Raw genomic sequence first — 57671 nt, 5'->3', positions numbered from 1 at the left:
TTTTTGTCTGGCTCCGAATTGAGGATACACCTCTCGTTGTCCTGATTTTCTACTCTAAACTGTCGTCGTATAATCATCGTACCGTATTCTTTATCTACGGTGCATCCTGATGTATAACTGGCAGTCATGTGATTTAATTCTCTAATATCACCCTCTTGTGCTTTCTTTAGCATGCCAAGAAGATCTTTAATCTCCCATCCAGTCATAGCCCTATTGAGTAAAAAGTATTTAATAAACTCTGTAAAATATAACAAACTTAGCTTATTATAGTTCCTAAAAACATTAAATAACTAGCCGACTTACTTAATTCTACATAAGTTTCCCTAAGTTATTGAAAATATTGGATGAAAAGTAATTAAGATTCTCTTTTTCGAAGTCGATTATGAAATTTTAAGGGATTTATCTGCTCCTGTAATAGGTAAATAGTCTAAAAAGAGGTTGTTAGTTGTGTAGATAGAGAACCGTCATATGCAGTCAAATTTTGAGCGGCTGCATAATATTAACCACAGTGTAACATATGATACAAATCAATGGATATAGTTTCTCTAGTTTTGTATCATTAAATGATCAACCACTAAAATATATATGACCATGAGTAATATGTTTTGTTTTCAATGCCAAGAGACATCCAAAGGAACAGGATGTGAAATAATGGGTGTTTGTGGAAAAACTCCCGAAGTGTCGGACATTCAAGACCTCCTGCTGGCTGTAGCACGTGGTGTTGCTGTATATAACGATGCTTTGAGAAGCGAGAATAATGCTTCGCTCGAAGCCGATAAGTTTGTTGTGGATGCTATGTTTATAAGCATTACCAATGCTAACTTCGATTTCGAAGCGATTAAGAATAAAGTGAAAGAGGGCTTGGCTTTGAAAAAAAGACTGGCTGCTGCGTTGGTAAATACTCCGGCCAATCTTCCTGACGAGTGTCTTTGGGATGGCGATGAGTCTGAGTTTATGACCAAAGCCAAAGAAGTAGGTGTATTGCGTACCAAAGACGAGGATATTCGTTCGTTGAAAGAATTGGTACACTACGGGTTGAAGGGTATGGCTGCTTATGCTGAGCATGCTTACAATCTTGATAAAGTAGATGCAGAATTGTCGAGCTTTATGCAACGTGCTTTAGTGCAGTTGACTCGCGAAGATATTTCGGTAAACGAATTAATTGCTCTAACTCTCGAAACCGGTAAATACGGTGTGCAGGCTATGGCATTATTAGATGCTGCCAATACAGGTAAATATGGTAATCCCGAAATTACTGAAGTAAATATCGGAGTAAGCACCAATCCGGGTATATTGATCAGCGGACACGATCTTCGTGATATTGAGGATCTTTTGATTCAGACCGAAGGAACGGGCATAGATGTATATACTCACAGCGAAATGTTACCAGCTCACTACTATCCAGAGTTGAAAAAATACAAACACCTGGTAGGAAACTACGGTGGTGCATGGTGGCAACAAAAAGAAGATTTCGATTCGTTTAATGGTCCTATTCTCTTTACTACAAATTGTATAGTACCTCCTTCAAAATCGGCATCATATCGTGGTCGTATCTTTACAACCGGAGCAGCAGGTCTCGATGGGGCAAAACATATTGCAGAACGTAAAGACGGACAATCAAAAGATTTTTCTGAGATTATAGCAATGGCTAAAATTTCTCAGGCACCACGTGAAATTGAAACAGGATCTATCGTTGGAGGTTTTGCTCACAACCAAGTAATCGCTCTGGCAGATAAAGTAGTAGAGGCAGTTAAAAGCGGAGCAATACGCAAATTCTTTGTAATGGCAGGATGTGACGGTCGTATGAAAAGCCGTAACTATTATACCGAATTTGCAGAGGCATTACCTAAAGATACAGTTATACTTACCGCAGGATGTGCAAAATACAGATACAATAAACTTCCATTGGGCGATATAGGTGGTATACCTCGTGTATTGGATGCAGGACAATGCAACGACAGTTATTCGCTGGCAGTTATAGCATTGAAACTAAAAGAAGTATTCGGACTTGAAGATATTAACGATCTGCCTATTGTTTACAATATTGCTTGGTACGAGCAAAAAGCAGTGATTGTTTTGCTTGCTCTGTTACATTTGGGTGTGAAAAATATTCACTTAGGACCAACTTTACCCGGATTTTTATCTCCAAATGTAGCCAAAGTATTGATTGAGAATTTTGGAATAGGTGGAATTACTACAGTAGAAGATGATATGCAAGCATTTCTTGCAAGCTAAGTGTTTTTTTATTGATTAGGAGAGTCAATTGTAATTATCACAATAAAAAAGGTCGGAAAGAAATTCCGACCTTTTTTCCTTATACAGATTTTAGTGTTGTTTAGCTACCTTAAGTTGTTGTTCAATTTCTGTTGTTGTTTGTAGATAGCCTCGGTGCTTATCACTAAGCAATCATCATAAATAATGTCAGTTAGTATACTTGTTGTATATAAGATGCATTGTTGTTTGATTTGTTGCACTATATAATCGTATCTTCTGAGTTTTTTTATCTGTCGTTTTGATTAAATAATTGTTTGTTAGGATGTTGCTATTGTGTATAATTGAAAATTTAAACAATATTAATAGTATCGATATTATTTACTAATAAATAGAAAAAATATACTACAAATAGATGTTTTCCGTTATATATAGAGTAATGGAAAATATTTATTATAGCATTTTATGACTATAACAATCTCGGCTTGTTATGCCTGCCAAAGCAATGAAACGGTCTTGAAATCGAGAGAGGAACATAAAAATGTTATATTTGTACCAGTAGTTTAAAAAAGGATATGAGTGTAATATTAAAAAGAATATTCTGTTTTCTTCTGCCTGTATTGGTATTTACCTCTTGTAATGAAGATACTCAAGGAATGGAAGTATTGAACCCTGTATATGGTGTTTGGAATAATTATTATCAGGAAACAGACAGTCTGGTTATGACTCGTGTGTTTACTTCTGACTTTTATTCGTATTTTACATATGCGGAAGGAAAAGTTCAGAACGAGATGAATAAGCAACATTATGTGATTGACGAGACACAAATAATGCTGGACCAATATACACAAACTTATAGAATGAAATCAGATACTCTTTGGATTACCAATAGAAAAGGAGATCAGACCACTAAATACATACGGGCAGATTGATAGTCGCTCACTCATTGTTTCATAATCCGAACCCAATTATTCCAGTATTCTTGATAACTCAAGTAAGTATTCTTTATTTTTTTCGAAATTATTGTGCCCTTGTCCTTTAAATACAATCAGTTGATCGGTTGGTTTTAAACTCTCTTTCAACCGATACGATACATCGACCGGTATTCTTTTATCTGCTTGACCATGTATCAGTACAATGGGAGATTCAACTTTTTTCAGATATTCATTAGTTGGGAATTTATACCTCTGCAATAGCGAAACAGGCAAATAAGGAAAAGCTTTCTCCGAAAGTTCGTTCATACTATAATATGGAGCTTGTAAAACAAGCATTTTAGGATTATTTGCTGCAGCTAAAGCAGCTGCCGGCCCTGTTCCCAATGAATATCCGAAAACGACTATACTATCCTCGTGATACTCCTTCTTAAAATAGTCATACGCAGTTTGCATGTCCTCGTCGAATTGTTTCTCACTTTCAATCTTACCCTCACTTTTTCCAAACCCACGGTAATTCAGCACAAAGAAGTCATAATTCAAATCTGTATAAATAGGAGCATTTACTCCTATACTGTCGAGCATGCCTCTGCCTCCGGGTAAGTAAAATATAAGCCCTTTGGATTCTTGGGCTTTAAAAAGAACTCCGTGAAGTTTTTTGCCGTCAGGCATAGGTATATATTTCTCTTCGAAATTACTTGGAAATTTAAAAACATGGTCTTTAGTCACTTTGACGGAAGTGTCGAAAAGAACTTTTTCTTGTGAGAAATAAAATAGTATGCAGATACCTAAGTAAAAAAATATTGTTGTAGCAAGTACCCATTTAAAAAATTTCTTCATCCTACTATTCATGTCTGTTCAGTTAAGGTTGTTTTTTCATAGACTTATAGAAGCAATGTTGGTAAGAATGAAACAGGAATTACCAACATCTCTTCCAACGCAAATATAATAAAAAACTTAAGCAGAAGATATAAATGAATAAAAAATACAATAGTTTGATTACTAGGGTTTAGTAATGTTCGTTCAGTGAATCTAAGTTTGAAAGTATTGCTGTGTTTTTATCTCAATGATCAATTGGTACAGACAGCGCCTGCCCTTATCTTGTAGGTTGGATATCAGAATGACACTAATTGCACCAACTTGTTTTTGTTCAGTATTTTGATGTGCTTTTTGTTGATTTCGATTAAACCATCTTCTTGCATATTAGCCAACTCGCGAGCAAGAGAGGGGCGGGATACCCCAAAATATTCAGATAAAGCCAATTGAGTCCGATCGAGTTCGGCTTCTGTTTTGTCGGGCTTTGTCAGATCGAGAAAATACATAGCCAGCTTCTGACGAATGGTTCGGAACGACATCAAATGCAGTTTCTTTGATAGCATAGAAGCATACATTGCCGATATGTTGAGGAAGTTGAGTAGTACCTGTTCGTTTTGCTGCAACATTTTCAATACCGACGTTTTTGGTATAACCAGAGCCGATACTTTTTCTTTTGCTGTTACCTGTACCGGAAAACGGTTGTTCTTACCAAATAAGAACAATACAGCCAAAGGGTTGGGTGCATATATATCCTCTACTTTTACCACCTTTGCCGAAGCATCAGCCATCTCGGCTTTTACATATCCGTCTATCAGAATGATGAGTCTGTTGCAGGGCTCGTCTTGCATTGCCAGAATTTCTCCCTTCTCGAAAGACTGTATATCATAATTGATATCTGTTAATAAAGCCTTTATATCATCTGCTGTGAGACCTATAAATATCGGGGAAAGAGTCATTTTCTCGAATACCATGTTGCACCGTTTATTTTATTGTTCCGTTTATCAGTAAGGTTTTCGACCCTACATACTACAGTTTGCAAATTACACAAAATCTTGCGAAAGCCTGCTATATACTGTCTTAAAAGTATATATGTTGTTTGTTTTAGATCAAAATGAAATTCAAAATGAAATTTAACTAATAAAATGTTATAAATAATTTCTATTTAAAAACTATTTGTTTATTTTTGTATTATAAATGTGTCTATATGAGTTTGGATTTGATTTTTTTTATGTAGTTGTGGTTGTTTTAGGTTACAGTTATTATTTAGCTGTTTTTAGGTAAAATGATTGTTGAAAGTAATCTGTTCGTTTGATTTAGTCTATTAATGTGGGTAATAAAATAGAAGAATTGAAGATTTACTAAATCGGAACTGAAATGGTTTTACAATTTGACAGATAAGTGCGAGAAGGAGTTGTCGGGATGACAATTCCTTTTCTTTTTGTTCAACCTCCTATTTTTCTTATATTTACACGAAAATAATATTTGGAAATTACTCCAAAGTATATGAACAGACTCATTGTAAGTTTTATTTTTTTTAGTTTAAGTTGGATAATGTTTTCTCAGGTAACATTTGTTACTGATTCTTTTTCAGATCATTATTATGGTAAAGTATATGTTGCCGATACGACAGAAATACTTTCGCCGGGCTGGATTGCTATTTATAAAAAAGGAACTGATAAGGAACTAATCCGAGTAGAAGCGGAAGATTTGGCGGTTAGCTATACAAATAATTCAGTCGAAGTGAATGTGAAAGAATTGCCTTATGGAGAACAAAGTGTGATTATGTATGAAGATTTCAATTTCGATGGCATAAAAGATTTTGCCATACAAGATGGGCAGAATAGTTGTTATCACGGGCCTTCTTACCAAATATATCTGGCAGAGAAAGGACAATTTGTTTTCAGTGATGAATTTACGAGTCTGGCACAAAACTATTGTGGGATGTTTGGTGTATCTTCCGAAGATAAGCAGTTGTATACCATGACTAAGAGTGGCTGTTGCTGGCATCAGTTTGCTCGTTTTGATGTAGTACAAAACAAACCTAGAGAAGTATATCGACTGGAGGAGGGAATAGATTTTTCAATTCCACAGTTTTTCAATACTACTATATTTGAATGGAATGGCAAAAAACTTGTCGAAACCTCCAGTGTTCGTAACTTGTCAGTAGATATAAAAGACTGTTTGTTTTCTTTTGACATCCCTGCCAAAAAGAAAAAAGTGGTGTTGTTTAATTCCGATGAGTATATAACTTATGCTTTTTTGAATGAGTTTAATGAAGTAGAATACTTTTATCCGAATGATAAAGATACCGCTAGTTTCGAACTGACTACAAGAAATGAGAGTGATACGTTGAGGTTTTCGACTAAAGATGCTCAATATATAATTTACAATACCGATACAAAAGTGGGTATTAAAGTAATAACTAAAGGTAAAATTTATGATATGCCCGGCGATGTATATTCTCGTGAAAGCGGGCGGATGTTTTATTTATTTGATTATGGTCTGGTTAACCTTAGAGGTGAAGACCTACGGAAATGGTTGCCTGCACTTTCCGATTAATGAATTGTGTAAAAATAAAAATCTTTAATAATATCTGATTTATGAAGTCTTTTTTTCTAAGTTTATCTATTGCAGGACTCGTTTTTATGGGCTGTAACCCATCGAAAGAGGCAGTTAATCAACCCGATCTGACGCAGTATGTGAAACCCAATATCGGTACGGCACATAGCCGTTGGTTTTTTTATACACCGGCATCGTTGCCGTTTGGTATGGCAAAATTAGCTCCGTCGACCGATGGACATTATGGTAATAAATGGGGATGGGAAGCCGTGGGTTATGACGAGCGCCATACGTCGATAGAAGGATTTGCCAATTTCCATGAATTTCAGATCGGTGGAGTTGTATTTGCCCCCACCGTAGGACAGTTGCAGACTCAGCCCGGCATTCTAGAGAACCCCGATGGAGGTTACCGTTCTCGTTTCGATCGTAAAGATGAATTTGCAACCTCAGGATATTACTCGGTGTTACTGAAAGACTACAATGTAAAGGCAGAACTTACGGCAACGCCAAGAGTTGGTTTCCATAAATATACATTCCCTGAATCGAAGGAGTCTAATGTTATTTTTGACATTGGCCACCGTCAGGGAGAGAGTGGGGCGGTAGTAGATGCTCAGGTAAAGTTAACAGACGACGGACGTATTGAAGGTTATGTGACTACAAAACCCGAATATGTGAAGAAATATCAGGAAGATGCCATTGTTACCATGTATTTCTCTGCCATTCCCGATAAAGCTCCCGCTGGTTACGGAACCTTTATCGACAGTACTTACACCGCCGGTCAGAAAGAAGTTAAAGGAATTGGTGCAGGAATGTATCTTACCTACGAAACCGCAGCAAACGAAGCCATTACCATAAAAGTAGGTTTATCTTATACTTCTATTGATAATGCCCGTTTGAATCTTGAAACTGAGGCTAAAGACCTGACTTTCGATCAGGCAAAAGAAAAAGCGCTCGGTACATGGAACGATTATTTAGGGCGTATCGTAGTGGAAACTACTAATGAAGAGGATAAAATTAAATTCTATACAGGTTTATACCATGCCCTTCTGGGGCGTGGATTGGCGAATGATGTGAATGGTGCTTATCCTAAAAATGACGGATCGGTCGGTCAGATAGAATTAAATGCCGATGGCAAGCCTAAACACAATCATTACAATACCGATGCTATTTGGGGTGGATATTGGAATTTGACTCAATTGTGGGCATTGGCTTATCCTGAGTATTATGCCGACTGGGTTCAAAGCCAATTATTGGTATATAAAGATGCAGGATGGTTGGGCGATGGTATTGCCACAAGCAAATATGTGTCGGGTGTAGGTACTAACTTTACAGGTCTGGCAATTGCTGCTGCCTATAATATAGGCATACGCGATTTTGATGCAGAACTAGCTTATCAGGCTGTACGAAAAAATGAACTTGAATATGAAGGTCGTATTGCAGGAGCAGGTAAAATGGATGTCGGTGCATTCGTAAAGCGTGGTTATGCTCCTTATATGGTGAGTAAACCCGGACAAGAGGAGCTTACAACCGAAGGTTCGCCATTCGGAACATCCCATACTCTCGAATATTCGTTCAGTGCATATGCAGTGGCTCAGTTTGCGAAAGCGATGGGTAAAACTGACGACTACGAGCAGTTGATGAAACTGTCGAAAGGTTGGAAAGAGGTATACGATCCATCCGTAAAATTCATGAGACCTAAGGACGAAAACGGTAAGTTTATCAAAGACTTCGATCCTACTGCCCCTTGGGTGGGTTTTCAGGAAGGTAACGCATGGCAGTATACATTTTATGTACCTCACGATGCTGAGGAGTTAGTGGAAATTCTGGGTAAGGACGAATTTAACAATCGATTGGACAGTATATTTACAATCTCTCAAAAAGACATATTCGGGGGTGGTACTAATATCGATGCTTTTGCAGGCTTGAAAGGCTTGTATAATCATGGTAATCAACCCAATTTACATATATCGTGGTTGTTCAACTTCGCCGGACGTCCCGACCTTACTCAAAAATGGGTTCGTGCCATCTGTGACGAATTCTATGGTGTAGAAGGTATTCACGGATACGGATACGGACAGGATGAAGACCAAGGACAATTGGGTGCATGGTACGTAATGTCGTCTATCGGTTTATTTGATGTAAAAGGTCTTACTTCGCCTGATCCCGCATTCCAGATCGGAAGCCCGTTATTTGATAAGGTAACTATCCGCTTGCCTCAGAATATTCGCAAAGGAGAGTTTGTAATCGAAACTGTAAACAATTCGAAGCAAAATATTTATATTCAAAATGCAGTGCTTAACGGTAAAGAAGATAATAGTTTGAGACTGCCTTATGCTACATTGATAAAGGGTGGGGCGTTAAAACTGCAAATGGGAGCAGAGCCTCGTAAACAATAAGTTGTAAATTGTTCTATGTTATATATACTACAGCCCGAAGATTTTCCTTCGGGCTGTTTTTATTTGCGTATTGACTGAATTGGTTTATCTTTGTTTTGTACACTTTTAAGGTCTCAGACCTTTTTATTGCTTTGGCAAGCATAACAACCAGAGATAGTTATACTGATAAAATATCGCATCAAATATTTAATGTTGCTTAACTAATACTAAAAATTGAAATTATGTTGTTCTTTTATGGAGTAGGCACATATAGGAGTAAAAAATCCCCGGTGAAAATTTATAGGAGCTGTTCCGATTGTCAGGCATATAATTCACTGTCGGTCATACCTGTTTTTAAGTATGCCCATCTTTTTTGGATACCTCTTTTTTATTGTGGAAAAGATTATATTTTGCACTGCGATTCATGTGGTTTATATTATCAGGGAGATATAACCGTTGATAAAGGCATTGCCAAAAATATAAAACCTCCGCTTTGGATGTTTTCAGGATTAATTGTGATTGTACTATTTCTTTCTTATCTTTTTTGGGATAGTAAAACCAGACCGGAGAGAAACAAGCAGCAAGCATTAGAATTGGTTGCTAACCCTCAAAAGGGAGATATTTATGAAGTGAAATTCGATGAAAAAGAATTTGGCCTTTACAAAGTTGATAGAGTCGAAAATGATTCGGTTTATTTTCTCGTTCATGATTATGCCGTAGCCAATGCTTATGAGGTATCCCAACTGGAAAAGGGTGAATATTCAGATAGTTACACAATGAAAGTAGGATATCGAAAGGATGACCTTAAAGAGATAGTCAACGAAGGGTATATACTTAAAGTCAGTAGATGAACTCTTTTTTTAAGTGTATACTATCATTGAAGCGGTTGCAGCATAGGATTAGACTACGGTTACCCAACTGGGGCTTATATTCAGTCAATTTACAGCTGTCTTTGAGACCGGAGTGACACTATAAAAAATATTCCTCTCGAACTCCCCGTATTTTGGAGAGAATCGAAAGGAATATATATAGCGTAAAAGCCTAAAAGGCGGGTTTTTGTTTGCATAAAGTAATGAAACAGTCCCCAAGTATCGGATTTAACACCCGATGCTTTTTATTTTTCGTATAGAAAGTATATTTAATATGGTATTTTGATTACTTCCTCATCAAGTTTACCTAATGTTATATTCAAAGGGAATTGAGGATCATCCGTATTGCCAATGTTGCCCGAAATCAAATAGTTTTTACCATTTTCAGGCTGAAACGTCTTGATTACCTGACTATCAATAATAACAGTTCCTTGTGATTTTCTATAATTTATTTTCAAAGTTATGTATTTATCCTCATTGATACTTGTAGGCAAACTAAAGCTTACGGTATTTTCTTTTCTAACATCTTCGAGCATTCTAAGAAGGGATATATTTACTGTAGGGGTTGTCTTTTTCGATAATTTTGACTCTATGTAGAAGCCATCATAATAAGTATCCAGAACAAGTGATAAATCTTCTGTTTCTGCTGGTACCTTGAAAGTTTTTGCGTTTTCAATCACCAATTCAATCATAGACCACATAGGTTTTAACTCGACATTTTGAGTTGATGTATTTTCTGCAACTGTTAAATCAAATGTTTCGTAATAAACAAATTGATTATTACTAAGACCGATGTTGCTTATGGTTTTAAGATAATAATCTGTATGGTAGTTTTCAGGCTTTATGATGTATAATTCTGGGTTGAGAACAGTACTATAAATTGTCGACATAATAGCTACATGATATTTACCCTCCGGCAATTCGATAGAAAGAGGAACATGAGTATCAGTTACAATTTTAGCTACGTCTTCCGCATAAAGCACCTTATTTAAAAAGACCCCTCCCGTTTCGTTGTAAAAAATGTACTGAAGCAAGTACTGACTGGGTATAGCACTTGATTTTAGAGAGCTACTTGTTAGCTTAAAGGAGCTACTTTCAACTTCAAAGTTTACTTTCTGAGTTTTTGCTTTAGCTTGAGAATCGGGATACTCATCATTAGAACATGATGCTAAAACAAATAGCGCCATCAAAAATAAAGATAATTTTTTCATAGGTTTTTAATTTAAAAGAATGTATCGATTGTGTATTTGTTAATTAGTTCAGTGTTTAAAGATATAAAATTATTTAATATAAAATAAAATAAACATAAAAATTGTTTACTCTATTACGAAACATGTTGTTAATGACTTTTATTTGAAGTGTTTTTGGGGATGTGAACTAGTATAGCTTAATAAATATCTCTTGTATTAGGTATGTCTGCTTTGGCTATTGATCAGGAACATATTTATGGTAATGTTGGTATTTTGTAAAGTAACAGTCACTCTCAGAATAACACGAAGAAGGATACTGCTTAGATTTAAAGAGGCTCTAAGAATTGACATATTCTGCCTGCAATAGAATATATCAATATACTATTTGGTACTCCCAATAGACTTTCGTTCTGTAACTTGCGAAGACAGCCATATTAAAACTGCTTTCAGTAAAACAATTGTACGCTTTTTATCGTTATTTTTGTGTAAAATAGACATATAATGAGATTAGATAAAAATAATATTCGCGATCGAATCAAAGATACGATGATGGAAACTCTGAAAATGGAGTTTATTGAAACGGACGAACCTACATTGGAAATGACCATGCCTGTCGGTAAATTTAATAGCCAAACGATGGGGGTATTGCATGGAGGAGCCACTATCGCTTTGGCCGAAACAGCAGCCGGAGTGGCTTCGAATGTTATATGTAGCGAAGATGAATCGTGTTACGGAATCCAGATCAGTGCCAATCATGTATCTTCTGCCAAGCAGGGCGAAACGGTAAAAGCAATAGCAAAAGCTATGCATATAGGCAAATCCACACACGTTTGGGTGGTGGAGATAACATCGTTGACAAATAATCGTTTGATTTCTACAGTAACGGTTACAAATTTCGTTGCCAAAAGCAGGAAGCAATAAAAAGGTCTGCGACCTCTTACATAAAGAATAATAAAATCAACTGGGTAGAGATAATCCGAAGAAACATAGTAACGGGATATACTGTTGCATAGGCTACGGCAGGCTCATCGCCTTCAACAGTTGTATTCGCATAATTCAGAGCCATTGGGTTTGCCATGCTTCCGCAAAGCATCCCGATGGTTTTTGCATAATCGAATTTCAACGCTTTTATGGCTACAGCTCCTACAATAAGTACGGGAATTACAGTTAAACCGAATCCGATCGCTATCCAGATTAATCCTTCGCCATTCATTAAAGTCTCGAAGAATTCTCCTCCCGAATCTAAGCCTAAACAAGCCAAATAGACAACTATACCCAACTGACGGAGCATCAGGTTGGCACTTTGGGTTGTATAGGTTGTAATGCGGAAGCGTGGACCGAAAGCTCCCATTAATATCCCTACAATAATAGGACCGCCTGCAATACCCAATTTTATGGGGATACTGATTCCCGGTATGGGGAAAGGTATCGCTCCAAGCAATAAACCGAGTGTAATCCCTATGAAAATAGCTATAAGGTTAGGATTCTTGAGCCTCTCCAGCTCATTACCCAATAGTTTGGCTACATTATCAACAGCTGCTTTCTCTCCTACAATAGTCAGCTTATCACCTATTTGCAGGGCAAGGTCTGGTGATGCCAGCAGGTCGATGCCTGCACGATCGATCCGTGTAATATTTATTCCGTATAAGTTTCGTAACCTGAGTGCGCCCAATTTTACGCCATTTACCTTACTACGGGTTACAATAATCCGGCGAGATACCAGATGGCTGTTGTCTATATGATTCCAGTCTATATCCTCTTTGTTCCAGTCTACCTGCTCTTGTTCTCCGAACAAAACTTCGACTAATTCGACATCCGATTTGATAGAAATAATCAACACATGATCGTTGAGTTCGAGTGTTGAGTCTGAAGCAGGAATGGTTACTTTTCCGTCTCTCCATATACGTGATATGATAAACTTACGAGGCGATAACTTCATAATATCCTTTATGGTACGTCCTAAAATAGCCGGATTGGTTACCATAAATTCGCCTACATACGTACTTTTGTCTTTCTTCTCTTTATTATCAGAGGTAGCATCTTGCGGTACAAAACATTTACGCATAAATGCGATGGCAAGGATAACACCTACGACTCCTAACGGGTAGGCAACGGCACATGCCAGAGCCATATCTGCTAATTCTTTGGTAGAGTTGGGCGAAATCTGTCTTAATGTTTGCTGTGCTGCTCCCAAAGCAGGTGTATTGGTAACTGCTCCGGATAGAATACCCATCATATTGGGCATCGATATATCGGTCGTAAAATAAATAAGGAAAGTGAGTGCTATACCTAATAACACAACTGCCATAGATAGCATATTGAGGCGGAGTCCTCCTTTTTTCAAGGATGGGAAGAATCCCGGACCAACTTGTATTCCTAAAGAGTAAACAAATATAATAAGCCCGAAGTTCTGAGCAAAATAGAGCATATCGCGATTGACTTCGAGTCCGAAATGACCTACTATTATCCCTGTAAAGAAGACGAAGGTAATACCCAATGAGATATTGAATATTTTGAGTTTCCCGAGCTGTAATCCGATAGCCGAAATTACTGAAATCAAGATTACCGTCTGTATCATCGACGGCTTAAAAATGGCATCTAATAACCAATCCATGTCTATTCTGAATACTATAAATAGTTATTGTTATATTCTTTATCTATAAGCGCCTATTGATTATAGAATTCATATAACAAACAAAGAGGCCTAAGACCTCTAATGTTCGGAGGACAAAGGTATTACTATTATCTGAATTTTGGCAATATGTAAATGAATCTTTTCTCTGCGGACGGTTTTTTATTGAAATGTTATTTCTTTTCGTCTTATTGCCGTTTTATAGTGTTAAATTGAAAATGTGATATTCTATTTCTCCTTATGTCATCGTGTCTGTGTAAATTTACAGAGGTTGGCTATTTGTTTTCTGTACTCGCTTTGGAATGTTTTTCTAAACTAATTTTGCCTATTTTTGGATCGGAATAATCCTTAATAAATCTTTTAATCTATGAAGAAAGCACTCGCTGTTCTAGGGATATTTATATCCTCTGTATCTGTTTGTTTAGCACAAGAACCCGACTTTAAGCTTGGCAGTTATATCAATCCCGATTTTAAAAGAAAAGAATTAGATTTTAATCTCAATTCGGCAGGTAGTTTTTATAGAATGTCGGATTCTAAAAATAATTATCTAAGTGGAGATTTAGGGTTGAGGTATGACTTAGTTAGTAACTCAGAGAAGGAGCAGGCGCACACTTTTGGTTCTTTTTCGGGTGGAGCAGGTTCAACAAGTGGAGAATCGAGCAATCGTCGTACTGCTTCTACCGGATTTTCTCTTACGAGAGAGGCTTTTCAATTTTTCAAGAAGAAGACATTCCTCGAAATATCTCCAAAAGTGGCTGTTAGCTATCTGTATAGCAAAGAAGAAGAGGATCATTATTATTATAATGGATCCGGTTTGGTAGCACCTTATTATAGGAAGGATAATAATTTTTCGTCAAATATATTATTAAAATTAGGAATAGGTAAAGGGCGTATAGAGGATGTGGGAGACGCTCGCCAAGCCATGTTTATATTGCAGGAATTGCAGAAAAAAAATCTATTAAAAAGAGTTTTAAGTAATGATGAGGTAAATGCTTTAACAGAGCAGATTACCTTGGTGAAGAACAAACGTTATTATGATTATCGGATACAATTGATAGATGAAATTTCTACGGTTGATTCGTTCCTTGTAGCTAATGATTTCGTAGATAAGGCAAACTCAGCATTGTATTTTACTACTATATACGATAAGTGGGTGTATGGTGATCGTGATAGACGCGAATCCGGCTCTTATATCAAAGGGGGTATTGTGCCCGAATATTCATTCAATGAAGACAGACAAGTACATAGTTTCGCGAATGGAATTTATACCGGGAGGTACAGGAATAAGAACATTAATTCTTATTATGGCGCAGCGCTGTATGTTGATTATAGATACGAGAAGCCTTTGACTTTGGCATTGCAAAGTTCTTTTAATGCGGGGTTATCGTCGGGAATATATAAGAGAAGAGATTACGAGAATAATTCGTCGTATAGAACTAACTTAAATGTAAACTATACATTGGGCTATTATCCTAATACACGTACATATGTATCAGGAGGTATTTCTCAGCTTTTATTTTGGGAAAGGGTATCATCTGATTATAATGGTTTTGCAGAAAATAAAAGCGATTGGATTACAGGTATTACTACGCTTACGGCAACAGGTTATTATTTCTTATCACCTCAATTGCGTCTGTTTGGGCGATGCGATGTTAGTTATCGTGAATATAACTGGTATCAGGGTGGTAATACTCATGACAGCTATCCTGCAACAAGCTTTCAGCTCGGGTTGTCGTATGCCATATTCTGATCATATAAAATTGCTGTAAATGTAAAAAGGCTTCCATCTGATTGGGAGCCTTTTTATGTATATCGAAATGAAATTAATTTATCTTCTGCCGCCACTTGACGATCTGCCGGAGGAAGCTGCTGCACTTGATCCTGAGCTTGATCGGGAACTGCTGCCCGAACTTGAGCTACTACTGGTGCTACTCGAAGATTCTACTCTCGGTGTAGATGTAGTAGTTGTTGAGCGAGATGAATCGCTGGTGCGACCGGAGCTTGACGATGTGCGATCGCTGCTCGAAGAACTACTGCTACTTGAAGTTGACGAGCTTGGTCTTGAATAGCTTGTTGTTGACGAACTGCTACTGCTACTACCACTTGATGCTTTACGGCTATCGCTACTATTATATGACGATTCTACTTTGGCGGGTGTAGAAGTCGATGATGTAGAAGTCGATGTACTTGGTCTTGAATAGCTGCTACTGCTACTACTTGATGAACCGGAGCTATCACTGTTATATGTTTTGCGACTAGCGGCCGAAGACGATTCTGCTCTTTTAACAGGATCTGACGGGCGTACCGAGACGGCACTGTTTCTGTCCGAAGTGTTATTCGTAGAACTTCTGTCAGGTCGGGTACCACTGTCTGCTCTTTTCTCTGTAGACCTTTTGTTAGAGGCTGCAGATGACGATGAGGCTGACGACGAACTTTCGGGACGGGTAGCGGTGCTGGGACGAGTGCTCGTTGGGCGATCGCCTGTCGGACGTTCACTTGTCGGGCGCTTTCCGTTTTGTGCCGCAGCGGATGAGCCGGGACGACTGCTTCCGGATGTACCGGGGCGGCTTTCGTCGGGTCTGCTCGGTCTCTCATTGTTATCGGGTTTAGTCGGTCTTTTATTATCGTCAGGCCTGCTTGGTTTACCGGCGTTGCCGGGTCTACCGGGTTTATCTCTGTTGCCGGGTCTGCCGTTATGAGGAGGTCTGCCCGGACGATGCCCCGGTCTGCCGCCACCGCCTACAACTATAATAGGACCGCCCATCGGAGGTAGTATTGCCGGAGGTCCCATAGCAGGGATGAATGGAATATCGTCATACAGGAATTCGTATCCGGTAAGATAGTCGTTCCAAAATTCGAGGGCAAAAACTTCGTTCTGAAAATTACGGTATTGAAGTACCTCCTGTACACCGTCTTGCGTATAATTTACAGCAAGTACTCTTTCCGGATAACCCAAAAGGTAAGCAACATCTTCTTTGCCCATTCCTACGGTTAGGTCATTCATCCTGTCCACATATTGAGTCGATCCGCAAGCTGTGAGTAAAACAGCTAAAGAAAGTATAAATAGTATCTTTTTCATATGTGTTGTGCGTTAGTTAGAAATTCTTTTCATTGTATACCTTATTAGAGTATAAGTTAGACAAAAGGTTTAATGGAATTACCAATTTGTCGCAAAGATATTATTATTCTTATTGATTTTTAGCAATTTCATTAGAATAAGGGGAGATAAAATATATAAAAAAGCACAACACAATTCCCTGTGACTCCCTTAAGGGAAGAAATAACTATCTCATATAAACAAGTTTGTAACCTGTAACTAATTATTACCATTCGCTGTATGCCATCCCGCTTTTCTGTGCGAAATTGTATTTTTCTTTGTCGAATGTAAAGAGGCAGGCCGATTTGCATCCCCATTTTTTAGAAACTTCGTCTAATTTAATGATCACACCTGTAGATAACATTTTTCGCTGAAAATTTCTCCTGTCTAATTTTCGATCCAATATTGTTTCATATATAATCCGTAAATCGGACATGGTGAATTTCTCCGGCAAAAGTTCGTATCCGATCGGAATACTGTTTATCTGCGAACGTATCGATCTGATTGCTTTCTCGATAATCCTGTTGTGATCACCATAGAGTTTTGGAATTTCATTGATATGAAACCATTCTACTTTTTCGCTTTCAGTGGAATAAATTCTTAGTTGAGAGTGATTGACCAATGCATAATACCCGATGCTGACAAACCTGTCGAGCAGCCAATGAGGCTGGTTTATTCCGGTGGCATCCAGAATTTGTTTATTTTCGTCGGGTTGTACTCTTTCCGTATCGCCAAACAGATAGAACTGCTTCAGATAAACTTCATTTAGTCCGGTTCTTTCTGATAAAATCCGATGAGCAGCATTGTTTATATTTTCATTCAAAAATACAAATCCTCCCGGAAGCATCCATTTTCGGTTGGTTTTAAACTTGTTAAGGAGAACTTTTAAGATTCCGTCATGAAATCCAAATATGGTGCAGTCGATAGAAACGCTCGGCAAAAATACATTTGCACGCTCCTTAAGCGGGGATTTATAATCCTGTGAACTTTTTGTTGTCATTGTAGTATTAGATGGTTTAAGTATTCAAATTTAAAGAGTACTTTTCAATTAACTCTATGTTTATAAATTTTTAACGAGAAATATAGAAATTATTAACTGTTTGATAGATGTGTTATATGTGTATGTTGTTTATTATGAGAATTTTGATGTTGTTTTGATGTATAGGCAAATGCGTTTTTAAGACATAAACCCGGCATAAGGAGTTATGTTAAATTATCCTTATACCGATGTGTTTACTGTCAATTTTCCACCTTTTTTATTTAGAGCCTGACATTATGCCCGAATCGTTATCCGAGTTATTAAGCCTCTTGTCTCCACCTTTAAATTGTCGTCCGAAATTCACATTGAAAGATGCTTTTATATAAACCAATTGCGTCAGATTATCGGAAAATACTTTCGATTGGGTAGGTATAAGTGCTGACCAATTCTGATCGTTTCTTTTATATGTACCTCCGAACGGGTTGAATGCTCCCAGAATAAGAGAGTAATTCTGCTTATTGTAACCGAAGCTTATAGAATGTATACGTTCTCCCGATTCGAGCGATTCGCCATAGAAATAATCCCAAGGAGTATATATCTGGAAATTGGCGACCCAGTTTTTGTAGTTTCCATCTATAGACAGACGCATATACTTATTGGTATAGGTGTGCGTATAGTTGCTGCCTTCGCTGATATAGCGGTTTATGCCGGGAGTGAAGGCTATTGTAAGGCGGTCTTTGATCGGGCGGAAACGTAGTGTAAGTTCTGCGCCCAGCTGGTGATGTGCCTTTTGATTTTCGTATGTCCTTATAAACCTTCCCTTCTCAAAAAGAATGGTTTCGGCAACAGGATTCCGTTGGTAATTGTGTTGCAGAAATAGATCGAATCCAAACATACCTTTGTCATATCCCGCAGTGATATTATTGCTATATCCCTGCGACATCTTAAGGTTGGGATTTCCTCTGCGGATTTGCAGCGAGTCTATTTCCTGCTCCACACCATTCAGGTTGGCGAGTGACGGGGTATTTCCCCAGATGTTTACCTTGTAGCGGATAAATGTTTTGTCGTTGATATTATAAGTTACACGTGCCGAGGGGCGGAACGAATATCTTTCTTCCTGTTCATCGCCTTGGCTGTAATAAGATCGTATCCCTCCGACGCTTGCCACATAATTGAATTTGCCTTTCTGAATCTGATATTCGGCATATACATAGGTTTCTGCCAGATTCATGGCAATTTCGGCTATCGTATTGCCTGTATATGCGTTTTGAGTAAATACTTGAGCGTGCTTCAAACCTGTTGTGAATTTGCCTTTGTCGTTTTTCTTTTCATAAATACCCTCAGTTATCAGCGAATATTTATCGCCTGATATGTGTGACCGAATGTCTGTGACGGGTTTTTCGTCTCTCCATTCTTCATAGAAACGATTGTTGTTAGAATTGATATACGTTCCTACCACATTCACAATTATAAGCTGGTCTTTCTTTAGATTACGTTGATAGTAAACATCTAGCGATGGTATATTTGTTTTTTCGGACGAAAGATCAGAAATAGACAGCGGTGTGCTGTTGTCGGATGTGGTTATAGTACTTCTTCTATCGGAATATAAGTTTGGTGAGTTATTGTATGCATTTCTGAAAGTTACATTCAGAAAATATTTATCAGCCTCCATCAAACTATAATTTAAAGCAAGATTCAACCTGTTGTATTTGAATAGGGTAGGTTCACCTATTTCGTTACGATGCAATGTTCTGTCGGGAAAATTAAATGTTTCGTTGTTTTCACGAGTCCATTCCAGTTTTCGGTATCCCCAGTATGCGTTTAATCCGAACTCCGATTTCCGATGGTTTACCTTAACCGATACGTTATCTTCCGAAAAACCGGTTGTTCCTATGATATTCATAAAATCGCCATGTATGTTTCCTCCCGATTCCCTGCGGCGGACAATATAATCCAATACAGCAGATGCACTGCCATAACGTGCCCCCGGATCGTCGTGATACTCGATACGGATAATATCCTCAGGGGTGATGGCTCTTATCTCTTCATTGGTGGTTAATGCTCCGTTGATCCGTAATTGAACTTCTCCTCTGCCCGAAGTTGTGATCGTATTATCTACAGGATTGATATTTATTCGGGGCAATTGCAATTGTTGCAGCAGGTCGAGTCCGTTAGTGGATGTTTTTATCTGGCTTTCGGAGGGGAATATCAATTTTCGGTCGGCTTTGTCTATTACCGACTGAGCGGTTACAGTCACTGCATTCAGGGCTACGGATGAGGGTTCGAGTGTAATATTTCCCAGATTGCTGTCTGCCGTAGGGTTGTGTACGGGAATATACGATGTCTGATATCCCATATAAGATATCGACACCAGATAATCGCCCGTAGGGTTTACAATATCGAATAATCCGTTTGCATCGGAATTGACTCCTTTGACAAAAGTAGAATCCGATTGTAACAGGGTAACATTTGCATACTCAATCGGGGCAGCATTGGTTTTATCCAGCACCTTCCCCGATATTTTTATTTGTTGTGCCGACAATGTGCTTGCCAGTGCCAGTGGAATTATAATTAAGGATAATATTCGTTTCATGCTTTATAGTTTTATTATGCCTATATGACGGATCAACTGCCTTTTTGGTTACATGGTTTGTCTGATATTTTTTTGCATGAATGTTCGGTTATGACGCTTTTTGTTGGTAAATGGTTTATTATTAAGGTTACAGACCTTTTTATTGCTTTGGCAAGCATAACAACCGGAGATAGCTATACTGATAAAACATCGCATTAAATATTAAACGTTACTTAATATGAATCAGTAGTTGAATTATCAGTATTAAACGCTCATTTTTTACTGACGCACCTCTATCGAGGTTTGTCTTTCATTTTGCCTTGATGCAAAACGAAACAAAAGATCAAGACTGTGCCTTTTGCTTTGGCCTCGATACGTGCTCCGAAAGCGAAAACAAAAAAATACTTTCTTGATTGATTTCTTTTTGTTTTTTACGCTTTCCTCTCACATCGGGTACCCCATGCAACCGCCAAGGTCGGAGAGCCTGACGGGCGTAAGCAAAGCCGACGTTTACTTCGGGGGTGAGGCATCCGTTCAACGAAGCAGTCGATAAGAATAAAATGTAAAAAGTCCGACAGGACGGCTTATTTTATTCCGACAGCAAGTTGTTAACGGATCACCACCGTAAGTGGTCGGCAAAGACTTTTTGGTTCCTTTTGCGGCTTTGGGCAAAAGGAACACAAGCAATCTTTGATTGCGCGTAGGATAAATAACTTAAAAGAGCGTTTATTACAGATAATTCTATTACTGATTAGCATTATTATCTATTTATTATGATTAAATATCACGGCTATCTATTTTTTATAGGTTTTCATTCCAGGGTTGGTAATGTGCTGTTATTGTAAATCGAATATCTAAAATTGATAATGAGCCGTGTGTCGTTTAAACTTATTGAAGCGATTATTGTTCTTTCTATATACTTCAATATATTGTATATGATTAATTTATTGTCTTATATATTTATACCGCTTATCGTTTTGCCAATCGATATAAATAAGGTTGCCGACTCATCTAAGTTCTGGTTTATTCAAAATCTTTATGATGCTTTGCTCTCTCTTGGAATAAATGTTGGGGTTGCCAACGCTATTGTTTTTACTATTGTACTTTTAGCATTGGCAGCTATTGTGTGGTTATTAAATATTGCAATAGGGCGTTTTTCGTTTTTATTTGTGAAGGATCAAAAACTGAATGTCGAATCCGGAGTTTACCGTATTTTGATGAAGCATGGTTTCTTCAAGCGTTTTTTCGTATTTATAGCCATTGGTATTGTTGTACTTAGTTGCCGTATTTTGTTTTCGGGCTTCTCAATCGGTTTAATAACCTTTGTGATGGTACTTTCGCGTTCGGTAATGATTATCTGGATTTTGCTGTTACTTTATTCGCTTCTCGATTCATGGAACACATTTTTCGAGCTGCACCCCAAAACTCAGCAAAAATCGCTTAAAGGATATATACAGCTAATGAAAATTATAGCTGCCGTAGTAGCGGTTGTATTTATTCTGGCAATTATTGTAGATAAAGAGCCATCGAATCTTATTCTCGGGTTTGGGGCTACAGCAGCCTTTATTACACTGATTTTTAAAGATACTATTCTGGGTTTTGTGGCTTCTATACAACTTTCTTTTCAGGATATGATACGCCCTGACGATTGGATCGAGATGCCTTCGAAGAATGCCGATGGAATTATTGTCGATATAAATCTAAGTTCGGTAAAGGTACAAAACTGGGACAATTCGGTCACCATGATACCTATATATGCCTTGGTTACCGATTCGTTTACCAACTGGCGGCGCATGGAGCAAGGGCCGGGACGCCTTTTTGTACGGTCGTTTAATGTGGATGCCAAGTCGGTCAAATTTGCCGGTGAATCTCTTTTGGAGTCTCTTTCCAAACATTCGGTTACGGGTGGCAACTATGCCGAATTCCTTACTTTGGCTCATGTGAGTTCGCCGGATGCGATACTTACAAATCTGGCTTTGTTCAGGGCTCATCTTGAGTTGTTTTTGCGTAGGCATCCCCAAATTAATGATCAACTGATGCTCTTTGTCCGATATCTGAATGCAATTTCGGGTCAGGGTATCGGTATCGAAATTTATGCCTTTTCGAAACAGAAAGAGGCTGCCGGTTATGATACCGTTCACCGGACTGTAATGGAATATGTGATAGCGAGTGCTTCTCTTTTTGAGATCATTCTTTTTCAATCTCCTTCAGGCGAAGATTTGCATCGCCTGGGGAAATTTAGAGACGAAAAGTTTAGTTAGGTATCTGACATTTTCTCTGCATTCTGAATATTAAGTAACGTTTAATATTTAATGTGATGTTTTATCAGTATAGCTATCTCTGGTTGTTATGCCTGCCAAAGCAATAAAAAGGTCTGTGACCTTAAATATCACTGTTATCTATTTTTTTATCTGCCGATTTGTATTGCCTTCCAAAATTGACATTGTAAGAGAGTTTTAGGTAAGGCATTTTACTTATAGAAGTACTGGTAACTTGTGATGACATGGGCACTAGTGCCGAAAATACTCTTGATCCCGATTTCCATTCTTTGGTAAACGGGTTTATTACGCCTGCCGAAATAGAGAACCGATCTGTTTTATATCCCAAGCTGACATTTTGCCAAGATTCGTTCAGATAAAGCGTCTCGCCTTCGAAATAATGAAAGCTGTTGGCAAGGAAAGCATTAAATATCCATTTTTTATAATTGGCTGTCATATCCGAATTATAATACCATCGGGTATAGGTATGTAGGTAATTATTGCCTTTATTGATAAATCTGGCTATGCCCGGTGTAAAACTGAATGTGAGGTGATCTTTGATGGGTTGTACCTGTATTCTTAATTCACCTATCAGATTGTGGAATGCTCTCTGATTATTATTTTGGTTGATAAATTTTCCGTCCTCAAAAAATATGTCATTTGCAATATTCGCATTTATATAGCGGTATCTCATCCACAGATTGAAGTCGAATATTCCTTTCTTGTATCCTCCCCAAAGTGTATTCTGATAAGTCATAAAAGGTCTGAGGTTGGGATTGCCCCGACGTATTTGCAGTGAATCTATTTCCTGTTCCACATTATTAAGATCGCCTTCGGAGGGAACCCTGTTATAAACAATTCCATTGTATTTGATATATGCGGCATCGTTTATGGTGTAAGTCATACGTAGGGTTGGGCGGAAAAGGTATTTCTCGGTCTTGCTGCCTTGCACACTATAATACATGCGTGTTGCCCCGACTCCCAGCGAAGTATTGAACTTTCCTTTTTTTAATTGGTATTCGGCATAGAGATATGTTTCGGACTGATTTACGTTTACCTGTGCTTCGCTGCTGCCCGAATAAGTGCTTTCGGTATATGTTTGTGTCTGCTTTAATCCGGTGGATAGTTTGCTGCCCGTTCCGAATGTTTTTTCATATATACCTTCTGCTACAAGTGCATATCTGTCGCTTTTGGTAAGGTTGTTTATGTCTGTATAAAGTACATCATTGCGGCTTTCCTGAAATTTGTATTCGGTTTTGCTGTACGTATATTTACCGATAACGTTTACTATTATCAGTTGCTGATTTTTCAGATCTCTCTGGAAATACAGATCGAGCATAGGGGCATTGGTTCTGTAAGCCGAATGTATGTAGACATTTACAGGTTCGGAGTCTCCCGTATAATAAGTGCTTTTTTCGTCATCAAAACCATTGGGCGTATTTCTGTAAAACTGGCGTAGGGCCGCATTAAAGAAATATTTTCCCGATTCTTGCAGGCTGTAATTGAGGTTGTTATTTATCCCTCTTGTTTTGAAAGGTATGGCTTCGCCTACACGGTTGCGGTGAATCTCTTTGTCAGGAAATATGAAAGATTGCCGGCTGTTTCGGGTAAAATCGAGATCACGATCCCATTCGTTACTATTGAAGGAGAACTCCGATTTTCGATGGTTCACCTTAGCATTGAAGGAATTATTGCCGAATCCCACAAAAGGATTATTCATTAACTCTGCATTGATACTTCCTCCTGAGCTTTTTCGTCGGGTGATAAAGTCAAGAACGGCTGCAACGTCACCATATCGTAGTCCCGGATTGTCGTGAAATTCTACTCTGATAATATCTTGGGGTATAAGTGCGAGAATTTCCGAATAGGATACTATTACACCATTGATGCGTAATTGTATCTCGCTGCCGTCCGATGTTTTGATAACATTATTGACCTGATCGATAATAACACGTGGTAACATCAGATTTTGCAGTAGGCTGATGCCGCTGATTGACGATTTTAGCTGTGCCGCGGTAGGCAGTATAACATCTTTGTCTATTTTGTGGATAATGGAATTGGCTGTAACCGTGATATCATTGAGGGCGATAGAGGCGGGATGCAGTGCTATATCGCTTACGGTTATGTCTTTTTCGGATTTCGAGAGTTCAATAACCTGTGTTTCGTATCCCAGGAAGGAAACCGACAGTAGATGGGTGTCTTTCGCAACTTGGGGGATAGCAAAAAGACCGTCGTCATTAGAAGTTACTCCTTTGATAAAGGTCGAGTCTTGTTTTAGAAGAGAAACTGTTGCGAATCCGATGGGAGTCGACTCAACGGCATCGATAATTTTTCCTGATATTTTTATCTGTTGGGCTGACAATGTGCTTGTTATTGTCGCAAGGATAGTCAAAATCGGTAATGTGTAACGCATAATTTAGGCTTATTGTTTAATAGAATGACTCTGATGAGCGTCTATTTGTTACACGGGATAGGACGGAAATTTGAAAAGTATTTCTAAATAATAGAAATTATACTATTAGAAAATGAGACTGTCCCGGAAGTGAAATATGCACACTAAATACACTGAATATGCAGATTTTGAACCTCACCCCAATCCTCTCGTGATGAGAGGGATAATGAGGGATAGTAACAAAAATTATGGCTTTGTCTTTAATCTAAAATTCTGTGTTTTCTGTGTTCTAATACTGCTTTTTACACAGCCTCCTTTTTATTTACCTACATAATAATCAAAACCGCTTTTTTGCCCCAACTTATTTAAAGCGACATAGCGTTGAGCATCAATGGAATGATTAAACCGATCGATCGGTATATTGCTTGGATTCCCGAATTCATCGGTAGTCCATCGATAATTTCGATACTCATTGATGAGGTTCGAACTGGTTTGAGTCAGATGTTTCGGGTATCGGTTCAATATTGCAAGCCCTGTTAAAATACTATCTCTGCCTTTGTTGGCAGGTTCTACATTCCATCCGCAATTGCGTATCTCCCTGATCGATTTTGGTTCGGCACTGTCGGCTATAATAGCTGTTTGCCGGGGAATGTTGCATTCCTCCAGATATTTGGCGATCATTAAATTGTCGTATCCTCTAGCGTAGAGTAATTCATTTATCCAAAGTTCGCCTTCCGATAGACGGATGTCGATTATTGCAGTGGGGTCATTGGTAAACCCAAAGTCAATACCCAGCCATCTGTGTTTGTAAGATAAGGGTAAAGAGGGGGTAATATCCCAGTTTTGCATAATAAGCCCTACCTTTGAGCCTGTTTGCCCCAAGCCATATACCTGCCACCATTCTACATCGTTTTTGCTCGATTCTATTTCTTTAATTTGCGCTTCGGACAGATATTCATTATTCAGGTAGGTCGAGTGAATCATTGTTGCTTCGGGGCGGGGAAGTACTTTTTCATCTACCCAAAATTCATAACAAGGATTGTAATCGAGAAATATGGTTTCTGTAGTACGGATTGCCAATTGACGATATGTTTCGTAAGAAATATTGATACATTCGTTTATATAAAGGATATCCCGGGCGGGGCCATGTACTTTTCCGGGCTGATCGGCTGAGAAAAATTCTATGTATGAATTTTTTACCTTATATATTTTATCTGTGGCATTCCACGATTTGAGATCCCATTTCCCTTCTTGGCGGAGCATGTTCTCAAAGTCCCGCATACACCCTTTCTTGAGGTGGGGCATTGATTCGGATACTATGGATATGAGGCGTGGGGCATCCGACCATTCGGCAATCATGTATAGTAATTGCAGTATGCTCCATGTTTTGGACGAACGAGTCGATCCTTTATTGACTATTACTCTCCGCCCTTCGTTATAGGCTTCGAGGTTGCGGCTAAATACGGAAGTTCCTTTCACAGTGGTTTTTGTATATAGATAAAAAAAGCGCGGACTATAGTGTCCGTGCTTTTGCTTTAGTTCTCTACGAATAAAAAAACTTGTTTATCTTTTCAGCATTACTTTTTCGGATGTTCTGTTTTGTCCGTCAGATTTCTCGATGATATAAATTCCATCGGTTAATACGGTTGATTTTATGTCGAAGCTGCCATTTACCGCATTATCTGAATATACTAATACGCCTGACAGGTTGTATATTTTTACGGATTTGATTTCGGACATCACTTCTATGATCTGATCATCAAGAGCTGCTGATCTTACGCCATAACCTCCCGGAATTACTGATCCTGACCAAGAAATATATTTCCAATAAGACCATCCACATTTATTCTTTGCTCTAATCTTAAACATTATATTGTTATATGTGTTTGGTGTTGATTTAAATGTCGCTACCCGACCTAAACTACCTATACGATCGGCTGTCGGATTAGATGTTACTCCGTTCCCTGTTGTGAAAATAGGGCTTCCTGAATTGTTTTGCCACTCAATATTTGATATATTTCCAGATAAGTCAACCCCATATCCATCTATCACTAAAGTCGTAAACTCACTGAATGTAAGAAGTCTACTTACATCTACATAGGTGGAGTTTAGTGACGATTCATCCATTGCGTATGTTATTGATATTTTTGGGGTTCCAATCCATACATCCGAAGATTGCAAGTCATAAACTTTTCCTTTGTCATTCACTTTTGCTTTTACTGTTCCAGAGCCATTTCCAGATGCTTTAAATGTTGCATATTCGCCTGAAGCTGAAATTAATGACATATTATCTCCAGATTGCCATGTGATGTCAGACAGATTACCTATAAAATTTTCAATACGGTATCCTACGGTTTCTCCAGCATATACAACTTTCTCAGAGGTACTACGCACAATCATTGGAGCACCATCTATGGGGAAATTCCATGTGTGAGTGTATTTGTGATAATAAAAGAATTGTTCGTAGAAATATGTAACCATAGTAACGGATGCCCGGGTTGATCCGATAATTGGTTTAGGAATCAAAGTGATGGTGCCTTTATCCCTTCTTACTTCGGTAAATTGACTTTGATCATATTTCCATTCCTTTATTTCATAAACTAAAGGCATATTTACATAACCTAAGGTTATTTCTTCTCCTGAGATAATTTTTGAGGGAAGAGGCCGTAGATCTCTTGTAGTACCATCTCCTTCTGTACTGATTCCTGTATGTGTAACTTCTAAGGATAATTTCAAAATATCTCCGGAAAATCTAATAATTTTGCTTTCATCAGGATTATTTATGGATAGACACATTAAGCCTCCTGCTGAATTTTTAATTAATGATTTTAGAGCGTCACTTGTAAGATTCAGGCTTGTCCCTGAATTTGGAAAATTTGCAGAAATAATTGGACTACCTGTTAAACCTTTTAAACTGTACCAAGTTGATTCGTCTGCATTAGTTAATATATTCGATGATTTTATTATAATACTCCCGTTAAAATTGGAATCGCTCCCTGTAGTGGTTAATTTTAGAATTGCTGATGTTATATCAGCCTTTTTGGGTATAGATCCCAGATCAAACTCTAAATACACCCTTCCACTTATATTTTTAGAATTATCCAGACCAACAAAAAAGGAGGAATAATTATCTTTAAGGGACTGTTTTGTATATGTATTGGAATTTTTTGTTATTCCCACAAAAGAAGCATGAGGGGATATTATAATTTTACTTTGAGCTAAAGTTGTCAAAGAGGATAAACAACTCAAGAATATAGCCATTAAAAATAAGATTTTCTTCATAGTTCAATTTCTTTAGATTTATAAAATTTCTGTTTTGTAAACATAAAGAAATTGTTTATATAAGGACTTAATTTTTTTATCCAAAAAATATAATATTTGCACTCTGAAAAATATAATGCTTACACTCTGAAAATATCGATTTTTAATCAGATGAATTTGTATAATCTTGTTTGTCATAGCTCCCATACTTGTTTTATTTTGAAAAAAAAGATTGTTTTCTCTTTGTGATTAAGATATTAGAGACTGATTTATTCTCAGATAATTTATTATAAATCAATATTTATCCAGTTTTTACTATATGTTAAGACCATAACTATGCTACGAAGCAATATTTTCAGTATTTTTACCGTTTAATATATCGAACAATACATATTACTCTGAAGCCAACTAACAATTCTTCTAAAAAAGATGAAGCGAAAGAAAAAAAAGATTTATATCATAATAAATCCTGTTTCGGGAACGAAATCTAAAAAAGGATTACCTGAGAAGACGATGATGCTCGATCCTCATGACTTTGATGTGCATATGTTTATGACGGGTTACGAAGGGCATGCTTCGCAAATTGCCAGAGATGCTGTGGATAATAACATCGATTATGTAATAGCTGTCGGTGGTGATGGAACTATCAATGAGGTAGCCAGAGTGTTGGTAGATACAGACGTTATATTCGGTATTATACCCAGTGGATCGGGAAACGGACTGGCTCGCGATTTGCATATTCCGATGGATCATAAAAAGGCGATCGAGATTATCAAACAAAACAATGTAAAGCAGATAGACTACGGAATTGCAAATGATAATATTTTCTTTTGCACATGCGGTGTAGGTTTCGATGCGGAGGTGAGTGAAAAAGTACTGAATCAATCGAGCCGGGGTAAACTGATGTATGCCAAGAGTATGATTGATGTTTTTTATAATTTCAAACCTCAAAAATATAAAGTTACTACTTCCGATACTACTTTTAACGAGGAAGCGTTTCTTGTAACATGTGCTAATGCTTCTCAATACGGCAATGACAGTTTTATAGCTCCTCATGCCGATATTCAGGACGGAAAGATGAATATTGCAATACTAAAACCCTTGTCGGTATTGAATGTTCCTCAGACGGCTATTCAGTTGATGTCAAAAAATATAGAAAATAATTCGAAACTTGTTGAGATAATTACCTCTGAGGTGTTAATTGAACGCGAAAAAGAAGGAGTTATGCACCTTGACGGAAGTGCCATACAAACCGGTAAAGAAATATCTGTCAGGATTGTAAATAAAGGGCTCAATGTTTTGGTGCCTTTGGAAGTACCTAAAACAGGATTTAATGCTCAGTCTTTTTTTACTAATATCACACGTTGGATATAAAAGTGGGCCTATTTGAGGGTATATCAAAATAAATTCAGCATACATAATACTCTGACAGTTCAGATTTTGTGTTTTTGTAAATTGCTGTTAAATAGTGGGATGTGAAATTTAACTCTGTATTCTCTGTTGTTTCAGTGTAATTTGTGACCTATTCAGCCCCTATACCAAAGCAATAAAATGGACTAAGATCTTAATTGATTCGTTAAAAAGTAAATTCCCATATATTTTTACTATTTTTGTATCTTGTAATACTTCTATAGCTGATTTTTTTAACGGTTGGTTTTGATTAAGGTTTCAGACCTTTTTTACTCCTTTAGTAAGCATAGCAGCCATATTCGATTACAATTGGAAAGTTTATCATTAGAAATACTTTCCATTTATTTAATTATTCTTTATTTTGAATATCCGGTATAAATAAATAAGAAATAAAATGATTTCAGATAAAAAAGTAGTAGTTGTACTCCCTGCGTATAATGCTGCAAAGACTTTGCCTCAAACTTATAACGAGATCCCCTTTAGTATTGTTGACGAAGTTATCTTAGTAGATGACAATAGCCCGGATGATACCGTTTCCGTTGCTAAAAGTATAGGGATCAAACATATCGTGAAGCATGATAAGAATAAAGGATATGGTGGTAATCAGAAAACCTGTTATAACAAGGCACTTGATTTGGGTGCTGATATAGTGGTTATGCTTCATCCCGATTATCAATATACCCCGAAGCTAATCGAGTCGATGTGCTATCTGATAGCTAACGATGTATATCCCGTAGTAATAGGTTCGCGCATATTAGGTAAGGGTGCACTAAGAGGAGGTATGCCTTTGTACAAATATGTGGCAAATAGATTCCTTACCTTCTTCCAGAATTTACTGATGAGCCAAAAGCTATCGGAATACCATACAGGATATAGAGCATACAGTGGAGAGGTGTTGAGAAGTATTAATTATAATATTAATTCGGACGATTTTATCTTTGATAATCAGTTTATTGCCCAAATTTTCAATAAGGGATATGAAATTGCGGAAATAACATGTCCTACCAAATATTTCGAAGAAGCATCTTCTATCAACTTTGTCAGAAGTTCTAAATATGGGCTGGGTGTATTGAAAGTATCTTTATTGTATTTTCTGCATCGTAATACTTTCTTTAAATATCGAATTTTAGATAAATCGTAAGTCGAATACACCGAATAAATTATGACTGTGCAAACATCTTCAATAATGAGTAAGCAGAGACTATTTCTGATTATCAGTTTTTTGGTTCTGTTCCTTGGGTTTTATAGTAATTTGTGGAATGCTGCCCGAACTGAGGCTTTTGGTTGGTTTGACGAATTTTCGGAATGTTTGGCTATCGGTAAAATAGCCCGATCCGAAAAGGAAGGAATTCTTTCGCACGGAGGTTTGCCCGGTGTTAATTATGATGCAACGAAGGTTCCTGCAAACTCGGATATCTGGTTTGAGGTTTATCTGGAGCAAAGACCCGATTATTTGAGTGGAAATATTCCTGATAGCTACGATGTATACAAAAGCCAGACTGGTGGACAACTGATCTTTTTCAGTATCGTACAGAAAGTACTGCCTTTTGACAATAGTATACGGCTTCAAATATTCCATTTTATAAATGCCATATTGTCGGCATTGTGTTTCACCTTATTTGTGGGGTGGGTATTTCGTAATTTTGGTTCTATTTCTGCTGTTTTGGTTTTGTTTCTGGTTACAATGTCGAGCTGGATAACTCTTTTCGGACACAGTTTATGGTGGAGTTTGTGGGGTTCTTATATCCCATTTATAACCATGTTACTTGTACTCGAATATAGTAACAAGGTGAAAAAGTTAACTTCCAATAGAATATTATTATACCTATTCTTATCGGTATTTGCGAAGTGCGTTTTCAATGGCTATGAATTTATTTCTACCGCCCTTGTAGCAGCTATGTGTCCGGTAATTTTTTACGCATTTCTGGAAAGGCAAAAACTAAAATCATTTATATCTTTTTTCATCAAAGCAAGTGTAACATGTATTGTTGCTGTTGTGTTGCAGATAATGATGCTTATAGTACAAATAAAGTCGGTAACAGGCAGTTTTGCTGTAGCGATCGATTATATAATAACATCCTACACCCGAAGATCTTTTAGTGCCGATGATAAATTTGCTCATTATGCCTATTCCTTTATTTTTAAAAGATACCTGAAGGGTAATGCATTTAATTCTGATTTCTTGTCTCAGTATTCCATCGTTATTTACTTTGCCTATGTTATTATGGCTGTTGTTATAATGGCAGCAGTTGTATACTATTTGAGTAGAGGATTGGATGAGGTTCGTAAGCGTCTCAATATAACTTTATTAGTAACGGTAGCCGTGTCGTCCGTGGCTCCGCTGTCTTGGTTTGTTATATTTAAACAACATTCGGCCAATCACTTCCATCTCGATTATATTGTTTGGTATATGCCGTTTCTTTTGCTGGGCTTTATTGTTATCGGAGAAGGAATCTCTCTGATTCTTAATAAGCTTGGTTTATATAAGTAATGTAAAATATTTAATGTGATATTTCAAAGTTATAACTGCCTATAGTTGATTTACTTGCCAAAGCAATAAAAAGGTCTGCGACCTTAAAAGAGGGCTTGTGGCTGCAAATATCACTCACGATAAATAATCAGATTAGAGGATATGAAGTATATTCTGGTTCTTATGCTTGGAGTTTTCTGTTCTTTTCTGAAAGCTCAGGAAGTTACCGATTCGTCGATGCTTATCAAAATAAATGATATGCTCAATTTCTATGATTTTGAGGAAATGAGGAGTTTTATTTTGAAGAATGGCGATCGAAAAACATACTGTCCCAATTATACAGATAATCCTCATTATGAAATGAACAGTGATAATCTGGAAATATACATGAATCCTTCGAGTGGTACAGAATCGAAACCTAAGGACTTGGATTACACTATCATGTATATTGTCTCGAATGCAGGTGATACCCCGTTTAACTACTATTTGTACCTGACAAATAAGCGAGATGTGTATTTATACGACTACAATAAATACCTGTCGGAAGAATCGGTTCGCAAAAGTATCCTTGCGCAGCTCAATTCTATTCTGATAAGTATGAAAAAGGAAATGAAACTTCTCGATTGATTCCCAATCCCATTCTAACTATTTTTTGATGTTGCATAACATATGTTAACTCAGAGCTGATGCACACTATGAGGTTTGCCTGACTTTGGTATGTTTTTTATTCTCATGATGTTAGATGGTGTTTATCTGACATAAATAGAATCTAATATCAATGGTGCTTGTTCTTATCTTCTACTTTAACAGGCGATTAATAAGTCTGGTTTTGTTTATTGCTTGCTTATCTTTGAATAATATACTATTTTTGTTACTATCTGTATGGTATAGATTTAATAGTATATGCCGTATGAATTGGCAATGATCAATTGTTAACTATGAAGAAAATTTTACAAATACTGCCTATACAATTTATTCTGCCCCTCTTTATTATCGGAGGTGTTTTGGCCGGATTGGGGGCATATACCATCTATATGTCACGGGCTCATTCATATCTTTCCGATAAGCCTGAAGCTTGCATCAATTGCCATATTATGACTCCTTATTATGCCACTTGGCAACATAGTGTGCATGCTCAATGGGCAACTTGCAACGATTGCCATGTTCCACATGATAATGTATTGAATAAATATGCCTTTAAAGCTAAAGACGGATTGTATCACGCTGCTGTATTTACTTTGAGAAAAGAACCGATTGCTATTCGCCCCCGTGAAGAAAGCTATAAGGTGATTATGGATAATTGCATAAGATGCCACACGGATTTAAATACCGCCATGGTTAAAACCGGCTTGAAGTGTTACAAGGATGTACAGGAAGGTAATGCGAAAGCTTGCTGGGATTGCCATCGAGATGTTGTACACGGCACTATGAGCAGTATTGTTTCGGCTCCGAATGCTTTGGTACCTCTGCCAAAATCGCCCGTTCCGGAGTGGTTAAAAAAACAAATGAAGAAAAATAACTAAAAAACTGTATAAAGCCATGCTACGAAAATTATCAGAAGCCATAAGAAAGAAACCTGTAATCGGATGGGGATTGTTCCTCGCCGTGATGGTTGGAGTTTTCTTGTTAGGACTATTGGCAGCATCTATAACGGAACGTCGTGCCGAGATTGCAACTTTATTCAATAATAAGAAAGTGGATATACAAGGAATAGAAGCCCGCAATGAAATATGGGGTGAGAATTATCCCCGTGAATATGAGACGTGGAAAAAGACTCAAAACATGGATTTCAAGAGTAAGCACCTAGGCAATATGCCCGAAGATGTTTTGGAAAGCCGTCCCGAGATGGTTGTCCTTTGGGCAGGATATGCTTTTTCGCAAGATTACTCTGCTCCAAGAGGTCATATGCATGCCATTGAGGATATTACAAATACATTGCGTACGGGTTGTCCTGAGAATCCGGGTGATGGACCTCAGCCTGCTACCTGCTGGACTTGTAAGAGTCCCGATGTGCCTCGTATGATGAATGAAATGGGAATCGAGAATTTCTATAAAGCGAAATGGGGTGATTTAGGAGCTGAGATTGTAAATCCTATCGGTTGTGCCGATTGTCACGATCCTGTAACTATGAATCTTACGATTACACGTCCGTCTTTGATTCAGGCTTTCGAGCGTCAGGGCAAAGATGTGAAAAATGCCACTATGCAGGAGATGCGTTCATTGGTATGTGCACAGTGCCATGTCGAATATTATTTCAAAGGAGACGGTAAAGAGCTTACTTTTCCTTGGGATGAGGGTATGACAGTAGAAAAGATGGAAGAGTATTACGATAAAGCCGAATTTTCGGATTGGACTCATGCGTTGAGCAGAGCCCCGATGTTGAAAGCTCAGCATCCCGACTATGAAACTTTCCTGATGGGACCGCACGCTCAACGCGGATTGTCGTGTGCCGATTGCCATATGCCATACAAGGCTGAGGGTGGTATCAAATATTCGGATCATCAGATTATGAGTCCGTTAAAGAATGTTGCAGGTACTTGTCAGACTTGCCACAAAGACAGCGAAGAGCAACTTCGTAACTATGTTTACGAATATCAGGATAAAGCATTGGAGATACGTGATCGTATCGAAACCGAACTGGCGAAAACGCACATAATGGCAAAAGCAGCTTGGGATAAGGGTGCAAGCGAATCTCAAATGAAAAAATCATTGGATTTGATTCGTCAGGCACAATGGCGTTGGGATTTTTCGGTAGCATCTCACGGAGCATCTTTTCATGCACCTGTTGAAACGCAACGAATTTTGGCACATAGCTTGGACAGAACGATGCAAGCTCAGTTGGAGCTTCAAAAAGTGTTGTTTGCACAAGGTGTTGTTGATGTACAGATGCCCGATATTTCGAGTAAAGACAAAGCGCAGGCTTATATCGGTCTTGACATGAAAACATTGAAAGACAATAAAAAGAAGTGGATCGAAACTGTTGTGCCAAAGTGGATCGAAAAAGCAAAAGCCAATAAACGTCTGATAGCAAAGAGCTGATCAAGATAAAGATTTTTCAAAAAGTACCTGTTTTAGTAGATCAGGTACTTTTTTATTGTAAATGCAAATCGGTAGTCGGGTTGTTTTATCTATATGTAAATTAGTTACTTGCAGGGGGGATTGTATACACCCGATTCATAAGAAGTCGTTCGAAAAACAGGCATATATGCAATACATCCTTATAATGAAAAAGTAACATCAATAGATAGAAAATAAAGATTGAAAAAACTGTTACTTTTGTCACTTTTGTTACCTTTTTGATGATTGTTTGCTGATTAACAGTTGTTTAGTGAAATGTCAAAAGTGACACTTTTTAGTCACCTAACGGTTACTTTTGTTACCTGACCGTTTCTTTTTACTTCCTCTGTAGAGTCGGGTTGAAGTGGCAGGATTAAGGAGGCTCTAACTATAATTTATATAAACTATTTGAATGGCTGATACTAAGGTCTCAGACCTTTTTATTGCTTTGGCAAGTATAACAACTAGAGACAGTTATGTTGATAAAATATCGCATTAAATATTTAACGCTACCTAATAAGCAGATATGGCAATTCCCTTGGAGATATAGCGAGAGTATTCTCGTTGTATTCGGACTGATGGTCGTAGGGTTTGCTTTGCAATTGACTATAGGGAAATTTGATTTTTCGCTACTTGCCGATCCCGTTAATGTGAGATTGGGAGGTGCAATTATCGTATTCCTGATACTGTTTTCGTTTAAAAGGAATACACAGTTTTATCAATGGTTTTCGGGTGTACCGTTTTCCGTATCGCTTATCAGTGCCTTGTTGATACTGGGAATAGCTATGGGATTAATCCCCCAGATGGTAAAATTAGACCCTCATGCACATGATTTCTGGACATTGCTGGGATTGAGGCAGGTAACCTCGTGTTGGGCATTTGTTATGATCTATTTCGTGACATTGCTTTCTCTGGGGTCGCTTATTATCCGTCGGTTGATTAAATTCAGTTGGCGCGATTATGCTTTCTACCTCAATCACATAGGTTTGTGGACACTGTTGTTCGCTGCGGGACTGGGTGCTGCCGACATCAAACGATATGTAATGCACGTTACCGAAGGCGAAACCGAATGGCGTGTGTACAGCGACCATGATGATGTGCTCGATCTGCCCATTGCCATTCAGTTGAATGATTTTGTGATGGAAGAATATCCACCCAAGCTAACTATAATAGATCGGGAGTCGGGCGAAGCACAGCCCGTTGATAAGCCCGATTATTATCAGATTGATGAAAAGAATCCGATAGGTAAAATAGGTATATGGAATGTATCTGTAGAAGAATATATACATGAAGCCGTGCGTAACAGCGATAGTACTTATACGGCTGTTCCCATGCCCGGTTCTACGCCTGCCGCATTGATTACGGCAAAGAACAGCGAAACAGGAGAAGTGAAAAAAGGCTGGGTTTGCGGCGGAAGTCTCGCACAGTTGTATATGATGCTGCCTTTGACGGACGAATATGCTATGGTAATGACTCAGACCGAACCCAAGCGTTTTATGTCCGATATAGATGTGTTTACCGAAGAGGGACAAACTGCTCATGCACAGTTGGAAGTAAATAAGCCGTTGAAGATTGGCAACTGGATGATCTATCAGTACAGTTACGATAATACTGCGGGAAAGGCTTCATCCTACAGTAGTTTCGAGTTGGTGTATGATCCTTGGTTGTACCCCGTATATTTCGGTATAATTTTGTTTGCCTTAGGCTCAATCTGTCTGATGTGGTCGGGCAATAAAAAGAAAGGAGTGAAAAATGACGTGGAGTGAATATCTTTGGTTTGCCATACCTGCTATTATTTGTTGGCTGGCATCTGCCGTTATAGTATATGTGAGCGATAAAAAGAATGTGGCTAATGCTTTGATGATCTTGGGAACAATTATTTTCGGAGCGTTTATCGTCGGTCTGTGGATAGGGCAGGAGCGTCCGCCGTTGCGAACCATTGGCGAGACCCGTCTGTGGTATTCTTTCTTTCTGGCGACCATAGGCTTTATCACATACCGCCATTGGAAGTACGATTGGATGCTTTCGTTTTCGGCTGTTGTAGCTACCGTATTTGCGTGTGTGAATATCTTTAAACCCGAAATACACTCAACAAACCTCATGCCTGCTTTGCAGAGTTACTGGTTTGTGCCTCACGTAACGGTCTATATACTTTCGTATGCCATGTTTGGTGCTGCTGTAATTGCGGCTTTCATTCAGTTGTCACGATTGAATAAGGGGAAAGAGGATGCACAGTTGAATGCTTTTATCGACAATATAATATACGTAGGCTTCGGTTTCCTTATACTCGGTATGTTGATGGGAGCTGTGTGGGCAAAAGAGGCTTGGGGGCATTACTGGTCGTGGGATCCGAAGGAAACATGGGCATTTATAACGGCTGCCGCTTATCTCGTATTTATCCATATGCGTTTGCAACAATACCACAAGCGTTTTGTATTGTGGATGATTCCCATTGCTTTTATCTTGTTGATGATTACATGGATTGGTGTAAATTACCTGCCTGCTGCACAAGGCAGTATCCATGTGTATTCGAATTGAGGTCTCAGACCTTTTTATTAGTTATGCCAATCAGTAGTTGAATTGTTAGTAACAAACGCTCATTTCTTTTTTACTGACGCACCCTCTCGGGTTTGTCTTTCATTTTGCCTTGATGCAAAACGAAACAAAAGATCAAGACTGTGCCTCTTTGCACGACCCGATACGTACTCCGAAAGCGAAAACAAAAAATTACTTTCGACTTTGATTTCTTTTTGTTTTTTACGCTTTCCTCCCACATCGGGTGCCCCGTGCAACCGCCAATGTCGGAGAGCCTGACGGGCGTAAGCAAAGCCACATTTACTTCGGGGGTGAGGTATCCGTTCAACGAAGCAGTCGATAAGAATAAAATACAAAGAGTCCGACAGGACGGCTTATTTTATTCCGACGGCAAGTTGCTAACGGATCACCACCGTAAGTGGTCGGCAAAGACTTTTTGGTTCCTTTTGCGGATTTGGGCAAAAGGAACACAAACAATCTTTGATTGTGCGTAGGATAAAGTAAAAAAGAGCGTTTATTACCGCCTATTCAACTACTGATTCACATTATTTGTTGATTATAAGCAAAAAAGAGCAGGATATAAAATCCTGCTCTTCTCGAATTGAAAGAATATTACTATTAATCGAGTAAAAAAATAGTCTGGGTTTAGTAACTGATTCGGTCGGGCATCATTGCCATTTGCATATCGAACGATTGGATATGCTGCTTAAGTATATTTTTCTCGAAATTGTTTTCACCCATAAAGAACTTTAATGTCTGAAGTTTCGAATTACTGAAAGAATCTTCCAGTATTTGAGCGAAAAGGGTTTTCTTCTCGGGATATTTCGAAATACTGTAATCGGTAACCTTAGCTTGTTCGGCAGCCATTTTTATAGCGTCCTCTATTCCTCCGATTTTGTCGACAAGACCCAGCTTGATGGCTTGCGACCCTGTCCATACACGTCCCTGTCCGATAGAATCTATTTCGGCTTTGGTCTTGGAGCGTCCGTCGGCACAACGAGTGATAAACAAGTCGTATCCCGATTCGATATATTTTTGAAGAATCTGCTTTTCCTCGTCATTGAAACTTCTTGAGAAACCTGCGAAAAGGAACGGTATACCGTATGCAGGGCCTCCGAACGAACTGTGCTTGTTGGTATTTACTTCATCAAAAGAGAATCCTATCTTTTTTGACAACTCTTCACCTTCGGGAATTAATCCGAAAATACCGATCGATCCTGTTAAGGTAGAAGGCTGAGCCACAATGGCTGTGGCAGCACAGGATATATAATATCCGCCCGAAGCGGCATAATCTCCCATCGATACGATAACAGGTTTTTTGGCTTTAAGTTCTACTACGGCATTCCATATCTGCTCCGATGCGTAGGCACTTCCTCCGGGAGAATTGACACGGAAAACCACTGCTTTTATATCCTCATTGTCTCTTAATTTCTGTAATTCTCTTACATATTGTTCTGCTGTGATAGTAGCTCCCGAATCGAATAAACCACCACCGTCGCCGCTGTCAACAATTGCACCTTCGGCGTATAATATAGCTATTCTGCTTTTTTTATCTCCCGCTTCCTTGAATTTTACGCCTGTCATATTATCGATACTGGCCAGACTTAGTTTTTTGTCGGCTTCTATATCAACCAGAGTCTTCAGATAAGCTTCCACACCGGGTTTGTACATCAGTGTATCTACAAAATTATATTGAAGGATCGAATCGGCAGGCATAAAAGTAAGGCATCTGTCGGCATAACTGTTCAGTGCCTCTACGGATATGGTGCGGCTTTCGGATATCCCCGCCAGTAAGTGCGACCATATATCATTCAAATAAGATGTGCGTTGCAAGCGGTTGGCCTCACTCATTTTATCCTGAATATAAGGCTCTACGGCTGATTTGAATGTGCCTACTTTGAATACCTGATAATTGATACCCAATTTGTCGTTCATATTCTTTCTGAAGATAAGGTTAGAACTTATTCCACGGAAGTCGAACGATCCTTTAGGATTCATAATCACTTTATCGGCTACGGAAGCTATATAATAGGTGTTTTGTAAATAATTGTCGGCATAGGCTACAACAAATTTACCTGTAGTCTTGAAATCGATAAGAGCATTCCTTATCGGGTCTATATTGGCTAATCCTCCGTTTAATGCTCCGGCTTTGATGTATATACCTTTGATTTCGTCATTTTCTTTTGCTTTTTTAATTGCATCGAGTATGTCTTCGAGACCAACGGTATCGGGGTTTCCCATTATTTTGTTCAAAGGGCTCGATTCTGATCTTTCGCCCAGACTGCCTTTAAGATCAAGGGTTAGGATTGTTTTTTCTTTCAGACTGTAGTTCTCTGTACTACCCATAGAAGCGATGATTCCTGCGAAAATTACAATGGAGAGAATCATCAGGATGACCGACCCGATGATGACGCCCAAAGTAGAAGCCAGTAAAGTTTTGAAAAAGCTTTTCATATTGTTTTTCTTTATAATTGTTTCTGTGATTTCAATTCTATTTATGGGAAATGTTGTCGTCTACGAATTCGAGAATATCGCCCGGCTGACAATCGAGCTCTTTGCAAATAGCTTCGAGTGTGCTGAATCGTATGGCTTTGGCTTTTCCTGTTTTCAGAATCGAGAGGTTGGCAGGCGTAATATCGATCCTTTCCGAAAGCTCGTTGAGGGAGATCTTTCGTTTAGCCATCATTACATCTAAATTTACTATAATCGACATGTTTTTTTCTTTAAGAGTCTGTTTAAATTTTATAGCTAATCTTTTTTATAGCTGTTTTTAGATGGATTTTTCGTTTCTTACTTGCTGATTTAGCGGGCTAAATCGAAAGGGAGAAACGGAAAATACGCTAATAAAGAGCATGAAAAAATAGCTAAGACCAATTTGAAAGAACCTGTAATGAATATTTTCGCTAAAATTTAAACAGGCTCTAAGTAATTTCAACTATTTATTGCCATATTTACAGAGCAATAAAAAGGTCTGAGACCTTAAATAGTGAGGTCTTGTTCTTCTTTTAATTGCACCGATACTTTTAATATCTCGGCAAGTAACAGTGTTACCAAGCCTAGAAACAGGAATCCGAAATCGGAAAAATCAATAATAAAACGGTATTTTTCGAGGGCTACGGCATGTTTCGCTATCATGAAATCCGACAGGCAGATTACTACATTTATGATGTAATAGATTATAAGAAGATACCCTATCTGTTGTATTTTTCGTATTGTTTTGTGTTCGAGCATCTTTCCTTTTGTGCCCGACTTTATTATGCTAAAGAAAAGGAAGGGAAGATAAATAAGCCCTGCCAGAATTACTACAGCTAAAAAAATAATAATACCCCTAAATACCTTAAGATGGACGGGAAGGGGATTCTCTGAATTGTCGAATTTGATTTTATACTCGCCTATTTCCGCTTTCATTTCCTGTCCTGTTAAAGTATTTACTACTTTCTCAGGATAGACATATCCTCCCTCTATCGGTTTTAGCTTTAGGTGCAGTGTCTGGATGTTTTTAGAGGAATCTTTGGCTTCTTCCTGCCCTTGTTTATAACCTGCTATAAAACTATCTGCCACATCGAATATGCTATAAATAACAACACTCACATATATTATTGAGAGGATCAGGCAGAATATTTTAATTCGTTTATTCATTCTTTGTTGCGTTGTAAATAAGTAACACAAAATATTTAATGCTATGTTTTAAAGTTCTAACTAACTATAGTTAATCTACTTACCAAAGCAATAAAAAGGTCTTAGACCTTAATTATTGCAAAAGAATGTATATTTTCTGATATTCGCAAATTATTTATCGTTTTTCGATAAATGTAAAAGCTGTTTTTTTCTCTTTGAGAACAATTCATCGGGTTTGTGAGTTATATGTATATATTTCTTAACAAAATAAAACACTATGAAATCTATTTACAAATTGAGTATTCTGACATTTTTATCCTTGATGGTGCTTGCAGCTTCAGCACAAAATTATCCGGTACGATTCGGTGTGAAAGCCGGTGCCAACCTGATAAACATGGCGGGTGATATCACCGATACCGATACTAAGGTTGCCGTACAGGGTGGTGTTACGTTTGATTATGCCATTAATCCGGCTTTTTCCTTAATCAGCGGGGTTGAACTTTCCACTAAAGGAGCTAAATATCAGGGAACCACATTCAATGATTATTTCGAAAATGCCTATAATGATGTTTTTGTAAACATTAACCTGCTGTATTTGCAAGTTCCTGTTTATGCGGCTTACAAAATGGATGTTGCTCCCGGCACGAAGTTTGTTTTTCAGGCAGGGCCGTATGTTGCGTATGGTCTTGGGGGAAAAACTACGATTAAAGACGGTGTAGAAAAACTGGAAGAGAATTCTTTCAGCACAGGATTAGTGAAAAACTTCGACTTTGGTTTTGGTGTAGGTGCAGGAGTCGAATTCGATCATATTGTAACAAAAATAGGTTATGAATTCGGTGTTATTAATGTAATTGATTCCAGTGTAGGCAGATTACAGAACCGTAATACTTATCTGACTCTGGGTTATCAGTTTTGATGTTTAAACACAAATTAAATTTTATATGAAAAGTATTTATAAACTAGGCGTTGCAGCGTTAGTCTTTGCAATGGGATTGGGTGTATCAGCACAGGAGCTTCCCAAATTTGGTATAGAAGCAGGTATAAACTTGTCTAATTCATCATGGGATGTCGATCCTTTAGATAAAAAAGCCAGAGTCGGGTTTCAGATCGGTATTACTGCCGACTATGCAATCACCGATGCTTTGCATTTGCAATCGGGGCTTGCTTTTACCACTAAGGGGGCTAAAGTAGAGGGCAGCAGCATGATTGGCGGTAGTAGAGTGAATGGTGAAATCACGGTGAATCAGTCTTATCTGCAATTGCCTCTTTATGCAGCTTATAAGGTAGAGGTTATGCCGGGTACTAAAATAGTTTTTAATGCCGGGCCTTATTTTGCCCAAGGTATAGGTGGTAAGAGTAAGATAAGCGGAACTCTTCCTATTCTGGATGAAATTGCTACCGGTGACGGAAATGTGGATACCTACGGAACGGATGGTTTCCTTAAAAGATTCGATTTTGGTTTGGGAGCCGGAGTAGGAGCCGAGTTTGGTAACATTGTAGCTACTATCCGGTATGAATTGGGTTTGGTAAATCTCAGCCAGTATAATAATTTCAGTTATAAGAATCGTAATGCTGCTCTGACTTTAGGGTATAGATTCTAAGTTATATTTAATGATATAACATACTTAAAAGCCCCAATAACGATAGTTGTTGAGGCTTTTTTGTGGCTAACAGAACAATTAGTACCAATAATGAGTTATATATCCAAAGATTAGGTTTTATTCATTTAAATAAAGAAATTTTGTATGAAAACTATTTACAAACTAAGTATTATAATGGCGATGCTGTTCATGGGATTCGGTGCCTCGGCTCAGCACGTTCTTCCTGTAAGATTTACCTTGGAAGGAGGGTTAAACCTGTCTAACTCTTCGTGGAATGCAGGTCCTTTGGATAAAAAAGCCAGAGCAGGCTTTCAGGTCGGGATGATGGTAGAATATCCTGTTACAGATATTTTTTATGTTCAGTCGGGTTTGTCATACACACGAAAAGGTGCTAAGGTCGAGGGTTTCCGTGAAGAAGGCAACATCGATAGTAACCGTGAGATAACTATGAATCAGATGTATTTGCAAATACCTCTTTATGCAGCCTATAAAATACAGGTAGTACCGGGTACAAAAATCGTATTTAATGCAGGGGCTTATTTTGCACAAGGTATAGCCGGAACAAGTAAAGTGCCGGGTAAGGTTACTTTCTGGAACGAGCATTATCTTGCAAGTGGCGAATTTAGCACCTTTGGAGGTCAGAATTCATTAAGCAGATTCGATTTTGGTCTGGGTGGCGGAGCAGGTATAGAATTTGCCAGCGTAGTGGTTACTCTCAGATACGAATTAGGTTTAAGAGATATTGGTAAAAACGATTTGAGTTACAAAAACCGCAATGCGGCTCTTACTTTAGGATATAGGTTCTGATAGTAGATTTTACGTATAATAAATAATATAAAACCGCAGTAACTGGGTGTTGCTGCGGTTTTGTGTTGTTTAGCCTGTTTTATTCACCCCCGTCCGGTGATACTGCCCTTTCATCAATTACCGTCTCCGATTCGGTGGTGTCATCGCAAGTGGCCGTAAATAGATTCTTATCATCATAGGCAATGTTTGTGAACTCCTTTTTCAGATGTCTCAATCTCGGATATTCAATTTTTATCCAATTGCCATACTCATCTTCTTTTCCGAATATATTGCTTTGATAAGGCTGACCTGCGGTTGATGCTATCTCTCTGGCAAAACTAAGATTTTCCTCGGTCTCCTCGTCTAAAGAGCCTAAATAATCGAATTCGAAATAAGGCATATATAATTTCTTATTTTCCAATGCCAAAATGAATGGGATATCGGATGGTTCCGATTTTTTATGCATTAGAATCTTAATATCATTGTATTTCGGATCAACAGGAAACGTGTATACATTATACTGGGTTTCGGAGGGGTTTGCACTGAAGTACTCCGGTATCAGAGCTACTTGAATTTGAGTGTATTCTCCTTTTGCAAATCGGGTGATCTGTGGATATGTAAAGCAATTTGGTGACGGATTGTATACAGGATGCATTGTGACGTCTTTTTCTCCGTTATTGAAGCTATAAACTGTCTTTGAGGAACTAAAACCATCAAACTGGACTGATATATCTTTTATGCTTTCATCGTATCTGGCAAACATATAGAATTTCTCGATGGAATTGGTATCGGGTTTCATGATAATATATTTCTCGTATTTCTCCCATCTCCCATGTTGTGTTCCACCGTAGTATGCCATAGAGTAAAGTCCGTCGGGAAATATATATAATCGGGCACCTCCGGCACCATCTCCTCCTTTTTGCCCGTATACTCCGATAAATTTACTTTCACTTTGAGCCGATAATGCGTATGAACTGCTTATAGCTATTATTAACAGGAATAATAATTTTTTCATTGATAGTGTTTTGTTAGAATAGGCAAATATAGGTAATCTATTCTATGTCTAAAAGAGATGTTCGCGACTTTATAAGGCAAGCGCAGAACTTAATTTCGGGAGAACTAGCTAGCTAGATTTTTTAACTAGATTTGCCTGAATTACTAATAAAATGGAAATAGTCCAAAATGAAAGATACCAAAACAATATTTATTTTATATTTGAAATCGTATAGCATTTACTAACCTGACAAATGAACGCTAAGCTATGAAAAATTACTGCCTTTATTTTTTACTGATATCCTTTATTTTATCAGGATGCAGGTCGAAACAATTGGCTGTAACTGATTTTGTATCGATGACATCGCCTGTGGCATTCGAAGGTACCTATTTGAATAAAGGAGATACATTATCTTCCCTGTTTAATATTGGAGGTTCTTGGGGATTGAAGATGCGGGACTCGATCCAATTTATTACTTTCAAATTTAACGGGAAAGATACTCTGAAGCTCTCGTATCTTACCGATGCAGGTTTACAGGAAAAGTCTTATAAAGGAAAATTGAAAAATAACTTCTTCGAAATTCATTTGGAAAAGAAGCATATTATTATTCCTCCTGTTTTTTATTTAGACAGAATTGATCGTTTAAGAATAGGCACTGACGATAGTACCAATTTATTGATTCATAAATGGTATAATCTGGTGGGCTTTTGTATATTTGCTTCAGCGGTTGATGGAGGCAATGAATATACCAAAAGATTCACCAAATTTGATATTGAAAAATCGGAAGAGTTGACCCCTTTTCAAGAGGATGGTAAATGGGGATATGCTGATCGAAAGCATAATCTTCTGATACCGCCTCAATTCGAGTCTGTGAAAATATTCAGCGACGGTGTTGCCCGTGTGAAAAAAGATGGTAAATGGGGTATTATAAAACAAGATGGTACTGTATTCGTTCCTTTTATATACGATAAAATATCGGAATGGGATAAAGTTTTGTCAGCCAGAAATGTATCTCGAAATGGAAAAGAAGGATATATAAATAGTGATGGAGAAGAATTTATTCCTGTAATATACGATGAAATTATACGATATACGCGTAACTATGAGGGTGGGATAATGGAAACAAGGCTCAACGGTAAATATGGTTTTGCATCACCTAAAGGGGTTATTTGCCCGCCTGTTTTTGACGAAGTATCCTATTTTACGCCACATCCGTTTATGAATCAGACAACCGATTTTCCCGTATCGGTAGTTACTTATAAGGGACAGCCTTATCTGCTGGATATGGAAGGGTATGTTTATAAATATACTTACAAGTATAACAGGTTTAAACTGAAAGGAGCTGAATTTTCTGTTGATCAAGAATCGAAGTTAAGTTCATTTCAATTAGAAAAGTAGAAAAAGGCTATCCACACCGGATAGCCTTAAATATGTGAAGTTCGGAATTAAAACCGAGTATCAAAAAGTCTCTGATTTTAGACTTTACTGGGCGAGCAAATCAGTACAGAAGGAACTTTATCGATCCACTCTTTTTTTAACAGGAGAAACTTATCAAAGTTTTCTAAACTGATAATTATCAGATCCTGCTTGTGGAGAAATACTTCATCTACATACTCTACACTTACCGATCTTATATGGTTGGGTGCTGTATGCTCTATCAATCGGATACGCTCTTTGATAGAGTGATTCTTATTCTTATCCGACTGATCTAATATTGAAACCTGAGAGTCTGCATTATGGATCAGCTTTTGAGCATAAAAAATCAGAAACTCATCATTATCATTAAAGATCGGGATAAATATATTATCGAATTTATGTAAGTCCTTATCAATCAAAATGCCTACTGGTATCTTGGTCTTGGCTAATATCAATCGGGTATTGTTATCAATAAGCGAGTTTTCGATGAGCTTCTCTTTTCCCGTCATTGTATTTATCAACTTTTCGGGATTGATTATCTGAGTTGTAAAGCCTAATACTCTGCCTAATACCGTTCCGTCGAATATCGATTCTTCGAGATTCATCAACAGTAAATCATAATCGCCCTTGTTGGCTACGTCCACCACATCATCACCAAAATCGTTCGAAATTTTAAAGAGGGAGATTATTTTTCTGTTCAAAGAGTGTGCCTCGGCAATGACGGGCGCAAAGCTCTCTTTCTCATAAATATCAGTGTCCATCTGATGCAATCCACTGCCTGCTGCCAAATGAATGGCTGTAATGGACGTATTATCATCTACTTTTTTCGACAGGCTATTTGCCAGTTTTACCAATGCCGTGCCTTTTTCGGAATTGCGGAAAAATAACAGCAGTTTGTATCTTCCCAGATCGTGCATCTTATCATTTACCACCTCTTTATCAGTCTTGAAGATTCGGTGAATCAGGTTCAGCGATGGACCTGTCATAAAGGTAGTAACGAGAGCCATAATAACCATCATCGCAAATATCTCGGCATTCAGTACACCCAGATCGTATCCTATGTTCAGTACAACCAGCTCCATCAATCCTCTGGTGTTCATTAATGTACCTATGATGAGGCTGTCTCTCCAATTCTGGCTGACGAAACGTGCGGCTAATGCACTTCCCACAAATTTACCGAATACTGCCACGAAAATAATCAAGGCGGTAATTCTCCAGAGTGCAGGATCGTTCAGAAGCCCGATTTCGGTTCTCAAACCACTGATCACAAAAAACAGAGGAAGTAAAAGAACCAAGGCAATGTCTTCGATCTTCTCGATAAACATACTTCTGAATCGCATATTAGACGGCATAATAGTGCCTGCCATAAATGCTCCGAAGAGGGCATGTATACCAATAACCTCGGTAGTAAACGACGAGAGCAGCAAAACCAGAAACAGAAGTGCTACGAGCGATTTACTCAGGCTTTTTTCGGATTGATAGCGTTCGCCTATTTTCTTCAAGAAAGGGCGAACCAATTTTATCATAAAGATTACATAGGCAATTGCCAGAACGATAGTATATAGTGAGCTTACCATTGAGCCTGCTTTTACGATAGCTATAACTACGGCAAGTATACACCATGCCGTAATATCATCGGCGGCGGCACAGGTAATAACAATGGCTCCCAGTTTGGTCTTATGAATACCTCTTTCCTGAATGATACGTGCTAAAACGGGAAAGGCTGTTATACTCATCGAAATACCGATAAAGAGAGCATACGATGCAAACTCCACATGTTCGGGCGAATGGGTTTCGTAAATAAAGTACGCCAAGCCCACACCGAGCGCAAAGGGTACTATAATACTTGCGTGACTTATGACGACGGCTTCGTGTGCCTTGTTTCGCAGAACTTTGAGGTTGAGCTCCATACCTACAACAAACATAAAGAGAATCAGTCCTATCTGGCTCAATATTTGAAGATTCCCGAGTGATTCGGCAGGAAACAGAAAGCTCGATACATCGGGGAAATAGAGTCCGAGAAGCGAAGGGCCTAAGACTATCCCTGCAAGAATTTCTCCAATAACCATCGGCTGACCCATCTTCTGGAATATCCATCCAAAAATGCGTGCTACTACTATAATGGTTATGATCTGTAAAAGTAGTAATCCGATAGAATGGTGAAGATTACCGGTAAGTGAGTTTATAAATTCTTGAAAAGCACTGTTTTCTGATGTTTTTGATATGATGCCTCTGCCATCTTCCAATCCTTTACCTTTGCAAATGATCCAATACATGAGTGTAGAGAATCCTCCGATGGTAATGATATAGAAGAGGGTATTCGTTATTTTTTTCATATAAGAACTAAATTTTATAGGTAGAATTCGTTATTTCAATGTAAAACTATACATATAAACAACTGAAATTTAGATATGGCAACAAAAACGTCTAAATATGTAATAAGTGGGGAAAATATTGAAACGAAACTCAGTTATCAGTTATCAGTTATCAGTCAACAATGAACAATGAAAAGTCAACAGTGTTTACTGCTAACTGCTAACTGCTAACTGCTAACTGCTAACTGCTAACTGCTAACTGCTAACTGCTAACTGCTAACTGCTAACTGCTAACTGCTAACTGCTAGTGGTTTGTTTTCTTCATAAAGTCGGCTCTGTACGTGTCCGTAATGAAAAAACGGACGGGCGTATCTCCTTGAAAAATGGTGGAGATAATTTCGTCATGCGAAAAGTATTGAATCACTTTTAATGCTATAATTTCTTTCTTGTTGATGCGGCAAAACAAATCTTGAGGCAGTACCTCCAGCAACTTATCGAAGGAGATATTTTTAAGAGTAAGCGTCTTCTTATCTATGAGGTGTACCACTTTGTCTCTGCTGTCTGTTTCGGCTATGGTAATATGGCTTATCTGATCAAAATAAAGGAGTATTTTACCCTTCTCGCTATTCAGTTGAACAAAGTTCTTTTTCTCTGCTGCTTTTTCTACTCTTCTTATTGCTTTATCGATGGCTTGCTTCAACCGGTCGCGCTGAATAGGTTTGCGTACATAATCAACAGCATTGAGGTCAAAAGCTTCTGCTGCATATTCTTTGTATGCCGTTACAAAAATAATCGCTTTATCTTTCAGAATATTGGCGATCTGCAAACCATTTATTTCGCCCATTTCTATATCGAGAATGCAGGCGTCAAACTCTAGGGAACTACTCTCTTCCAGAAATAGCTTTGGGTCGTTAAATGCTTTGACTACTTCTACTTCGGGAAACTGTTCGCACAACATTTTCAGGTATGCCAATCCCGGAAGTTCATCGTCAAGAATTAAGCACCTTAGTTTTGTATTCATCTAAATTAATTTTAAAATGTGCTATAAAAGCATCATCGTCAATAATGCGCTCCAATTCATAACAATCCTTGTAGAGTAAATCGAGACGCTGTTCGAAAGTAACATTGCCGATGCCGCTTTTTTCCTTCTTCAAACTTGCCTTAGGCGATATTTTATTGGATACAGTTAAGCTAAATATATTATCTTTAAAACCAAATACAATAGCTATATAAGCATCCTTGCTTTGGAGGTCGGCATGCTTAAAAGCATTCTCTATTAAGTCGATAGTGATTAATGGTGCTAATACCTTTTGAGAGTAAAGCGAAGATGTTTCGTCTATTTTGGTTTTTACCGTCAGTTCAAAGAGAGGGCTTAGTTTTATCTTATTTATTTCGATGAGGTCTTTCGCAAACTCTATTTCCTCTCTTGGAGTAACGTATTTGTTTTTGCTTTCATAGAGAATATAATCGAGAATGTTTGCGAGCTTATCCAATGCAAAATAGGTCTGATAGGCATGAGATTGCACCGAGTTCAATATGTTTTTGAAGAGATGAGGATTCAAGACCGTTTCGATGCTCTCCAAGTGAATATTATCCCTTCGGTTTGCCAGCATGTGGAAACGTCCTTCAAGCTCTTTCTTTCTCTTCTCTGAACTTCTTAAACGTAAGCCCAGATATGTTATTAGAGCAACTAAGGCTATAATAAGAATCGAGAAAAAGAGGGTAGGGTCTATTGTCATGTATTGTTCTTCTTTTTGGGTATGGATTTTTATTCCATCAGTTATTTAAATACAAAGAAAACAAAGAAGTTTCTATTAAGACCCATGTTGAGGGGGTAAAATAGTTTGTCGGGTTATTTTAAGGTTTCCGAGCTATTTATCAGATATATGACAATCTGCGCAAGCGGCGGACAGCATAGCGGTACAATGAAAAGAGGAATTGACCGTTTAAGTAAATAAAAAATAAGAAAGATGAAAAAAGTACTAGTAGTAATAGACATTCAAAATGATATAACAAAGAATTACAAGGAAATAATCGGCAATATAAATAACGCCATAGATTGGGCAGTTAATAATGATGTTTATGTTGTTTATATAAGACACGAAAATTTATCAGACGGCACAAGGACTTTTAAACCTAATACACGTGGGGCTGAATTAGTTTCGGATTTGAAGATAGTATCCAAAAATGTTTTCACAAAATACAAAGGAAACGCATTAACCAGTGAGGAGTTTGCAGACTTTATTGATAAAAATGAAATAGGTGAATTTTACATAACAGGAGCAGATGCAATTGCCTGTGTCAAATCAACCTGTTACAACCTGACTAAGGCAAATTACAGCGTTAATGTCTTATCAGATTGCATTACGAGTTATGATAAAAGGAAAATTGACGAAATGCTTCATTATTATGAAAGTAAAGGTTGTAAAATAATTAGTTTGAAGGATCTATTATGACAACAGAGAATAAAATAAAGTATTTTGAAAATCGAGAAGATTGGAGAAAGTGGCTGACAGACAATTTTGAAACCGAAGACGAAATTTGGTTTGTATTTCCTTATAAGTTGTCAGCAAAAAAAAGTATTACATACAACGATGCTGTTGAAGAAGCCCTTTGTTTCGAGTGGATTGACAGTACGACAAAATCGCTTGATGAAGAAAATAAAATTCAGCGATTCACACCTAGAAAGCCTAAAAGCACATACTCGCAAGCCAACAAAGAAAGACTTAAATGGTTATTAGAAAATAAAATGGTACATCCGAAATTTGAGGATAAAATACGAAATGTTTTATCTGAGCCTTTTATTTTTCCAAATGATATAATGGACAGATTAAAAGAAGATAAAACAGGATGGGAAAACTATCAACATTTTTCCGACGCATATAAACGTATCCGAATTGCATACATTGAAGCGGCAAGAAAACGACCAGAAGAATTTGAAAAGCGATTAAACAACTTTATCAATAAAATAAAAGAGAATAAAACAATAACAGGATTTGGTGGAATTGAAAAATACTATTAATCTAAATACAATACTACCCTTATAAAATCTAAAATAAAAAAACCAGGCTAAAAAGTATTTCTCTTTTTAGCCTGCCATTAAAGTTCGTAAAGTTATACTTTCTCTATATCGAAGCCTACTTGTTCCACTGCATCTATAATTTGTTGAGCAGTTGCCCCCGATGAGTTTACTGTCAGAATTTTATCCGAGTTATCGGTGTCAACGTTCCAGCTATCTATACCGTTTACTTTTTCTAATAAAGGTTTTACTTTTGCTACGCAATTGTTGCAATTGATGGTTGTTTTAAATTTTAATTCTTGTGACATAATGTTCTATTTTTAATTGTAACTACTTATTGTATTTATATTTACGAAAGCTTTAAATAGGCCTCAGACCTTATAATGATTTGTATTTAAGTATAATGCTGTTGCTTACCACGCTTACACTACTCAATGCCATTGCTGCCCCTGCAATCATCGGGTTAAGCAAAAATCCGGTGAATGGATAAAGCACACCTGCTGCAATAGGAATGGCTATAAGATTGTATATAAATGCCCAGAACAGATTTTCACGGATAGTACGGTTGGTTTGTTTCGACAATTTGATAGCCTGAGGTATCTTGGTCAGATCATTCGAGATGATTGTCATCTTAGCCGTATCTATTGCTATATCGCTACCTTGTCCCATGGCTATACCTACGTTTGCCTGAGCCAGTGCAGCACTGTCGTTTATACCATCGCCTACCATGGCAACTATTTTGCCTTTAGCCTGCATTTGTTTGATAAAGTTGGTTTTATCGGCAGGTAATAGCCCTGCTTGATAATGACCTATGTTGGCTTGTCGGGCGATAGATCGAGCTGTCTGTTCGTTGTCTCCCGTAAGCATATATACTTCTATGCCTGCTTTTTGAAGCTGATCTATGGCTTCGATAGATGTTTGCTTTATCTTGTCGGCAATGGCTATTGTACTCAACACCTCGTGCTCGTTGCTGAATAGTATAATGGTATTGGCTTCTTGCAAGCGTTTATCAATCCACTCTTTGGTCGAAGCATCCAGAGAAACGTTAGCATTGCTTATCAGTTTTAAATTGCCTATATAGTATTTGCTACCTTCGTGTGTACCCATAATGCCTTGTCCTGTGATGCTTTCTATCTGTATATTGTTGAGGTACCTAGCATCTTTACTGAAATAGGCACTTACTGCATCTGCCAGAGGGTGTTCCGACGATTTTTCGATACTGAACAATACGTTCTTTAATGCTTCCGTAGGTTCTACATTCCACTTTATATCTACTATCTGTGGTTTACCTTCGGTGATAGTACCCGTTTTGTCGAGTATAACAGTATCTACTTTCTGAATAGTTTCGAGGCTTTCGGCATCTTTTATCAGAATACCGTTTTCGGCACCTTTGCCTATTCCCACCATAATGGCGGTAGGTGTTGCCAAGCCCAATGCACAAGGACAAGCTATAACCAATACGGTAACAAACGATAACAGGGCATGGGTAAAGGCATTGTCGCCTCCTGCAACCATCCAGACCACAAAACAAAGTATGGCTATACCGATAACGATGGGTACAAATATACCTGCAATTTTATCGACTAACTTTTGCATGGGAGCTTTACTTCCTTGTGCTTCTTGCACCATCTGTATGATTTGAGCAAGCAGGGTGCTTCCGCCAACCTTTTCGGCTCTAAACTGAAAGCTTCCTTTTTGGTTGATCGTTCCCGCAAATACTTTATCATCAGCTTTCTTTTCGGAGGCAATCGGTTCGCCTGTTATCATACTTTCGTCTACAAACGATGTGCCTTGTATCACTTTACCGTCTACGGCTATCTTTTCGCCCGGTTTTACCAAAACAATATCGCCTATTTGTACTTGTGCAATGGGTATTTCCGATTGATTTCCGTCAGCACCTATAATAACTACTGTTTTGGGTTGTAAGCCTATCAGTTTTTTGATGGATGACGAGGTGTTACCTTTTGCCTTTTCTTCGAGAAGTTTGCCTAACATTACAAAGGCTATAACTACGGCTGCCGCTTCGAAATATACATCGGGATGCAATCCTCGTGCATGCCAAAATTGAGGAAACAGGGTATTGAAAACACTGTATATATAGGCTGTTCCTGCACTGAGCGACACCAAGGTATCCATATTGAACGACCGGTTTTTGGCTTGCTTATATGCTCTGATAAAGAAATCTTTGCCAAAGTATAATACTACGGGTGTAGATAACAGCCACATTACCCAGTTGCTGTATTCCATGTGCATCAAAGCAGGTGTCATGCCTATGATAACAAGTGGTATACAAAGGGCTATTGCTCCCGTTACTTTCTTTTTGAGAGTTTTGTAATTCTCTTCGTGCAGGTTTTCGAGTCTTTCGCTGCTTGCTTCTCCTTCCTCTATCTCAAGGTCGTAACCTGCACCTTGCAAAGCTGCTTTTAGCTTCGAAGTATCGGTTTTCTTCGGGTCGAACTCTATTTGAGCTGTTTCCGTGGCAAAGTTAACCGAGGCAGATGTTACTCCTTCCTGACGCGAGAGTATCTTTTGAGCACTTGTGGCACATGCTCCGCATGACATCTTAAGTACGGGCAGGGTCTTTTTTATTGTATCGGTTTCCATCATCTTTTATATTTTTTTATTATTTTAAAAGCATATTCCTTAACTAAGGAATCGGGAGTAAATAACATCCCTGTAAAGTCTCATCTTAAATAGATTGCGATTTTTACTACAACAAAGTAACACACTATATGGTTGATATGTGTTATATAATTCTGGATATGATTTATACGCAGAGATTATATATCTTTACCGAACATTCTTAATATTATGATAAAGGAAATACAGCTTATATTCGGTCTTTACCCCAGAAGGATAATCAAAAGTTTAAAATCGTTGCCTTGGTACCGGCAAACCAAACGCCAATTTGTTCGCCAGTGGAAAGAAGATAATCAAAGCTTTGGAGCTATATCGAGCTATCCTTGCCTTAGAGACAGGGACGAAGAGGGTGGTGTGGCATCTGGTCATTATTTTCATCAGGATCTTTTGGTTGCTCAGGAAGTATTTAAAGCTAATCCGGTAAAGCATGTCGATGTGGGATCGAGAATCAATGGATTTATTGCCCACGTTGCAAGTTTCAGGCAGGTAACTATTGTCGATATAAGATCGGTTACGCCATCTATCGAGAATGTGGAGTTTGTGCAGGCCGATTGTATGTCGCCCGATTTCCCTTGGATCGATTATTGCGACTCGGCATCTTCACTTCATGCCATAGAACATTTCGGTTTGGGCAGATATGGCGATCCTATTGATGTAAACGGGCATATAAAAGGACTGAACAACATCTCGAGAATGTTGAAATCGGGAGGTACTTTGTATTTTTCCGTGCCTATCGGTCTGCAAAGGATAGAGTTTAATGCTCACCGAATATTCAGTATAAAATATCTGCTCGATTACTTTGCTGAAGGATATAATTTAGAGTCTTTTTCGTATGTGGATGATAAGGGCGATTTGCATAAATTTATCACCTTAACGGATGACTTAATTAATCGTAATTGCGATTGTAAATATGGTTGCGGTATCTTTATTTTAACTAAAAAATAAGCCTCTTCCGATCTGTTTTATAATATATACAGCATCACTTTTCGTGTCTTTTTGATACAATAAGTGATGTTTTGTTTTAAATAGTGTTTCGAATATTGAAAATTCATTCATTTTTGTTTCGAATTTCGACAAAATGACTAAAAGTGTATTTTTTTAGAATATTTTTTTTCTTCTCTAAATTGCACATACTCAGTAGGTAAGATTTTAAGTTTATTTTACTTAACATTTCTTTAATGTTTAGCCTGCAACGCACAGGCTTTTCCTGAATCTCTTAATAGAAACATCCCGGGATTTTGGCACAAGCGTGTGTCGAATAGTTTTCATGCAATTGTATAAAAAAATAAGAGTTTTTGTTTATTAAATCAATCAATCATGAAATTAAAAAAAGTAGTAAATATTTTTCTTTTTGCATTAGTTTTCGGTATCGGTTTTGCGTCATGTAGTAGTGATGACGATGATAATAATCCAAAGCCGGACATTAATCTTGTCGCAGGTACATGGAAATTTACCGAGCTAACTGCTGATGTAGAGGCTGTTGATTCTTTACTAACCGATTCTGTAACCCATTATATTGATAGTATGAAGGTTGCTGTAAAGCGTACTTATGTATTTGAATTAGATGGTACTTATGAAAATAATCCGGGTGATGAGGGTGAAGTAATTAAAGGAAAATACAAAGTGGATGGTGATAAAATCATCTTTGACGATAAAACTGATTCAGCTATAGCGTACACATTCAAAACTGATACTCTAAAAGCTTCGGAAGATGTAAAAGCCAGAGTTGCCGAGGCTTTGGAAATAGATCCGGATTCAATAGCTAAGGCTGTTAAAGTGGAGATATTTTCTCGTGTTTCCAGGTAATCAAAAAGTAAAAAAAAGAAGCTGTCCATATATGAAAAATGGACAGCTCTTCTTTTAGTTTATTCAACCTTATGTTTAATAATATATGCTTTATTTGATAGAGGTTATTTTCTTTAAATTTATATCAGGGCGTTTGTTTGTTACAGGTCTTTTAAAAGGCGTATTATACTCGGTATTCTGATCGAAGAATCCGCAGTTTTGCAAGAAGAATCTATTGTTTACTTCACCTCCGGCATAATCGAGTCTCATTTTAGCCTTTGCAGTAGCATCGTAGGTAAATGCAGCATTGGTTATCTCTATCCACTTGCCTTTATTAGTCACAACCCATTGATTTCCGAATTCCACTTTACGGGTGATATATCCTTGGTTGGGAATGAAGTTTTCCAGAAAAGAATAAGCATTGGTGTACCATGTGTCGGTATTTGGACGAAGGAAACTGGCAATTAACCGCCATTCGCTTTCATCTGTGGCATAAAAATAGGCAGTATATACTGTATTCCCTTTTCCGTCGGGATAGATGCGAGTGAGAAATCTATAGGTTGTACCCGCTTTCCACATATATTTAAGGTAGCTTTGTCCGCCCGAACCCTCGTTTCCGAATTCACCGATATGAACATCTTTGCCTCTTTGCAATGTTTTGATCTGTTGGTCTTCGGGTATTTCTTTAGGGTCCTGCGTATCGAAAGGACTCCATACCGAGAATAAAACACGGCGTTCGGTTTCCGAATTTACCTGTATCCCAAAATATCCTTGTCCGAAACCGTTTGCCATATAGTACGAACCTATTATATCTTCGCCTTGTGGAACGGTAACTTCATTGTGAAAATATTCGACTGATTCTTTCTCCGGAAAAGGATACTTTAAATGTACCGATGGGCCTCTGCGTCCGAAGTGGTACGAAAAATCGTGAACATAATCGGGTTCAACTTCAAGAGCTGTACCATCCACTACCAAATCGGAAAGATCGGCAAAAAACTCTCCGCTTTTGCTCGTGCCTTGTATATCTATCCTGAAATATCCAATCTTGTCTATCTCTATGTTGTTGGCAACGGGCACAATTGTCCATTCTTTACTCGATAAAGTTATGGGATAGTTTTTACCGCCTGCCGTTACCTGTATTTTAGTATCGGGTGCAAAAGCTCTGGCTCTTACCGATAGGTTTATTTTACCTTTCCGATTAATTCTGAACCAGGATGAAATAACAGTTCCGTTGTCCTTCCATTGCGATACTCCTGTATCGTTTATTTTAGCACCTTCGGTGTTACGGGTAAGATAAGCATTGGCCCCCAGTGGTATATTGATGGGTGCGGCTGCAATATAGATTGTTGAAAGTAAGAAAAATACAACTGTGAAGCATAGATGTTTGAGATACTTCATTCTTTGTTTTGTGTTCATTATAGTTTTAGATTTTAGAATTGAAGCATAAAGGTACTTGTTTCTGTTTAGTTTACAAACGTGAAGTCTTTTAAATGCTGATGTATAAAAAAAGCCTTTGGCCGGATTCAGACCAAAGGCTTTACTTAATTATATCTGTAAAATCAGGAGCTTAATAAGCTTCCATTTCTATCGAATTTGAATACCGAATTATCCGCTTCAACAGAGTAACCGCGGTTAGTTTCTTTTGTTATTTTTTTTACTTTTTCGAGTAATTTTTTACTTTCCAATGTTGTTTTTATGCCTTCAGGTAATGTGTCGAATATCGATAGGGGCATAGGTTTGTTTTCTACTTTCAGCATTTGCCAGATTCCCTCTATGTTAGCTTCCATCTCTATATAATAGCCGGCTATATTTATTTCTCCGTTATATATAACCGGATTTTGGTGGCTTGTACTGAACTTTATTTCCGGAAATGTATCCGAGT

At 38.0% G+C, this 57671-nt stretch carries 49 protein-coding genes (2 of these 49 running past the window's edge); 25 read left to right on the top strand and 24 right to left on the bottom strand.

Going from position 1 to position 57671, the window contains the following annotated elements; all coding sequences use genetic code 11:
• Window positions 1–173 carry the beginning of a DUF2262 domain-containing protein gene (locus CLV62_RS01780; protein WP_170119993.1) on the bottom strand. 727 nt of this gene lie to the left of the window's left edge, so only the first 173 of its 900 coding nucleotides appear in the window; it begins with the start codon at window positions 171–173; its stop codon lies off the left edge, out of view.
• Window positions 174–600: 427 nt separating this feature from the next.
• Here CLV62_RS01780 and hcp point away from each other — a divergent pair, with 427 nt between their 5' ends.
• Together hcp and CLV62_RS01770 are read left to right on the top strand one after the other, a co-directional pair.
• A complete protein-coding gene (gene hcp, locus CLV62_RS01775) occupies window positions 601–2235 on the top strand; it encodes a hydroxylamine reductase (RefSeq protein ID WP_110309060.1) in 1635 nt (544 codons plus the stop codon).
• Between the two features lie 551 nt (window positions 2236–2786).
• On the top strand, window positions 2787–3143 hold the full coding sequence (locus CLV62_RS01770) for a hypothetical protein (protein WP_110309059.1): 357 nt from the start codon (window positions 2787–2789) through the stop codon (window positions 3141–3143).
• Window positions 3144–3179: 36 nt separating this feature from the next.
• On the opposite strand, the gene CLV62_RS01765 is transcribed toward CLV62_RS01770, so the two are convergent.
• Both CLV62_RS01765 and CLV62_RS01760 read right to left on the bottom strand, forming a co-directional pair.
• Complete coding sequence (locus CLV62_RS01765; RefSeq protein WP_110309058.1) at window positions 3180–3983, bottom strand: alpha/beta hydrolase; 804 nt, start codon at window positions 3981–3983, stop codon at window positions 3180–3182.
• A gap of 275 nt (window positions 3984–4258) precedes the next feature.
• Window positions 4259–4930, bottom strand: coding sequence for a Crp/Fnr family transcriptional regulator (locus CLV62_RS01760; RefSeq protein ID WP_110309057.1), 672 nt, complete (start codon window positions 4928–4930; stop codon window positions 4259–4261).
• A 532-nt stretch (window positions 4931–5462) separates the two neighbouring features.
• On the opposite strand from CLV62_RS01760, the gene CLV62_RS01755 reads away from it, so the two are divergent.
• From CLV62_RS01755 to CLV62_RS01745, 3 genes are all read left to right on the top strand, one after another.
• Window positions 5463–6518 carry an XAC2610-related protein gene (locus CLV62_RS01755; RefSeq protein ID WP_110309056.1) on the top strand — a complete coding sequence of 352 codons (1056 nt, stop codon included), beginning with the start codon at window positions 5463–5465 and terminating at the stop codon, window positions 6516–6518.
• Window positions 6519–6559: 41 nt separating this feature from the next.
• Complete coding sequence (locus tag CLV62_RS01750; protein WP_110309055.1) at window positions 6560–8914, top strand: GH92 family glycosyl hydrolase; 2355 nt, start codon at window positions 6560–6562, stop codon at window positions 8912–8914.
• A gap of 269 nt (window positions 8915–9183) precedes the next feature.
• Complete coding sequence (locus CLV62_RS01745) at window positions 9184–9744, top strand: zinc-ribbon domain-containing protein (RefSeq protein WP_170119992.1); 561 nt, start codon at window positions 9184–9186, stop codon at window positions 9742–9744.
• 287 nt (window positions 9745–10031) lie between these two features.
• Here CLV62_RS01745 and CLV62_RS01740 read toward each other — a convergent pair whose 3' ends face one another.
• Window positions 10032–10973 (bottom strand): hypothetical protein, encoded by a 942-nt coding sequence (locus CLV62_RS01740; protein WP_110309053.1) that lies wholly within the window; start codon window positions 10971–10973, stop codon window positions 10032–10034.
• Between the two features lie 480 nt (window positions 10974–11453).
• On the opposite strand from CLV62_RS01740, the gene CLV62_RS01735 reads away from it, so the two are divergent.
• On the top strand, window positions 11454–11873 hold the full coding sequence (locus tag CLV62_RS01735; protein WP_110309052.1) for a PaaI family thioesterase: 420 nt from the start codon (window positions 11454–11456) through the stop codon (window positions 11871–11873).
• 16 nt (window positions 11874–11889) lie between these two features.
• Here CLV62_RS01735 and CLV62_RS01730 read toward each other — a convergent pair whose 3' ends face one another.
• Window positions 11890–13566, bottom strand: coding sequence for a putative transporter (locus CLV62_RS01730; protein ID WP_110309051.1), 1677 nt, complete (start codon window positions 13564–13566; stop codon window positions 11890–11892).
• Window positions 13567–13951: 385 nt separating this feature from the next.
• On the opposite strand from CLV62_RS01730, the gene CLV62_RS01725 reads away from it, so the two are divergent.
• Window positions 13952–15334 carry a hypothetical protein gene (locus CLV62_RS01725; RefSeq protein WP_110309050.1) on the top strand — a complete coding sequence of 461 codons (1383 nt, stop codon included), beginning with the start codon at window positions 13952–13954 and terminating at the stop codon, window positions 15332–15334.
• Window positions 15335–15412: 78 nt separating this feature from the next.
• Here the strand turns inward: CLV62_RS01725 and CLV62_RS21455 are convergent, their stop codons facing one another.
• The 3 genes from CLV62_RS21455 to CLV62_RS01705 form a co-directional block, all read right to left on the bottom strand.
• The gene (locus CLV62_RS21455) at window positions 15413–16663 is read right to left on the bottom strand and encodes a membrane lipoprotein lipid attachment site-containing protein (RefSeq protein ID WP_146212675.1); all 1251 of its coding nucleotides are present in this window, start codon (window positions 16661–16663) and stop codon (window positions 15413–15415) included.
• Between the two features lie 244 nt (window positions 16664–16907).
• The gene (locus CLV62_RS01710; protein WP_110309047.1) at window positions 16908–17681 is read right to left on the bottom strand and encodes an NUDIX hydrolase; all 774 of its coding nucleotides are present in this window, start codon (window positions 17679–17681) and stop codon (window positions 16908–16910) included.
• Between the two features lie 256 nt (window positions 17682–17937).
• A complete protein-coding gene (locus CLV62_RS01705; RefSeq protein WP_110309046.1) occupies window positions 17938–20253 on the bottom strand; it encodes a TonB-dependent receptor in 2316 nt (771 codons plus the stop codon).
• Window positions 20254–20277: 24 nt separating this feature from the next.
• Here CLV62_RS01705 and CLV62_RS21635 point away from each other — a divergent pair, with 24 nt between their 5' ends.
• Entirely contained in the window at window positions 20278–20451 is a 174-nt protein-coding gene (locus CLV62_RS21635; protein ID WP_170119991.1) for a hypothetical protein, read from the top strand.
• A gap of 124 nt (window positions 20452–20575) precedes the next feature.
• Here CLV62_RS21635 and CLV62_RS21450 read toward each other — a convergent pair whose 3' ends face one another.
• Entirely contained in the window at window positions 20576–20770 is a 195-nt protein-coding gene (locus CLV62_RS21450) for a hypothetical protein (protein WP_146212674.1), read from the bottom strand.
• 397 nt (window positions 20771–21167) lie between these two features.
• On the opposite strand from CLV62_RS21450, the gene CLV62_RS01700 reads away from it, so the two are divergent.
• Window positions 21168–22493 (top strand): mechanosensitive ion channel family protein, encoded by a 1326-nt coding sequence (locus CLV62_RS01700; RefSeq protein WP_170119990.1) that lies wholly within the window; start codon window positions 21168–21170, stop codon window positions 22491–22493.
• Between the two features lie 121 nt (window positions 22494–22614).
• Here the strand turns inward: CLV62_RS01700 and CLV62_RS01695 are convergent, their stop codons facing one another.
• From CLV62_RS01695 to CLV62_RS01685, 3 genes are all read right to left on the bottom strand, one after another.
• Entirely contained in the window at window positions 22615–24903 is a 2289-nt protein-coding gene (locus CLV62_RS01695) for a TonB-dependent receptor (RefSeq protein WP_110309044.1), read from the bottom strand.
• Window positions 24904–25200: 297 nt separating this feature from the next.
• Window positions 25201–26361: a PBSX family phage terminase large subunit gene (locus tag CLV62_RS01690; RefSeq protein WP_110309043.1), complete on the bottom strand. Its 1161-nt coding sequence runs from the start codon at window positions 26359–26361 to the stop codon at window positions 25201–25203.
• 84 nt (window positions 26362–26445) lie between these two features.
• Window positions 26446–28164: a T9SS type A sorting domain-containing protein gene (locus tag CLV62_RS01685; protein WP_110309042.1), complete on the bottom strand. Its 1719-nt coding sequence runs from the start codon at window positions 28162–28164 to the stop codon at window positions 26446–26448.
• Between the two features lie 408 nt (window positions 28165–28572).
• On the opposite strand from CLV62_RS01685, the gene CLV62_RS01680 reads away from it, so the two are divergent.
• From CLV62_RS01680 to ccsA, 8 genes are all read left to right on the top strand, one after another.
• Window positions 28573–29517 carry a diacylglycerol/lipid kinase family protein gene (locus tag CLV62_RS01680; protein WP_110309041.1) on the top strand — a complete coding sequence of 315 codons (945 nt, stop codon included), beginning with the start codon at window positions 28573–28575 and terminating at the stop codon, window positions 29515–29517.
• Between the two features lie 430 nt (window positions 29518–29947).
• On the top strand, window positions 29948–30694 hold the full coding sequence (locus CLV62_RS01675; protein ID WP_110309040.1) for a glycosyltransferase family 2 protein: 747 nt from the start codon (window positions 29948–29950) through the stop codon (window positions 30692–30694).
• Between the two features lie 45 nt (window positions 30695–30739).
• The gene (locus CLV62_RS01670; RefSeq protein ID WP_146212673.1) at window positions 30740–32044 is read left to right on the top strand and encodes a hypothetical protein; all 1305 of its coding nucleotides are present in this window, start codon (window positions 30740–30742) and stop codon (window positions 32042–32044) included.
• Between the two features lie 141 nt (window positions 32045–32185).
• Window positions 32186–32650: a hypothetical protein gene (locus tag CLV62_RS01665; RefSeq protein ID WP_110309038.1), complete on the top strand. Its 465-nt coding sequence runs from the start codon at window positions 32186–32188 to the stop codon at window positions 32648–32650.
• A 311-nt stretch (window positions 32651–32961) separates the two neighbouring features.
• Entirely contained in the window at window positions 32962–33546 is a 585-nt protein-coding gene (nrfH, locus tag CLV62_RS01660; protein ID WP_110309037.1) for a cytochrome c nitrite reductase small subunit, read from the top strand.
• A gap of 16 nt (window positions 33547–33562) precedes the next feature.
• Window positions 33563–35062, top strand: coding sequence for an ammonia-forming cytochrome c nitrite reductase (gene nrfA, locus CLV62_RS01655; RefSeq protein WP_110309036.1), 1500 nt, complete (start codon window positions 33563–33565; stop codon window positions 35060–35062).
• Window positions 35063–35556: 494 nt separating this feature from the next.
• A complete protein-coding gene (locus tag CLV62_RS01650; protein ID WP_245903956.1) occupies window positions 35557–36846 on the top strand; it encodes a cytochrome c biogenesis protein ResB in 1290 nt (429 codons plus the stop codon).
• A complete protein-coding gene (gene ccsA, locus CLV62_RS01645) occupies window positions 36833–37618 on the top strand; it encodes a cytochrome c biogenesis protein CcsA (RefSeq protein ID WP_110309035.1) in 786 nt (261 codons plus the stop codon). The genes CLV62_RS01650 and ccsA overlap by 14 nt, the downstream gene beginning before the upstream one ends.
• Before the next feature lie 59 nt (window positions 37619–37677).
• On the opposite strand, the gene CLV62_RS01640 is transcribed toward ccsA, so the two are convergent.
• The 4 genes from CLV62_RS01640 to CLV62_RS01620 all read right to left on the bottom strand — a co-directional run bounded on the left by CLV62_RS01640 (window position 37678) and on the right by CLV62_RS01620 (window position 41254).
• A complete protein-coding gene (locus CLV62_RS01640) occupies window positions 37678–37971 on the bottom strand; it encodes a hypothetical protein (RefSeq protein WP_146212672.1) in 294 nt (97 codons plus the stop codon).
• Between the two features lie 289 nt (window positions 37972–38260).
• The gene (gene sppA, locus CLV62_RS01630; protein ID WP_110309032.1) at window positions 38261–40069 is read right to left on the bottom strand and encodes a signal peptide peptidase SppA; all 1809 of its coding nucleotides are present in this window, start codon (window positions 40067–40069) and stop codon (window positions 38261–38263) included.
• A 37-nt stretch (window positions 40070–40106) separates the two neighbouring features.
• Window positions 40107–40328, bottom strand: coding sequence for a helix-turn-helix domain-containing protein (locus tag CLV62_RS01625; RefSeq protein ID WP_110309031.1), 222 nt, complete (start codon window positions 40326–40328; stop codon window positions 40107–40109).
• Between the two features lie 266 nt (window positions 40329–40594).
• Window positions 40595–41254, bottom strand: coding sequence for a DUF2975 domain-containing protein (locus CLV62_RS01620; protein ID WP_110309030.1), 660 nt, complete (start codon window positions 41252–41254; stop codon window positions 40595–40597).
• Window positions 41255–41510: 256 nt separating this feature from the next.
• Between CLV62_RS01620 and CLV62_RS01615 the strand changes: the two genes are divergently transcribed.
• From CLV62_RS01615 to CLV62_RS01605, 3 genes are all read left to right on the top strand, one after another.
• Complete coding sequence (locus tag CLV62_RS01615; RefSeq protein ID WP_110309029.1) at window positions 41511–42149, top strand: porin family protein; 639 nt, start codon at window positions 41511–41513, stop codon at window positions 42147–42149.
• A 25-nt stretch (window positions 42150–42174) separates the two neighbouring features.
• Window positions 42175–42834, top strand: coding sequence for a porin family protein (locus CLV62_RS01610; protein ID WP_110309028.1), 660 nt, complete (start codon window positions 42175–42177; stop codon window positions 42832–42834).
• A gap of 144 nt (window positions 42835–42978) precedes the next feature.
• Window positions 42979–43641 carry a porin family protein gene (locus CLV62_RS01605; RefSeq protein ID WP_110309027.1) on the top strand — a complete coding sequence of 221 codons (663 nt, stop codon included), beginning with the start codon at window positions 42979–42981 and terminating at the stop codon, window positions 43639–43641.
• A gap of 79 nt (window positions 43642–43720) precedes the next feature.
• Here the strand turns inward: CLV62_RS01605 and CLV62_RS01600 are convergent, their stop codons facing one another.
• Entirely contained in the window at window positions 43721–44635 is a 915-nt protein-coding gene (locus CLV62_RS01600; RefSeq protein ID WP_110309026.1) for a hypothetical protein, read from the bottom strand.
• Window positions 44636–44881: 246 nt separating this feature from the next.
• Between CLV62_RS01600 and CLV62_RS01595 the strand changes: the two genes are divergently transcribed.
• Window positions 44882–46012, top strand: coding sequence for a WG repeat-containing protein (locus tag CLV62_RS01595; RefSeq protein ID WP_110309025.1), 1131 nt, complete (start codon window positions 44882–44884; stop codon window positions 46010–46012).
• Window positions 46013–46089: 77 nt separating this feature from the next.
• Here the strand turns inward: CLV62_RS01595 and CLV62_RS01590 are convergent, their stop codons facing one another.
• From CLV62_RS01590 to CLV62_RS01580, 3 genes are all read right to left on the bottom strand, one after another.
• Entirely contained in the window at window positions 46090–48366 is a 2277-nt protein-coding gene (locus CLV62_RS01590) for a cation:proton antiporter (RefSeq protein WP_110309024.1), read from the bottom strand.
• Between the two features lie 283 nt (window positions 48367–48649).
• Complete coding sequence (locus CLV62_RS01585; protein ID WP_110309023.1) at window positions 48650–49366, bottom strand: LytR/AlgR family response regulator transcription factor; 717 nt, start codon at window positions 49364–49366, stop codon at window positions 48650–48652.
• Window positions 49335–50084 carry a histidine kinase gene (locus tag CLV62_RS01580; protein WP_110309022.1) on the bottom strand — a complete coding sequence of 250 codons (750 nt, stop codon included), beginning with the start codon at window positions 50082–50084 and terminating at the stop codon, window positions 49335–49337. The genes CLV62_RS01585 and CLV62_RS01580 overlap by 32 nt, the downstream gene beginning before the upstream one ends.
• Window positions 50085–50315: 231 nt before the next feature.
• Between CLV62_RS01580 and CLV62_RS01575 the strand changes: the two genes are divergently transcribed.
• Together CLV62_RS01575 and CLV62_RS01570 are read left to right on the top strand one after the other, a co-directional pair.
• Window positions 50316–50801 (top strand): cysteine hydrolase family protein, encoded by a 486-nt coding sequence (locus CLV62_RS01575; RefSeq protein ID WP_110309021.1) that lies wholly within the window; start codon window positions 50316–50318, stop codon window positions 50799–50801.
• Window positions 50798–51367 (top strand): YdeI/OmpD-associated family protein, encoded by a 570-nt coding sequence (locus CLV62_RS01570; RefSeq protein WP_110309020.1) that lies wholly within the window; start codon window positions 50798–50800, stop codon window positions 51365–51367. Before CLV62_RS01575 ends, CLV62_RS01570 begins: the two co-directional genes overlap by 4 nt.
• Before the next feature lie 92 nt (window positions 51368–51459).
• Here CLV62_RS01570 and CLV62_RS01565 read toward each other — a convergent pair whose 3' ends face one another.
• The gene (locus CLV62_RS01565) at window positions 51460–51672 is read right to left on the bottom strand and encodes a heavy-metal-associated domain-containing protein (RefSeq protein WP_050708942.1); all 213 of its coding nucleotides are present in this window, start codon (window positions 51670–51672) and stop codon (window positions 51460–51462) included.
• A 70-nt stretch (window positions 51673–51742) separates the two neighbouring features.
• Window positions 51743–53971, bottom strand: coding sequence for a heavy metal translocating P-type ATPase (locus CLV62_RS01560; protein WP_110309019.1), 2229 nt, complete (start codon window positions 53969–53971; stop codon window positions 51743–51745).
• A 204-nt stretch (window positions 53972–54175) separates the two neighbouring features.
• Between CLV62_RS01560 and CLV62_RS01555 the strand changes: the two genes are divergently transcribed.
• Window positions 54176–54949: a DUF268 domain-containing protein gene (locus CLV62_RS01555; protein ID WP_110309018.1), complete on the top strand. Its 774-nt coding sequence runs from the start codon at window positions 54176–54178 to the stop codon at window positions 54947–54949.
• Window positions 54950–55321: 372 nt separating this feature from the next.
• On the top strand, window positions 55322–55810 hold the full coding sequence (locus tag CLV62_RS01550; RefSeq protein WP_110309017.1) for a lipocalin family protein: 489 nt from the start codon (window positions 55322–55324) through the stop codon (window positions 55808–55810).
• Between the two features lie 90 nt (window positions 55811–55900).
• Here the strand turns inward: CLV62_RS01550 and CLV62_RS01545 are convergent, their stop codons facing one another.
• On the bottom strand, window positions 55901–57205 hold the full coding sequence (locus CLV62_RS01545) for a DUF3472 domain-containing protein (RefSeq protein WP_110309016.1): 1305 nt from the start codon (window positions 57203–57205) through the stop codon (window positions 55901–55903).
• 143 nt (window positions 57206–57348) lie between these two features.
• A protein-coding gene (locus CLV62_RS01540; protein ID WP_110309015.1) for a PepSY-like domain-containing protein crosses the window boundary here: on the bottom strand, window positions 57349–57671 show its end. 967 nt of this gene lie beyond the right edge of the window; only the last 323 of its 1290 coding nucleotides appear in the window; its start codon lies off the right edge, out of view; the stop codon is at window positions 57349–57351.

Origin of the sequence: Indolivaga alginatilytica (assembly GCF_003201355.1) — a bacterium.
Classification (GTDB): Bacteria; Bacteroidota; Bacteroidia; order Bacteroidales; family Dysgonomonadaceae; genus Dysgonomonas_A; species Dysgonomonas_A alginatilytica.
Note: the sequence above shows the minus strand (reverse complement) of the source record. Positions and strands in the feature narration are given on the sequence as shown.

Coding starts and splice junctions, on each gene's coding strand:
- CLV62_RS01620 (WP_110309030.1), bottom strand. CDS start 41,254: ATGAATAAACGAATTAAAATATTCTGCCTGATCCTCTCAATAATATAT.
- CLV62_RS01605 (WP_110309027.1), top strand. CDS start 42,979: ATGAAAACTATTTACAAACTAAGTATTATAATGGCGATGCTGTTCATG.
- CLV62_RS01575 (WP_110309021.1), top strand. CDS start 50,316: ATGAAAAAAGTACTAGTAGTAATAGACATTCAAAATGATATAACAAAG.
- CLV62_RS21635 (WP_170119991.1), top strand. CDS start 20,278: ATGACGGATCAACTGCCTTTTTGGTTACATGGTTTGTCTGATATTTTT.
- CLV62_RS01590 (WP_110309024.1), bottom strand. CDS start 48,366: ATGAAAAAAATAACGAATACCCTCTTCTATATCATTACCATCGGAGGA.
- CLV62_RS01545 (WP_110309016.1), bottom strand. CDS start 57,205: ATGAACACAAAACAAAGAATGAAGTATCTCAAACATCTATGCTTCACA.
- CLV62_RS01740 (WP_110309053.1), bottom strand. CDS start 10,973: ATGAAAAAATTATCTTTATTTTTGATGGCGCTATTTGTTTTAGCATCA.
- CLV62_RS01735 (WP_110309052.1), top strand. CDS start 11,454: ATGAGATTAGATAAAAATAATATTCGCGATCGAATCAAAGATACGATG.
- CLV62_RS01670 (WP_146212673.1), top strand. CDS start 30,740: ATGAGTAAGCAGAGACTATTTCTGATTATCAGTTTTTTGGTTCTGTTC.
- CLV62_RS01570 (WP_110309020.1), top strand. CDS start 50,798: ATGACAACAGAGAATAAAATAAAGTATTTTGAAAATCGAGAAGATTGG.
- CLV62_RS01580 (WP_110309022.1), bottom strand. CDS start 50,084: ATGACAATAGACCCTACCCTCTTTTTCTCGATTCTTATTATAGCCTTA.
- sppA (WP_110309032.1), bottom strand. CDS start 40,069: ATGAAAAGCTTTTTCAAAACTTTACTGGCTTCTACTTTGGGCGTCATC.
- CLV62_RS01725 (WP_110309050.1), top strand. CDS start 13,952: ATGAAGAAAGCACTCGCTGTTCTAGGGATATTTATATCCTCTGTATCT.
- CLV62_RS01760 (WP_110309057.1), bottom strand. CDS start 4,930: ATGGTATTCGAGAAAATGACTCTTTCCCCGATATTTATAGGTCTCACA.
- CLV62_RS01625 (WP_110309031.1), bottom strand. CDS start 40,328: ATGTCGATTATAGTAAATTTAGATGTAATGATGGCTAAACGAAAGATC.
- CLV62_RS01610 (WP_110309028.1), top strand. CDS start 42,175: ATGAAAAGTATTTATAAACTAGGCGTTGCAGCGTTAGTCTTTGCAATG.
- ccsA (WP_110309035.1), top strand. CDS start 36,833: ATGACGTGGAGTGAATATCTTTGGTTTGCCATACCTGCTATTATTTGT.
- CLV62_RS01705 (WP_110309046.1), bottom strand. CDS start 20,253: ATGAAACGAATATTATCCTTAATTATAATTCCACTGGCACTGGCAAGC.
- nrfA (WP_110309036.1), top strand. CDS start 33,563: ATGCTACGAAAATTATCAGAAGCCATAAGAAAGAAACCTGTAATCGGA.
- CLV62_RS01675 (WP_110309040.1), top strand. CDS start 29,948: ATGATTTCAGATAAAAAAGTAGTAGTTGTACTCCCTGCGTATAATGCT.
- CLV62_RS01765 (WP_110309058.1), bottom strand. CDS start 3,983: ATGAAGAAATTTTTTAAATGGGTACTTGCTACAACAATATTTTTTTAC.
- CLV62_RS01560 (WP_110309019.1), bottom strand. CDS start 53,971: ATGATGGAAACCGATACAATAAAAAAGACCCTGCCCGTACTTAAGATG.
- CLV62_RS01710 (WP_110309047.1), bottom strand. CDS start 17,681: ATGACAACAAAAAGTTCACAGGATTATAAATCCCCGCTTAAGGAGCGT.
- CLV62_RS01600 (WP_110309026.1), bottom strand. CDS start 44,635: ATGAAAAAATTATTATTCCTGTTAATAATAGCTATAAGCAGTTCATAC.
- CLV62_RS01550 (WP_110309017.1), top strand. CDS start 55,322: ATGAAATTAAAAAAAGTAGTAAATATTTTTCTTTTTGCATTAGTTTTC.
- CLV62_RS01695 (WP_110309044.1), bottom strand. CDS start 24,903: ATGCGTTACACATTACCGATTTTGACTATCCTTGCGACAATAACAAGC.
- CLV62_RS01595 (WP_110309025.1), top strand. CDS start 44,882: ATGAAAAATTACTGCCTTTATTTTTTACTGATATCCTTTATTTTATCA.
- CLV62_RS01585 (WP_110309023.1), bottom strand. CDS start 49,366: ATGAATACAAAACTAAGGTGCTTAATTCTTGACGATGAACTTCCGGGA.
- CLV62_RS01770 (WP_110309059.1), top strand. CDS start 2,787: ATGAGTGTAATATTAAAAAGAATATTCTGTTTTCTTCTGCCTGTATTG.
- CLV62_RS01700 (WP_170119990.1), top strand. CDS start 21,168: ATGATTAATTTATTGTCTTATATATTTATACCGCTTATCGTTTTGCCA.
- CLV62_RS01730 (WP_110309051.1), bottom strand. CDS start 13,566: ATGGATTGGTTATTAGATGCCATTTTTAAGCCGTCGATGATACAGACG.
- CLV62_RS01750 (WP_110309055.1), top strand. CDS start 6,560: ATGAAGTCTTTTTTTCTAAGTTTATCTATTGCAGGACTCGTTTTTATG.
- nrfH (WP_110309037.1), top strand. CDS start 32,962: ATGAAGAAAATTTTACAAATACTGCCTATACAATTTATTCTGCCCCTC.
- CLV62_RS01685 (WP_110309042.1), bottom strand. CDS start 28,164: ATGAAGAAAATCTTATTTTTAATGGCTATATTCTTGAGTTGTTTATCC.
- CLV62_RS01555 (WP_110309018.1), top strand. CDS start 54,176: ATGATAAAGGAAATACAGCTTATATTCGGTCTTTACCCCAGAAGGATA.
- hcp (WP_110309060.1), top strand. CDS start 601: ATGTTTTGTTTTCAATGCCAAGAGACATCCAAAGGAACAGGATGTGAA.
- CLV62_RS01680 (WP_110309041.1), top strand. CDS start 28,573: ATGAAGCGAAAGAAAAAAAAGATTTATATCATAATAAATCCTGTTTCG.
- CLV62_RS01755 (WP_110309056.1), top strand. CDS start 5,463: ATGAACAGACTCATTGTAAGTTTTATTTTTTTTAGTTTAAGTTGGATA.
- CLV62_RS01650 (WP_245903956.1), top strand. CDS start 35,557: ATGTTGATAAAATATCGCATTAAATATTTAACGCTACCTAATAAGCAG.
- CLV62_RS01615 (WP_110309029.1), top strand. CDS start 41,511: ATGAAATCTATTTACAAATTGAGTATTCTGACATTTTTATCCTTGATG.
- CLV62_RS01665 (WP_110309038.1), top strand. CDS start 32,186: ATGAAGTATATTCTGGTTCTTATGCTTGGAGTTTTCTGTTCTTTTCTG.
- CLV62_RS21455 (WP_146212675.1), bottom strand. CDS start 16,663: ATGAAAAAGATACTATTTATACTTTCTTTAGCTGTTTTACTCACAGCT.
- CLV62_RS01565 (WP_050708942.1), bottom strand. CDS start 51,672: ATGTCACAAGAATTAAAATTTAAAACAACCATCAATTGCAACAATTGC.